The organism is Leucobacter komagatae, from assembly GCF_000834055.1.
GTDB classification, from domain to species: domain Bacteria; phylum Actinomycetota; class Actinomycetes; order Actinomycetales; family Microbacteriaceae; genus Leucobacter; species Leucobacter komagatae_A.
In genome coordinates this window covers 115,343-172,579 of record NZ_JXSQ01000004.1, presented here as the reverse complement: position 1 = coordinate 172,579, position 57,237 = coordinate 115,343, and the positions used below count along the sequence as shown (strand labels likewise).

Below are 57,237 nucleotides of genomic sequence, written 5' to 3'. Positions count from 1 at the left end.
ACTGGTTCGCGGGCACAGCGGCAGCACGAACCTCTGTGGCGCTGCCCTCCACGGGCGCGTACGGGATTCCTGAGGGGCTCATTGCCTCGGTTCCTGTGCGCGCAGCCAGCGGAGCATGGCAGGTCGTCGAGGGGCTCGAGATCGACGCGTTCTCGCGCGAGAAGATCGACGCATCGGTGCGCGAACTCGAGTCTGAGCGCGAACAGGTGACGGCGCTCGGGCTCGTCCCGGCCGGTTAGGCGTGCACCGGGGGATGCGCGAGACCCTAGGATAGAGAACATGTCCAAGGTTCTTTCTTCTCTCCCCGTTGGCGAGCGCGTCGGCATTGCCTTCTCTGGCGGTCTCGATACCTCCTGTGCTGTCGCGTGGATGCGCGAAAAGGGTGCGGTTCCCTGCACCTATACCGCTGATATCGGCCAGTACGACGAGCCCGATATTGATGGTGTCGCGGATCGCGCAAAGGAGTACGGCGCGGAGATCGCCCGTCACGTCGACGCGAAGCGACCCCTCGTAGAGGAGGGCTTCGTCGCGCTCCAGACCGGTGCCTTCAACGTACGCTCGGGCGGAAAGACCTACTTCAACACGACGCCGCTCGGCCGCGCCGTGACCGGCACGCTGCTCGTTCGCGCCATGAAGGAAGACGGCGTCGACATCTGGGGCGACGGCTCAACCTACAAGGGCAACGACATTGAGCGGTTCTACCGCTACGGCCTCATGGCGAACCCCGCGCTGCGGATCTACAAGCCGTGGCTCGACGCCGACTTCGTGAGCGAGCTCGGCGGCCGCCACGAGATGAGCGAGTGGCTTGTCGAGCACGGCTACCCGTACCGCGACTCGGCAGAGAAGGCGTACTCGACGGACGCGAACATTTGGGGCGCGACCCACGAGGCGAAGACCCTCGAGTTCCTCAACGCCGGTCTCGACGTTGTGACACCCATCATGGGCGTCGCCGCGTGGCGCGACGACGTAGAGGTCGCAACCGAGGAGGTGTCGGTTCGCTTCGAGGCTGGCCGCCCCGTCGCGATCAACGGCGTCGAGTACGACGACCCCGTAGCGCTCGTGTTCGAGGCGAACAAGATCGGTGGCCGTCACGGCCTCGGCGTCTCCGACCAGATCGAGAACCGCATCATCGAGGCGAAGTCACGCGGCATCTACGAGGCACCGGGCATGGCCCTGTTGCACATCACGTACGAGCGCCTCGTGAACGCGATCCACAACGAGGACACCCTCGCGAGCTACCACACCGACGGCCGCAAGCTCGGCCGCCTCATGTACGAGGGCCGCTGGCTCGACCCGCAGTCGCTCATGCTGCGCGAGTCGCTGCAGCGCTGGGTCGGCTCCGCGGTCACGGGCGAGGTTACCCTCCGCCTGCGTCGCGGCGACGACTACACGATCCTCAACACTGAGGGACCGAACCTCTCCTACCACCCGGAGAAGCTCTCGATGGAGCGCACCGTTGGCGCAGCCTTCGGCCCTGAGGATCGCATCGGCCAGCTCACCATGCGCAACCTCGACATCGCAGACTCGCGCTCGCGGCTCGAGCAGTACGCGGCGATGGGCATGGTTGGCGGCGCTGTCGCTGACCTCGTCGGCGAGCTCGAGAAGGGTGGCGCCGCCGAGATCGCGGAGGCCGTCACCGGCATCAGCGAAGAGGGCGACGAGCTCGGCCTCGCAGCCGCGTTCGACTCCGGCACCGACTAACCACTAGTGACAGAAGGCTCCGACCCGCGCGGGTCGGAGCCTTCTGCGTATCCGGGAGGGGTGGACGCGCCGCACGGGCGGCGCGCGGCGCCCACATGCGGCGGGTACACAAACGGGCTCCCACCTCGCTGAGGTGGGAGCCCGTTCGTGTACTACGCGGTGCTTAGGATGCGCGGCGCGCGCGTGCTGCGCGGCGCTTGAGTGCGCGGCGCTCGTCCTCGCTCAGGCCGCCCCAGACACCAGAATCCTGGCCGGTGTCCATTGCGTACTGGAGGCACATCTCCGTAACCGGGCAGCGGGCGCAGACGGCCTTCGCTCGCTCGATCTGATCCACAGCTGGCCCGGTGTTTCCAACCGGAAAGAACAGCTCCGGATCTACGGTTAGGCACGCTGCCTGTTCACGCCAATCCATACTTACCTCCTCTGCGTCGCACGTGCGATGCTCATTCTGTACACGCGCTAATCAGCAAAGGCCGGGTAGCCTGAGAGAGATCGCGCGGTGTCTATTTGCCAACGTGACATGAGAATGCTCACACCGGCGTGCGCGAAACTCTGATGAATATATGCTTCCATGGAAGTGAACGAAAGACAATAGGCTTTTTACAGTTGTTTCAGGAAATGGATAGGTGCTGTGACAAAAATGCGGTCTCGTTCTGCTTGGTTTACGCTCACCGCAGTACTCGCAGCCGAATTGGTGCTCGGCGCGATTCTCGTCGTCACGATGATCCCAACGTTTCCCGCGGCAGGACCAGAGCGTGAGGCCCTGCTGCCACTGTGGGTGAGCCTGCTCGTCAGCATGATGTTGTGCTGCGTGTGGCTGGCGGCGACGCTCGTCGGGGCCATGCGACGCAGCGGATCCTGGGTGCGCGGGTCGGCCGTCACGATTCACGTGCTCATGCTTGCCGCAGCGGTCGGAGTCTTCCAGGGCCTCATCGGGAGCCCGGCGATCGGCGTCGCGCTGCTCGCGCTCGCGATCATCGGATTCGTGTCGGCGATCCTCATTGGGCCGTCAGCAAGGCCTGCCGGCGTCGAGGCCGGGGAAGGTCAGGCTGGCGCCCCGGAGGCCGAGCGCGGACGCTGAGCCGACGCGCGAGTCCCGAAGTTTGAGTCTCGCGCCCCAGGGGCCCGCTGCCGCGCCTGTAACGCCACGGAAAGCACGAAGTGCCACCACGGTGCGCAATGGCCGTGGCGGCACTTCAGGGGAGAACCTCGGGTGAACCAGGGGTAACTCACGGGTGACGCGATGCAGACCCAGCGCTGGCTCGGTGGTCGCGAAGCGAGTTACGCCCCGAGGAGCTTCACGATGCGGGCCACGTGCCCCGTCGCCTTGATGTTGTAGAGCGCGTGCTCGATCGTTCCGTCCGCGTCGATGACGAAGGTCGAGCGGATGACACCCTCGACGATGCGGCCATAGCTGTTCTTCTCGCCGAAGGTGCCGTATGCCCTGTGCGTCGCCGTGTCGGGGTCGCTGAGCAGCGGGTATTTCAGGCCATCACGGTCGGCAAACCGACGAAGCTTGTCGACCTTGTCTCGCGAGATGCCGATCACGCGGTATCCGGCGGCCGCAAGTGGAGCCGTTGACTCCTGGAACTCGCAGGCTTCGGTCGTGCACGCTGGGGTCATCGCCTGCGGGTAGAAGAAGATCACGAGCTTCTCGCCGCGGAAGTCGCTCAGCTTACGCTCAGTGCCGTCTTGATCGAGGAGGGCAAAGTCGGGGGCGGGCGTACCTGGCTCAAGAATCACGCGTTCAGTCATGGTTCCAGCCTACCGGCGCTCGGCGACAGCGCGGGGTACTGCCCAGCCCGTCAGCCTACTGCTGACTCGGGGAATCCGGCTGGACTGGCGGTGCCGCCGGTGGCTGCGCTGCTAGCTGTGCCTGCGGCTGCGCTGGTGGCTGCACTGGCGGCTGCGCCTGACGTGGCTGGGGTGCTGCGTGCCATTGCTGAGGCGGTGCGTATCCCTGCTGTGGTGGTGCGTAGCCCTGCTGGTGTGTTCCCTGTTGCTGCTGCGGCTGCTGCGGCTGCTGTGGCTGCTGTGGCTGTTGCGCCTGATGCGCGTGAGGCTGCTGCTGCGGTGCGCCACCGTATACGTTACGGGGAGCAGCCTGGGGTGCCGGACGCTGCACCGCAAACCCGGCGAGGTATTCGTGCTCCCGCGATACCTGCCCCTGCTGAAGCGCCCAAAGCGCGGAGATTCCCGCCTGGCCGTGGCTGCGTTCGAGGCTGCGGACGCTGTACGCCTGCGCGAGCCCTGCCGCGGGCACCAGAGCGATGCCTATGATGAAGAGCCCGAGCATCGGCATGGCGTTTGAAGCGCCCGAGAGGTACGTGTACGGCGACACGATTGGCGCAATGACCATGAGCAGGAAGCCGCAGGTCGGCAGCACCAGACCGAGCCAGAGCAAGACGCTGAACTGGCTGCCAGCGGCGGGATAGTTGGCAACCATACGCCGAACGCTCAACGCGCTCGTGATGACTCCAGCGAGGAGGCACAGCCAGCCGATGAGGCAGATCATGAGCGATACCCCTGCGAGTCCTGCGAGCGCCGCGAGGCCGATGCCGTAGGCGCCGATCAGGAATAGGGCAACGCAGGGAATTACGATCCCGATCACCGGGTGGGTGAGCCCGACGACTGAGTGGAACCCGCGAGCGAGGTCAGGGAGCGGGCGGGGTTGGGCAGACGCCCTCCCCGGCGCGGGCGCCTGTCGTGGCTGCTGCGTTGGGTAGACAGGCTGGTGTTGCGGTGTGTGCTCCGACATGGTCCAAGTGTATGCGAACCACTCGCCGGAGAATGGCTACTGACGGGCTACTTCAGCAGCCGGCGCAGCGACTCCACGCGCCGCGCGCCCATCGCGTCGAGCCTGCCGTCTGCGATCGCGAGGTCGAGCTCGCAGTCGGGGGCGTCTTCGGTATGCGAGCAGCCGCGGGGGCACGCGTCGAGCAGTGGCACGAGGTCGGTAAAACCGCGCAGGATCCCGTCACTGGTGACGTGCCCGAGCCCGAACGAGCGCACGCCAGGAGTATCGATGACCCAACCCGTTTCGCCAGAGGCCGCACCCGGCGTCGGCGCGCGCAGCGCGACGGACGAGGACGAGGTGTGGCGTCCGCGCCCTGTGACCTCGTTGACGTGGCCCGTCGCGCGATCCGCCTCGGGTACGAGCGCGTTGATGAGCGTGGATTTGCCCACGCCAGAGTGCCCGACAAACACGGTCGTCTTGCCCGCGAGCGTGTCGCGGATCTGCGACAGCACGCCGGTGGGGGAGTCGTCCTCCCATGCGCCAGGGGCGGACCGGAACACGGGCACCTCGAGGGCAGCGAAGTTCTCGAGGAACGGTTCGGGATCGGCGAGGTCGATCTTGGTGAGACAGATGAGGGGCTGGATCCCGGCGTCGTAGGCCGCGACGAGGTAGCGATCCACCAGGCGTACGCGCGGTTCGGGGTTTGCCGCGGCAACCACGATGAGCATTTGCTCGGCGTTGGCAACCATGATCCGCTCGACCCGGTCGCTGTCGTCCGCGCTGCGTCGCAGCAGCGTGGCCCGCTCCTCGACCCTGACGATGCGCGAGAGGCTGCCCTCCTCGCCCGAGACGTCGCCGACGAGCTGCACGCGGTCGCCGATGACGATGGGGGTCTTGCGGAGCTCGCGAGCGCGGGCCGCAACGACAACGCGCTCGGGCTGTGCTTTCGGGCCGCCCTTGACCTTGGGAACTGCGGGGACGAGCGCCGTGTAGCGCCCGCGATCCACCGCAGTGACCATGCCTACAACCGCGTCAGCGTGCTCGGGCCGGCGCTTCGTGCGCGGCTTGTTTGCCTTCGGATTCGGGCGCGCCTTGACCTCGTGGTCTGCGTACTCGCCGTACGGGGCATCGTCATCGTCGTCGACGTTGAACCAGCTCACCGGGTTAGATCCCCTCGAGGAAGCCGCGGGCGGTCTTGCCGAGTCCGTTGAGCGTCCAGCCGGCGCCGGCGAGGCCCTCGGTGGTGAGGTCAACGCCAGTGCTGAGTGGATCGCTTCCCAGATCCGAGCCGAGCATCTCTGCCCAGAGCTGCGGGAACTCGGGCAACGTTTTCGACGTGCAGCCGATGTCGTCGATCAAAACGCCGGGGACGACAAGCCCGATGAGCGCTCCGGTCGTCGCGATACGGTGGTCGGCGTAGGCGTGCCACAGCCCGCCGTGCATGTCTGAGGGGTGGATCGCGATGCCGTCCGGGAGTTCCTCAGCGTGGCCACCGAGCGCGTTGATCTCCGCCACGAGCGCTGCGATGCGGTCGGTCTCGTGGTGACGGGTGTGCCCGATCCCCGTGATCTCGCTGCCCTCGCCGGGGCTGCCGTCGGGGCGTGGGAGCGCCGCGAGCGCCGCGAGGCCGACGAGCGTCGGGGAGAGCTCGCCCGCGTCTGGCATGTGGATCTTGACGCCACGGATTTCACCCGTGCCGGTCACCGTGAGCGCGCCCTGCTCGAGGGTCGCCGTCGCACCGAACTCTGGCAGCAGCTGCCGGAGCTGGTCTCCGACCTGTGTCGTCTCCGACGGCCAGTGCGGGATGGTCACCGAGCCGCCGACCGCGATCGCTGCGGCGAGGAACGGCGCGGCGTTGGAGAGGTCGGGCTCGATCGTGATCTCTCGGGCGCCAATCGGCCCGGGGTGCACGCGCCATTCGCCTGGGGCGGGGGAGTCGGCTGCTACGCCGCGGGCGCGGAGCGCCTCAAGTGTCATCTCAATGTGGGGGACGCTCGGAAGTCGCTCACCGGTGTGCACGACGTGCACACCCTCGTCGAAGCGCGGTGCTGAGAGCAGCAGCGCCGAGACGAACTGGCTCGAGAGTGACGCGTCGAGTTCTACCCTGCCGCCGCGAAGTGAGCCTGCGCCGTGCACGGTGAACGGGAGCAGTCCGCGGTTTTCGTCGGAGATGTCGGCGCCAAGCGTCCGCAGCGCGTCGAGAACGGGGCGCATGGGCCGCTTGCGCGCGTATGGGTCACCGTCGAATGCGACGGGTCCCAGTGCGAGCGCTGCGACCGGGGGTACGAAGCGCATGACAGTGCCCGCGAGGCCGCAGTCGATGCTCGTCGAGCCCGTGAGTTCAGTCGCCGGGGTGACGCGGAGGTCTGGCCCGTACGGGTTCTTGCCGCGGAGGGGCGAAATCTCGGTGCCGAGGAGCCTGAGTGCCTCGACCATAAGGTCGGTGTCGCGCGAGTGCAGCGGGACGCGCAGCGTGCCGGTGCCGTCAGCGAGAGCGGAGAGGATGAGCTCTCTGCCTGTGAGGGACTTCGAGCCGGGAAGCGGCACGTACGCGTCCACCTCGCGCGGTTCGGTCTGCTCGGCCTCGCCGGCCGTCGGGGCAGGCCAGGGCTCGACGGCCTCGTCAGGGGCATCGCCTGAGCGGGTGCCGTCGTCGTCATTACCGCGGTTCATTCTTGCTGCCAGCATCTCTCTCAGCTTACCCGGCTTCCCGTTGGCGTGGCTGGTCTTCGGGAGTAGTGTGGTCGCGCGTGCATCGCCACACCGTCAAACTGACTGAACTGAGCAGTTCTTGTGTGAATCTGACCGCATTTGCGTTTGACTTGCTCGTTTCATGCATCTATGGTGATCTGAGTTCGCAACTTACACTCGCGTAATTGCGTGTTTCTACTAGTTTCTATAGGAGGTCGGTGTGGACCTACAGCTGCTTGCAGCGCTGCTCGTCGGAGTGGCCGCAATCATTCTCGTCATCTTGCGGACACGTCTCGATGCATTCCCAGCGCTGCTCATCGGCGCGATCGTCACCGGTTTGATCGCAGGCGTTGCACCAGTCGAACTCGTCACAATGATGACGACCGGCTTCGGTAACACGCTCGCGAGCATCGGTATCGTCATCGGGCTCGGTGTCGCACTCGGCAAGCTCATGGAGGTGACGGGCGCGGCAGACGCGCTCGCCGTCGCGTTCGTGAAGCTCTTCGGGAAGGGCCGCGAAGCCCTCGCGATGACCGCGACAGGCGCCGTCGTCTCGATCCCCGTGTTCTGCGACAGCGGCTACGTGATGCTGCATCCGCTCGCGCGTTCACTCGCGCGGCGCACGAAGCAGTCCGTCGTCGTCCTCTCGCTCGCGCTTGCCGGCGGCCTTGTGCTCAGCCACACACTCGTCCCGCCGACCCCAGGACCACTTGCCGTAGCCGGCCTGCTCGGTGTCGACCTTGGGCTGATGTTCCTTGTTGGCATCCCGTTCATCCTGGTCCTCATCCCCGTCGTGCTCACCTTCGCGCGCATCATGGGCACGCGCCTCGAGCCATTCCGCGACGACACCATGTTCGCTGAAGAAGAGGCAGAAGCTGCCAGCCGCCCGGTAATCGGCGTCTTCCGCGCGGCGATCCCGATCCTCGTTCCGATGCTGCTCATCATCTCGAACACGCTCACGAAGGCCGTAGCCCCAGGGTCAACGGCTGAGGAAGTCACGAGCTTCATCGGTGCCCCGGCGATCGCGCTGCTCATCGGCCTCATCATCGGCGTCTACACGCTGCCCCAGCGCAACACCCCGCGGAAGGATGTCGCCGGCTGGCTCTCGCAGGCCGCGGCCTCGGGCGGGCTCATCATCTTCATCACCGGCGCCGGTGGCGCGTTCGCGAACGTGCTCACCACCTCCGGTGTTGGCAAGAACCTCGCCGACGGCGTCGGAATGCTCCCGCTTCCGCTCTTCCTCATCCCGTTCCTCATCGCAAGCGTCCTGCGCGTCGCACAGGGATCGGGAACGGTCGCCATGATCACCGCGGCAACGCTCGCAGTGCCGCTCGTCGAAGCCGGAGCGCTGAACCCGCTGCTCGCCGCCATGGCCGCAGCCTGTGGCGCGTTCCTCTTCTCGCACTTCAACGACTCGTTCTTCTGGGTCGTCACGAAGTTCGCTGGCCTGTCCGGCGTGAATGCGCTCCGCGCCTGGAGCGGCATGACCACGACGATCTGGGTTGCCACCATCCCGCTGCTGTTCATCCTCTGGGCTATCGTCGGATAGTTTCAGGAAAGGTACGTCGTGACTCACGAAACCCCAGTCCTCGTCATCGCAGATGACCTCACAGGAGCAAATGCCGCAGGAGGTCGCTTCGCGAGCGCCGGCCTGCGCTCCGCGACGGTCAGCTGGAACGCATTTGCTGGCCCGCTTCCGGGTTTTGATGCGGTCATTGTGGCGACCGACAGCCGGCACATTCCGGCGGCGGATGCGGCATCGCGCGTGCGCACGATCATTGATCGAGTGCCGGGCGCAGGGCTTGTCGTGAAGCGGATCGACACCACGCTGCGCGGAAACATCAGTTCTGAAACGGCCGCGCTGCTCGCTGGCGTTCGCGCGGAACGGCCAGCCGAGCGCGTGCGCGCGCTCGTGGTCACGGCGTACCCGAGCTCAGGCAGAACCACCCTCGACGGCGTCCAGCTGCTCGGCGGGGTTCCGCTTGAGCAGACGGAACTGCGCTACGACGTACACAACCCAATGTCGACGTCGAACGTGAGCGAGATCTTCGCGCAGCAGGAGCCGTTGACCTCCCGCCACATCGGTATCGACACGGTGCTCGGTGACGGCCTTGAAGCAGCGCTCGCGGCAGGCGACGAAGACCTGGTGATCTGCGACGCGCTCGAGGATGCGCACATCGAACGAATCGCGGTAGCTGCCGCGAACGTTTCGCGCGCGGATGGGGTTCGCTGGGTGACGGTTGATCCCGGCCCAGCTGGGGCCTATCTCGCGCGGGAGCTTGGCTTGCCTGACCGGAGCGAGCGCACCGAGAGTTCGCTGCCGCCGCTGCTCGCAGCGATCGGAAGCGTCACCGACCTCTCTATTGCGCAGGCAGACCGACTCGCTGGCCACGTCCTCGTGCACGTGCTCGAGGTCGATGCGCTGCGCCTCGCGGGGGAGCGTGAGGGGGCAACCGATATCGCCGATCCCGTTGGCGAGGTCGCTGCGCAACTCGCCGAGCTGCTCGCGAGCGTGTCGTTCCCCGAACAGGTGCTGCTGCGCGTGCAGCCGCCGAGTCACGGCGGGCAGCTCTCTGCCGCAGGCCGTGAGGCGCTCCCCGCACTGTTTGCCGCCGTGGTTGCGCGGGCGCTTGAGACGCAGGAGATCTCAGGTGTGTACAGCAGCGGTGGCGACATCACCTCAGCGATTCTCGACGCGGCAGCAGTCCGCGCATTCGAGGTGAGCGGCGAGGTGCTGCCGCTCGCCGTATACGGAACCGCCGTCGGCGGTGCCCTTGACGGGGTCCCCATCGTCACGAAGGGCGGCCTCATCGGGTCCGAGGACACAGCTGAGGCGTGCATGCAGCAGCTGCGCGCCCTCGCTGAGCTCCGCTACCGGCGCCCCTAACCCCGCTTGGCGCAGCTGCGCCAAGCCACCCGGCGCGCAGCTCACGCGCCGCGCACCCACCACATCACCCCACAATCTGGAGACACTATGACGCGACACACTCTTGCTCTTACCCTCGGCGATCCGGCTGGCATCGGCCCGGAGATCACCGTCCAGACCGTACTCGACGCCGCGGGCCCCGCTGGTCCGGCGCGCGCGATCGTGGTCGGCGATCCCGTCTCCGTGCACGCAGCGCTCACGGTCCTCGGGCTCTCGGCAGAGGTGCGCGTAGTCGAATCGTTCGACGACCTGCCGGAGGAGCAGGCAGGCGTCATCGATGTGTTCGACACCGGCGTGCTCGGTGACACCGCGGCAGAGTGGGGCGTCATCTCGGAGCGTGCTGGCGCAGCAGCTGTGCGCTCCATCGAGGTCGCCGCGCAGGCGGCGCTCGAGGGGAAGGTCGCCGGCGTCGTCACCGCACCGATCCACAAGGAAGCCATTTGGGCTGCGGGCAGCGAGCACCTCGGACACACTGAGATGCTCGCGGAGCTCACCGGGGCTCCCCGCTCGAACACGATGTTCGTCGCACGCGGAAAGAAGATCTTCTTCGCGACCCGTCACGTTTCGCTCCGTGGCGCGCTCGAGCGCATCAACACTGAGCTGGAGATCCAGGCCATCGACGAGGCCATGCGCGCACTCAAGGTCTACGGCACGGATGAGCCGCGCCTCGCCGTCGCCGCCATCAACCCGCACGGTGGCGAAAATGGGAAGTTCGGCTCTGAAGAGATCGACTTCATCCGCCCAGCAGTCGAGGAGATGCGCGAGCGCGGCCACAACGTTGTCGGGCCGATCCCCGCGGACTCGGTCTTCCACCAGCTCTTCACCGACCGCTACGACGGTGTGCTGTCGCAGTTCCACGACCAGGGCCACATTCCCGCGAAGACGATCGACTTCAACGGCACGATTTCTGTGACCGTCGGGCTGCCCATTCTCCGCACCTCTGTGGACCACGGGACGGCATTCGATATCGCAGGCAAGGCCATTGCCGACCCGGGAACGATGAAGTCTGCGTACCTCGCCGGAGCCGAGTTTGCACCGTTCGCCGACCGCATCCGGGCAGACTTCGAGGGCTAGCGTTCTCCTCGGGAGGTGGTCCCAGCCGGCCTCAGGCTAGGCTGGGACCACCGCCAGAATGACCGAAGGAGGCGCATGACGAGCGATGGTCCTGTGCTGCGCAGAGAGTACCAGCACACGAAACGCCGACCGCGAGCGCCTCATTGAACTCGTTGAGCTCGGGCACGGCATAGGCAACGCCCACGAGCTCGCGAGCGAGCTCGACGTCTCGGTTTCGACCGTGCGCCGTGATCTCGCTCAGCTTGACGCAGAGGGGCGGCTCGCGCGCACGTACGGTGGCGCGATCGGACCCGCGCGGCTCGACCGTTCATGGCACGTGAAGTCTGCGGAGAACCAGGGCCGCAAGCGCGACATCGCTCACCGCGCGGCGGACATGGTGCCGACGGGGGCAACCGTGCTCCTCGACTCTGGCACCACCGTCGCCGAGGTCGCCGCGATTCTCGGGCACCGCGGTGACGCTCAGGTCGCAACGAACGGGCTGAGCTCAATTGTTGCGCTCGCCGACACCAGCGCAGACGTGACAGTGCTCGGCGGCCGCCTCCGGCGCCCGAGCGAATCGATTGTTGGCGCCTCGACGCTGCAGGCGCTGCAGCGACTCACCGCCGACATTGCGTTCCTCGGGGCTGAGGCGCTTGACCCGGAACGCGGGCTGAACTGCCCGGAGATGGATCAGGCGCTCGTCAAAGAACTCATGGCGAAGAACGGCCGCGAAGCGTGGGTGCTCGCCGATTCGAGCAAACTGGAGCGGGACGCGCCCTTCGCATGCTGGGCTCCGATGGGGCGTGGGATCGGTCTCATTACCGACTCGCTCGCGAGCAGCGAACAGCTGCTGCCCTTCAGAGAGCTCGGTTGGCAGGTTGAGATTGCACCCGAGCGCTAGGATCGAGTGGTGAAGAGCAAGGAGCAGGGCGAGACGCCCTCGAACCTCAAATCCCGTTTCGCGGATGAGGCGTTACCGCTGCTTGACCAGCTGTTCGGCGCCGCGATGAAGATGACCCGCAACCAGCAGGACGCGCAGGATCTCGTGCAGGAGACGTTCCTCAAGGCGTATCAAGCCTTCGCCTCGTTTGAGGAGGGCACGAACCTCAAAGCCTGGCTGTACCGCATCATGACGAACAGCTACATCAACACGTATCGGAAGCGGCAGCGTCAGCCGTTCCTCGGCGCGGTCGAGGAGCTCGAAGATTGGCAGCTCGGCGGCGCAGAGTCAACGACCGCCATGGCGTCGCGCTCTGCGGAGGCCGAGGCGATCGACCGGACGCCCGACTCGGTCGTCACTCGCGCGCTCAACGAGCTCGCGGAGGACTTCCGCATGGCGGTGTACCTCGCAGACGTCGAGGGGTTCAGCTATCAGGAGATTGCGGACATCCAGGAGGTGCCCATCGGCACCGTGATGAGCCGCCTGCACCGTGGGCGAGCGAAACTTCGCCAGGCGCTCGGGGAATACGCGCGCGAGCAGGGCGTTGGACTTGAGAGAACAGACACAACACAGAGTGAGCCCGCGAAGGGAGCCGCGCGATGAGCGACTGCGGATGCGACAAAGCGAAAGCAAACATTTACGAACTGCTGCGTGGCGAGTTGTGCGCGGAGGAGTCCGCGCCGATCCGGGAGCACCTTGAGCACTGCGCCGACTGCCAGGGCGAGGAGAGCGTGTGCGCTCGGCTGACCGACGCTGTGCGCCGAGCCTGCGAAGAAGAACGCGAGGGTGCCGCGCCGGCAGACCTGCGCGACGCGATCCTCAGAGGCCTTCCGGTCTAACGCTCCGCCTGGTCGTCGCGCCAGCCCGCGCAGACGTCAACCCAGCCGACGGCGCCGCTCAGGCGCTCGAGCTCGGCGAGGTTCATCTCGACGGCTGAGTTTGCGCTGCCGGCCGCGGGAAACACCGAGTCGAATCGGCGAAGTGACTCGTCGAGGTAGACGAGTGCAGTCTCCGGGTTGGCAAACGGGCACACCCCGCCGACCGGGTGCCCCGTGAGGGGCTCAACCTCGTCGAACTTCAGCATGCTCGGCTTCGAGCCGAACGCGCGTTTGAACATCCCACCATTCACGCGAGCGTCGCCCGCAGCGACAACGAGGATTGCGTTCCCGCTGGGCGCTGGCGAGCCGGGCTGACCGGCGAACGCGAGCGTCTTTGCGATCCGCCGCGGTTCCGTTCCGGCCTGTGCTGCCGCAAGCTCAACGGTTGCGCTGGACTCGGCGAACTCGAGAATGGTGCCAGCCCAACCCTGCGCCGACAGTGCCTGGCGTACGCTGCTGATACTCATGCGATGCTCCTTTGCGGTGTGGGTTAGCCGCGCCAGGTTGTCCCGGGGAGCCGCAGCCGCGAGGCGACGAGCTGCTGCGTGTACGGGTGCTTTGGTGCGGTGAGGAGGTCTGCAGTAAGGCCGTCTTCGACAATACGCCCACCCTGCATGACGATGGTGCGTTCGGCGAGCTTTGGCACGATTCCGAGGTCGTGCGTGATGGTGACGAGCGTCAACCCAAACTCGCGCCTGAGTTCCGCGAGGAGATCGAGCACGCGCGCGCGCACGAGCACGTCGAGCGCGCTCACCGGTTCGTCCCCGACGAGCAGCTCGGGCCCGTGCACGATCGCTCGCGCGACCGCGATGCGTTGCCGCTGGCCGCCGGAGAAGGCGTCGGGGTAGCGCGTAGCTGCGTCATGCGGCAACCCGACGCGTTCGAGTACCGCCCGCACCATTTCCCCGTGGTCGCCTGGGATCGCACTTCCCTCAAGGGGTTCGGCTACCGACTGGCCGATGGTGCGGCGGGGGTTGAACGATGAGTACGGGTCTTGGAATACGAGACCGGTTCGCCGCCGGAGCCAGCCGAGGTCGCGCGAACGCGGGACGACCTCGACGCCGTCAAAGCGGACGGTGCCTGCGGTTGGTGTGCTCAGCCCGAGCATCTGCCGCACGAGGGTCGTTTTGCCAGAACCCGATTCGCCGACGATCGCGACGCTCTCCCCGCGAGCTATCGTGAGCGATACGTCAGTGAGCGCGCAGACGGTCTGCGCGCGCTCGAAGAGCTTGCGCGGCGGGGTGCGGAACTCCTTGGATACGCCCGCGAGTTCGACGAGCGGGTGATCCCCGCGCGGTGCCGCGCCGATCGTGCCAGCGACCGGCATCGACCCGGTCCAGGGCGTCTGGCCTGTCCACGTTGCCTGCTGTGTGCGTTCGCTCACGAGCTCTCACCTCCCGCTGCAGCGATGAGTGCTTGGGTGACGCGGTGCTGTGGGCGCTCAAGCACCTCGTGCACCGCTCCCGCCTCGACGATGCTGCCGTCCGCAAACACGACGACCCGGTCAGCGACTTGGTTGACCACGGCGATGTCGTGGGTGATGCACACGAGCGAGCACTCTGCGCTGTCGGTGATCTCGGTGAACAGTTCGAGGATGCCTCGCTGAACGGTCACGTCGAGCGCAGTCGTTGGCTCGTCAGCGAGCAGTAGACCGGGCGAAGCAGCAATGGCGGCAGCGATGGCCGCGCGCTGCCGCTGCCCACCCGAGACCTCGTGCGGATACGCTCGCACGATTCGCTCTGGATCCTTCAGGCCAACCTCGTGAGCGAGCCGCAGCGCGGCGTCGCGGCGCTCCGTGCGGCCGAGCCGGTAGTGAATGGCGAGTGACTCCGTCATCTGGGTTCCAAGCCTGCGGAACGGGCTGAGCGCAGTCTTCGGTTCTTGGAACACCATGCCGATGCGGTCGCCGCGGATCGCGGTGAGTTCGCGGTCAGACAGGCCGAGGAGTTCGCGTCCATTGGCACGCACTGAGCCGCTGACGACCGCCTCCCTTGGCAGCAGGCCTGCGATGGCGAGGGCGGTGATCGTTTTGCCCGAGCCGGATCCGCCGATGATGCCGAGGCGCTCACCAGCTGCGAGGCTGAACGTGACGTCGTGCAGAATCTGGGTGCCACCGATCGAGACGTTGAGGTTTTCGACCTCGAGCGCCGTCGCCCCTGTCTCTGGTGCGTCTGCCCGGTTGTTCATCGCGGCACCTCCGTTGTCTCGTCCACGGGGTCCCTGGTGTCGAGGGCATCGCGCAACTGATCCCCGAAGAGGAAGAATGCGAGCACCGTGATCGTGATGGCAAGGCCCGGCCACACGACGGTCTCGGGGTAGATGGACACGAATCGCTGCGTCGAGGCGAGCATGCCGCCCCACGATGGGATGTCTTTCGGTGCGCCGAATCCGAGGTAGCTCAGGCTGGCTTCCGCGAGCACAGCGGTTCCCATGATCCAGGTGACCTGCACGATGTAGACGGGCAGCACGCTCGGAATGAGGTGGCGGAACAGGATCCGCGTGCGGGAGAGCCCTGAGACCTGTGCTGCGACGACGAAGTCTGCCCCGGATACCTGCCTGAACTCCGCGCGAAGCACTCGCCCCATTGATACACCGAAGGCAATCCCGAGTGCGGCGATGACAATCGGGATGCCGGAGCCAAACACGGCGGTCAGCATGATGGCGAGCAGCGTGGTGGGAAACGCGACGAGCACGTCAATGCCTACAGCGACCACCTCGCGGACCGGCCGGCGTCCGAGACCCCCGAGGAGGGCGAGCACAAACCCGATGATGCTCGCGAGTGCTCCGGTGCCGAGCGCAACACCGAAGGAGACCCTGCTTCCCGCGATGAGGCGTGAGGCGATGTCGCGGCCGCTGCCGTCGGTTCCGAGCCAGTGCGCTGACGACGGTGAGAGCCACACGTTGCCCGTTGCGTGGTTGGGGTCTTGCGGTAGCCAGAAGAGGGACGCGATTGCGACGAGCGCGACGAGGCCGAGCACCGCGAGTGCGATGCTCCCGACGGGCTTTCTGAGCACCCTGTTGAGCGTTCTCATTCTTCGCCCTCCGATCGGAGCCGCGGGTCAATGAGGCGGTGAACGACGTCGACGAGCGCCCCCATGACAAGGATGACGCTCGTGAGCACGAGCAGCGTTGATTGCACCTTCGGCAGGTCGCGTTCGCCAACGTCGGAGACCAGCATGGTGCCGAGCCCCGGGAGGCTGAACAGCTGTTCGACGACGACCGCGCCGACGAGGAGGGCTGCGGCCTGCAGGCCGAGCATGGAGATGATCGAGAGCCCGACGCCAGGCAGTCCCTGTGTGAGGAGGGCACGCAGCCTCGAGTTCCCCTGCGACATCGCGGTGCGGACGTGATCGGCCTCGAGCGCACGCAGCGTCGCGCTGCGGACGAGGCGGAAGAGGATCGCGCCCTCGATGAGGCCGATCGTGAGAGCGGGCAGCACGAGCGACCGCACCGCCTGCAGCGGGTCTGCCCAGCCATCGCGCGGGAACCCCTGCGACGGTAGCCAGCCGAGCCACGACGAGAGGAGGAGGGTGCCGAGAAGACCCGCCCAAACAACGGGGATGGCGGAGGCGAGCACGCTTGACGCGGAGACGAGCTGTCCGAGTGGCGTGTTGTTTCGGTACGCAGCGAACACGCCGAGGGGGATAGCGACGAGGAGCACGACGAGCAGCGACATGATCGTCAGCGGGATCGTCACCTCAGCCTTTTCCGCGAGCTCAGCGGAGATTTCGCTCCCAGTGACGACCGAGGTGCCGAGATCGAAGCGAAGCACGCCACCGATCCATTCGACGTACTGGGTGAGGAGCGGCCGATTGAGCCCGAGCGCCTCCCGCAGCGACGCGATCTGGGCGGGTGAGGCCTGCGTGCCACCGATGACCTGTGCGACGTCGCCGGGAAGGATCCTGAGCGTCGCAAAGATGAGCACGCTCGCGACCAGCCAGGCGAGTGCCAACAGACCTGTCCGGCCGAGAATGAAACGCGTCACGGTATGAGACTACTCACTCTGTGACCTCCTGGTCAGTTCATCCGGGTACGTGTTCGGGCCCGTTCCCGCTGTAATGCGGGAGCTCCGGGCCCGAACTGTGCAAGCGACCTGCTGGCGGTTACTCTACGCTCACACCTGCGAGGTTGACACGCGAGTTCGTGTTCACCGACGGGAAGCCGTGAACCTGGGTGCCGACAACGTTGGTCGGGGTGTAGTTGAAAAGCCACTTCGCTGGCGCGTCCGCGGCGACGAGGCGTGCAGCCTGTTCGAGCAGATCAGCCTCTGCTGCCGGGTCGATGCTTGCGAGCGCCTCGGCGTAGAGCCGCTGCACCTCGGGATTGTCGTACCCGAAGTAGTAGCCGGGGTTTGCGTAGTTGCCGAAGTCGCGCGCCTCAGCATGGTCGACGTAGCTGAGGTCGAAATCATGGTTCGAGTACACGTCGTTGAGCCAGGTTGGGAACTCGACGGCCTTCACCTTGGCGGAGACCCCGACCTCTGCGAGCTGGCTCACGACGAGGTCGAGCGAAGCGGTGTCGTAGAAGTTCGGTGCCGTGATGGAGAGGCTGAGGTTTGGCTGTCCGGCCTCAGCGAGCAGCGCGCGCGCCGCCTCGGGATCGTATGCGTTGATATCGGTGAGGTCGGCGTAGCCGGGCTCGAGCTCGGTGATGGGGCTGCCGAGCGGCTTCGCGTCGCCGTTCTGCGTGCCGACGAGGGTCTTGCCGTCGATCGCCATGCTCAGTGCCTGGCGGACGCGTGGGTCGTTGAAGGGAGCGCGGGCGCTGTTGTAGCCGAGGGTGAACACGTCGGCGCTCTCGGCGCGGACCAGGTCGAAGTTGGCGTTGCCCTCGAACTCGGCGCGCAGCGGCGGGAGCAGCGCGGTGTGCACGTCGATGTCGCCGTCCTTGAGGGCGTTGACCGCGGCGCGGCCCTCAGGGAAGAACCGGAAGATTGCGCTGTCGACCTTGGCCGGCTCGCCCCAGTAGTCTGCGTTCTTCTCGAGCGTGATGCTGTCGCCCTGCTTCCAGCGCGCAAACTCGAAGGGGCCCGTGCCGTTCGCCGAGTTCTGCAGCCCGTCCGTTGCGCCGCCCTCAAGAATGACTCCTGCCGAGCCCGCGAGCTCCCAGAGCAGCAGCGAGTTGGGCTGCTCGAGCGTGAGCTTCACCTGGCTGTCGCCGTTCTTCTCGACCGCGACGGCGTAGCCGACCGTCTCGGGGGTGAGGGCTGGCTCGAGTGAGGCGACGACGTCGTCGGTCGTGAGCGCTGCACCAGAGTGGAACGTGACGCCGTCGCGCAGCGTGAAGGTGTACTCGAGACCGTCGGCGCTGACCTCGGGCATCTCGGTTGCAAGAACGGGAACAATGTCCGCGATGCTGCCTGGTGCGATGCCAACGAGCCCCTGGTAGACGTTGTCGATGAGCACCTGACCGGTGGCAACGCCGGCGTCGTTGCGCACGTCGAGGCTTGTCGGCTCGAGGACGAGGCCGACGGCGATTTCGTTCTTCCCGCCGGAGTCGCCTGCTGGCTTGGTCAGTGCGAAGTACGCTGCGATCGCTGCCACAAGCCCGACGACGATCACGATGCCGATGATCAGCGGGGTCTTCGAGCGCTTGCGTTTCTCGTAGCTCGGCGCCTTGGGGTTCGACTCACTCACTTTGACTCCTCGGATTGACTCTGCTCGTGCAGATGTAGCTAGTTTCTGGAGTCTGCGTCGACGCTGTGCGATCGCAGACGGACTCAGCGCGACCTCGGTCGCGTTGAACGCCCGCGCCTCGCTGCGCTGGTGTCGAAGAACGAGACTACGCTGAGCCAACGCCGGGCGTCCGCGAGATGACGACCTTGTTGCAGTGTTGTTACGTATGCCCTACCCGGTCAGGCGCGGCGCGAAAACGCCTAGCGAATATAGCCACCGTCTTTGAGGCCGGCCTCGATCTCGAATCTGTTCTTGAGGGGGTTCCTACCAGCGGCCATATATAGCAGGGGCATGGCCAGGCCGTACCTGCGCCATTGCTGACGGTGCACCCGTTCGTGCCTCAGCACGGCGGGACTCACGTTGGAGTGCGTGAGGTAGCAGGCACCGACGCAGCTGCCGCCGCGGCCGAATGTCCACCTCGGCATGCCGCGGAAGACCCACAGCCCGTCGACGCGCTCTACCGCGCCCGTTGACCAAATCGAACCCCATACAAACCCAACGGCAGTGGCGTAGGCGTAGCCGAACCATGCCAGCGGCAGGTTCCGCTGGCGGCGGCCGCGAGTCTCGGCTGCTGGGACCCGACCGGTGAGCGCGTCCTGTGACGTTGCCCGGCTCATGCCGCGCCTCCCGAGAGGAGTGCTGCGAGGATGCGCAGCACGGTCGGCGCGTCCTCGGCCGCCATCGAGGCATCGGCTGGTGCGAACTCGCAGATCGCTGCGCCCGTGAGTGCGGTTGTCGCAACGGCTGCCCGGAGCACCCCCGTAAGCTCCGCAACGGAGAACCCGAAGGGGACCGCGGCGTGCACGGACGAAAAGTCGGCGGGATCGAGCACGTCGAGATCGATGTGGATGTACAGGCTTGTCGCCTGCACCTCAGCGAGCCACGCTGCAACGCGCTCCGCGGTGTCACTGCCATCTCCGGCAGGCGCTGGCTCCGAGCGGATCCCGAGTGCTGCGATCGCCTCCGCCTCTTCCTGGTCGACCTCGCGTGCCCCAACGAGTAGCACGCGAGCCGGGTCGACCGGGGTTGCGGCGTTGAGATCGTCGGAACCAGCACCGAGTGCGTGCCTGAGTGTCATCCCCGATGCTGCGCCAGAGGGCGACGTTCCCGGATGCTGCAGGTCTGGCTGCGCGTCGCACCAGAGCACGGCGACCCCCGGGTCGAGTGCGACGGCTCGCTCGATGCCAGCGAGTGTCGATGCGCAATCGCCGCCGAGCGTGATCGCCAGTTCGTCGCGGCCTGCAAGGATCTCGCGTGCGGCGTCGCGGGCAGCAAGGAGCGAGCTGAGACGCGCGACTGGCGTGCCGAGCGCGTCTCCGGCGTGCGCGGGCACCTGAACGTCAATGCGCGCGCTTGGGGGAAGATCCTCACGCAGTACCGCAGCGCCATCCGTGAGGAACATTGCGCGCGACGAAGCGGATCCCTGCCACTCGGGCATGAGCAAAAAAATCGGTTTGCTCGGCTCAGGCATTGCACCCACCTCTGTGTCGTGATCCACTCAGAATACGCTGGGCAAGCTGATGAGTGCCCGACAGCTCACTGCCCAACGGAGACGAAGTCGATGAGCTCTTCGACGCGGCCGACCAGCTGCGGCTCCAGGTCACGGAAGTTGCGCACGCGCCCCCGGATGCGCTTCCAGGCATCAGCGATATCCGCAAGATCCTCTGCGGGCCAACCGAGCGACAGGCAGATGCCTGTCTTCCAATCGGTGCCGCGGGGGATTCGCGGCCACTGCGTCAGCCCGAGCCGTTCCGGCTTCACCGCTTCCCAAATGTCGATGTAGGGGTGGCCAACAATGCGCACGTGCGCGCCGTGCGTGCCCCGCGCGATCGCCTCGGCGATCCGGGTCTCCTTTGAACCAGCGACGAGGTGATCAAGGAGCACCCCAGCACGACGTTCTGGCCCCGGCTGAAACTCGGCGAGCACCCGCTCCAGGTGGTCTGCACCGTCAAGTAGCTCGACGACGATCCCCCTCCACCCGCAGATCGTCCCCCCACACCTGCTCGACGAGCTCGGCGTCGTGCCTGCCCTCGACAAAGATCCTGCTCGGCATCGCGACACGTGCACGCTCCTGCGGCGCGGCAAAGGAACCCGAGGCCGTGCGCCGCCGCACGGGGGCACGCTGCGGTGCAACGAATGTCACTGGCTCCCCATCGACGAGGAACGCGTCGCTGCGCGGGAAGGAGCGCACCGCGCCGTCGAAGTCCTCGAGCCGGAGGACGCCATCGCGCGCATCGATCACCGCCCCACAGAACTCCGTCAGGCTGTGCTCGACGACGAGCCCCTTCACCAACGGAACTTCCTTGCGCTGCACAGGGCCGCGCCGCGGCTTCATCCGGGCGATCGGGTCGTCGTCATAGCGATTGTCGAACACGCACATGAGCCTAGCGAACACGCTCCCTATGCGGCGCTCACGCCCGACTGCTAGCGTGTTGAGTATGAACGCTGAAGTTTCTGAACCGCTCATCCTTGTCGATCGAGTTGGCGCGATCACGCGGGTCACGCTGAACCGGCCCCGGGCGATCAACGCGCTGAACACGGAGATGTTCGACGGCATTGATGCGGCACTTGAGTCGGCTACCGGCTCGAACGCGATCGTGCTCGACGGTGCGGGAGAGCGCGGGTTCTGCGGCGGAGGTGACATTAAGCAGATTGCCTTCGGAGGTGATCCGCGGGCGTTGTTCGGCGCGGAGTACGCCGTCGACTACCGGGTGAGCGCCTCACCGATCCCGGTTGTCGCCATTATGGATGGCATCGCGATGGGCGGCGGTATCGGGCTTGGCGGTCACGCGGCCTTCCGCGTCGTGACGGAACGCAGCCGCCTCGCAATGCCCGAGGCGCGCATCGGCATCATGCCCGATGTCGGCGGCCACTTCCTGCTCGCACGGGCCCCTGGCCGGCTCGGCGAATACCTCGCGATCACCGCGAGCGAGATGGGCCCCGCTGACGCGATCGCGCTCGGGTTCGCCGACACCCTCATACTGAGCGAGCGGATCGAGCAACTCCGCGACGCGCTCGCGGCTGGCGCGGATCCGGAGACTGCGCTCGCCGACTTCGCCGAGCCGGTTCCCGAGGCCCCGCTGCTCGCCGTGCGTGACTGGTTTGATCCGATTGCTGACGAGGCGCTCGGGTCCGTCGACGCTGTCGCTGACCCAGTCGGGGCGATTGTCGCGCTGCTGGCAGCGCTGGAGAGTAGCGCCGACGAGCGCGCGCTCGCTACGGCGGAAACGGTGCGGGGCATGTGCCCGCTGTCGCTCGCCGTCACCGTCGCGCAGCTCGCCCGCACGCGTGCAGCGCAGCTCGACGTCGCCGGCGTGCTCGAGGATGACTACCGGGTCGTGCCGCGGCTCGCGGTGCACGCGAACTTCGCTGAGGGCGTCCGGGCGCAGCTCGTGGACAAGGATCGTAACCCGCAGTGGATCCCTGCCCGCGTCGAAGACCTCGACCCGCGTGAGGTGGCCGAGATCCTCGCCCCGCACCCGGCAGGGGAGCAGGGACTCGGTCTCCCGACCGCGGGCTAGCGCCACGGCGGCGATACCCTTGACGTATGACGGCCGAGGCGCGAAAACGAAGCAGCGGTGTTGGCACGAGCCCGCGTCCTGCTCGCGGCGCCGCTCGCGAGTTCCCTGTCGAGCTTGATCGTTCCCTCGACACCCCGCTTCCCGTGCAGCTCGCTGCCGCGCTGCGCGAGGCCATCGACGCCGGGACGCTTCGCCCGGCAGAACCGGTGCCGGCTACCCGCGAGCTCGCCCGACGCATAGGCGTTGCCCGTGGCGTCGTTGTCGCCTCGTACGAACAGCTCATCGGCGAGGGGTACCTTGTCGCCGTCCACGGCCGTGGCACTGCGGTGCACCCAGAACTCGCGGGTGCCGGCCAGGCGGGCGCGGGGGCGGCCCGGACGGGTGGGGCCGGTGCGACGCAGCCGCAAGAGGCAAGACGTGCGCTCGCGGGAGATGGCGAGGCCGCGCGATCAGCCAAACCGCTCCGCCCGCCGCAAGCGGCAGCCGAGCAGCGTGGGGAGCCACTCGCCCCCGGCGAACCGATTCCGAGCGCGATCAACAGCCCGGCATGGCGAGCAGCGTGGCGGGAAGCCGCGGCGCGCGCGCACCTCGTTGCGCCGCCGCTCGGCGACCAGCGGCTGCGCGAGGAGATCGCTGACCATCTGCGCAGGATGCGCGCGACCGCGCGCGCCGCGACCGACGTTGTGGTTACCGCCGGCACGCGCGAGGGGCTCGGTCTCCTCCTCACCTCGCTCGGCACCACTCACGGGCGCGGCCTCGTCGTCGGTGTCGAGGACCCAGGGCTGCCGTCGCTGCGCGGCGTCGCAGCGCGGCACGGAGCGCGGATCGTCGCGCTCCCAACAGACAGCGAAGGCCTCGACACGTCGCGCCTGCCAGAGGGGGTGCTGGACCTGGTCATCGTCACCCCGAGCCACCAGTACCCGCTCGGTGGATCCCTGCCGCTTGTGCGCCGTCGTGAGCTGCTCGCATGGGCAAAGCGGGGCGGCGTGATCATCGTTGAGGACGACTTCGACTCGGAACTTCGGTTCACCGGCAGTCCGCTACCGACGCTTGCGGCACTCGACGACCAGGTCACGGGGTCCGTCGTGCTCCTCGGCACGTTCTCACGAACGGTCGCGCCCGCGCTGTCGGCCGGCTACCTGCTCGCGCCAGAGAGCATCCGTGCGATGCTCACTCCGGTGCGCCGTGAGCTCGGCGGGCCGGTCTCCTCCGTGGTGCAGTTTGCGCTCGCGCACTACCTGGGGACGGGCGAGCTGCGCAGGCACACCGCGCGCCTGCTGCGACGATATGCGCAGCGGCGCGACCTCGTCTCCGAGCGTCTCGCAGGGATTGCGGGCGTGCGGGTTCGCCCGATGGACGGAGGGCTGCACGCAGTGCTCGAGTTCGTCGGGGATGACGCGGCGCAGCTTCGCCGGCGTGAGCAGCTCGCCGTTCGCCTTGCCAACGAGGCGGGGCTTGGCGCGCAGCCGCTCGGCGGGTACTGGCAGCGGCGCGGAACGGGCATGGCCGGGCTCGTGATTGGGCTCGGCGGGTCGGTCGACGCGGAGTTCGATCGCGCACTCCGCGAACTCGCTGCGGTACTCAGGGCAGCGCATCCTGCAGCCTGACACGCCATAGACCGAGCCGCGCGCAGGGTGAAGCGATACGCTTACCTCGTGAGTGTTGAGAACATCACTGCAAGCATGCAGAACTATCTCAAGGTTATCTGGAGCCTCGAGGAGTGGTCGGATACCCCGATCACGAACTCGGCGATCGCGGAGGCCGCTGGGGTGCGCCTATCAACCGTTTCAGATGCGCTGCGGAAACTCGCAGACTCCGGTCTCATCGACCATCAGCGCTACGGCACCGTCACCCTCACCCCAGAGGGGAGGGAGCTTGCCGTGGTGATGACCCGCAGGCACCGGCTCATCGAGACCTTCCTCGTGCGCATGCTCGACTACTCGTGGGACGAGGTGCACGACGAGGCCGACCGGCTTGAGCACGCCGTGTCAGACGAGCTCGTCAACCGCATCGATCGCGTGCTTGACTACCCGAAACGTGACCCGCACGGCGACCCGATCCCGAGCGCAGAGGGCCTCGTGCACAAACCAGTTGCGCGGTTGCTCACCGAGATCGAAGCGCCGTGCCGCGTACGCGTCGAGCGCATCTCTGACTCCGACCCTGAAATGCTCCAGTACTTTGCGTCTCGCGGCATCATCGTCGACGCGGAGCTTGAGCTCCTCGAAGGCGAGCCGTACTCGGAAACAACCGCGGTGAGCGTCGCGGGAACCGGGCAGCCCGTGCTGCTAGGAAAAGCCGCGTCCGACTCCGTGTGGGCGGCGCAGCTCGGCTGATACGCTGGCAACTGCGATCCCAATGGTGGGGCAACGTGAATCGCCGAACCCGACGAAGTGGTCGGTGTGCCGCCGCTGGCGCTGCAATACGAGATAATGGGTATCGGGTACCGAGAGGAGGCGGCTTTGGGTTGGTTTTCAAAGCGTAAGAGGCGGGCTCAGCCGCCGCGCCGACTTCCCAAGCGCGTGCTGGCCCCGGTCGAGGAGATCGTCGAGCAGGGGTTGCTTGTTGCAGACGTCGCCGTACGAATGACGGTGAAGAACGCGATCATCATGAACGCGCTCAAAGAACACGTCGACTACGACGAGCAACAGATCGTGGAGATGGTCAGGGACTCGCTGAACGAACTCGCTGCTGAGCGTGAGCGCGATGCGCGCCACATCTCGCGGGTGCGCGGAGAGATTCGTGACACGGGGAGAAGCTCGTGGAGCGAGACCGAGTATGGCAGCGGCGACAGCCGCACCCTGAAGCACAGGCAAGAGGTCTACGAGCAGGTGGCTGCGGAGCTGCGCGCCCGCACCGAGGAACAGGCGTACCTCGACTCGACCGTTGAACGGGCGCGGACGCTCGCGTGGTCCGAAATTGGCGACTCGCTCAAGGAGCGGGCAAGCCACCCCTACTACAGTGGCGGGCACGATGACGAGTACCGCAACAACCGCGATGAGCGGATCCAGCAACTCATCGAAAAGGACCTCACCTCGCTTCTGAAGCAGCAGGCGCCGAAGGTGAGCCTGAAAGACCGGATCAGGCTGAAGTCTTCGAAGTAGCTGCCGGCCGAGCGACGATTAGTCGCGCGAGTTGAGCAGCTCGGGGTGCTTGTCGATGTAGCCCTCGATGAACCAGCACGACGCTCGCACCGTGTGTTCGCGCGCGATGTTCGACGTGAGTGCGCGCTTGGCGAGGAGCCCTGACAGGCCCGTGCCGCGGAGGGAGTCGGCCACGAGTGTGTGGTCGAAGTCGACGACGCCTGCGCTCGGGAACGAGTAGTGGGCCTCGCCAACGACCTCGTCGCCCGCGTCGCTTGCGCGATGGATCGCGAATCGCTGGGCCTCGGGCTCGTGGACAATGGTGATGCCTGCCGCAGCGGCATCCTCTTCGCTAAGGTATCTCGCCATGCTCGTAGCCTATCCCCGTTATCCTCGAATGGTGGGTGAAAGAATGCTGCGTAGAGGAACGATGCTGGCGGTCGCCGCCGTGGCGCTGCTGCCGCTCGCCGGGTGCACGGCGCCAGAACCTGAACCCGAGGAGCTGACGGTCACGGGGGCTGGGGCGCGTTATCTTGACGCCGTCTGCCCGGTGAACGGCGCATGGGACTCGGTCGATGTTGAGGTGGAGCGGCTTCGGATCGCGCTCGCGCGCTCAGAGGCCGGGGATGAGACCGCGCTCGGCGCTGCACTCACCACGCTTGAACGGCGATCGCTCGCCGCAGCAGAGAACCTCGACGATGCAAGCGTGTCCTGGCCGGCAGATGCAGAGGACGCGATCGCGGCTGTCCGCGATTCGCTTGCGGCCGACGCCGAGCAAGCGCGAGACGTCGCAGAGCTGAGCGCAGCGGACGCTGTCGCCCACGAGTGGGAGGGTGCGGAGCGCATCGCAGCCACCTCGGCCAAGGCCCGCGCATCGCTTGGGCTTCCCGATGATCCCGAGGTCGCCTGCGAGGCGCGATAGTGTCGGCGTGGTCCCGCGACACGCTGCCGTGCGCATGCTGCCCCAGTTGGAGAGTCACCCTCACGTTCCTCTAGGCTAGTACCCTCATGCAGCGCGAACCGCGAACCACTGGCCCAGCGGGCGTGGAGTCTGGCGAAGCCGCAACCGAGTCCACGTTTGGGGCGCGCGAGCGTCTCGCGGTCTGGTTGCTGCTTGGTGCCTGCTTCATCGCCGTAGTGAACGAAACAGTGATGGGGGTTGCAACCGCCCCGCTGATGCGCGAGTTCAGCATTACCGCCGCGCAGGCGCAGTGGCTCACCACCGCCTATATGCTCACGATGAGCATCATCATCCCGATGACCGGACTCGTGATTCAACGATTCTCCACGCGGACGCTGTTCATCGCGGCCATGGCCGTGTTCACGCTCGGAACCCTCATCGCTGCCCTCGCGCCGGGGTTCACACTGTTGCTCGCCGGCCGCGTGGTGCAGGCGGCGGGGACCGCCGTGCTCAGCCCGCTGGTGATGACGACTATCGCGACGCTCGCGCCGGCAGGCCAGCGCGGCCGGCTCATGGGCAGGGTGACGGTCGTCTTCGCATCCGCCCCGGCGTTTGGCCCGGTGCTTGCCGGGTTCGTGCTCCAGTGGCTGAGCTGGCGATGGCTGTTCATCATCATGCTGCCGATCGCCCTGGTGACCTTCGTTGTCGGCGCGTGGCTGATGCCGAACGTTGGGGTGCGGCGGTTTGCGCGGATCGACGCGCTGTCGATCGTGCTCTCCGGCTTCGCGTTCGGCGGCATCGTCTACGGGCTGAGCGCCGTCGGTTCGCTCGCCGTTGGCGCGCCGACGCTCCCGCCGTGGATCCCACTCACCGTCGGGCTGATCGGGCTCGCGTGCTTTGGGTGGCGGCAGGTGGCACTGCAGCGTGAAGACCGCGCGTTGCTCGACCTTCGCGTCTTCGCGCGGCCCACGTTCGCGCGCTCAACCGTCGTGTTTGTCGCGAGCAGTATTTCGCTTTTCGGTGTGCTGTTCTTGCTGCCGTTGTACGCGCAGAACGTGCTGGGGCTGAGTCCGCTCATCACAGGGCTCATCGTGCTGCCCGGCAGTATCGTTTCAGCGGCGCTCGCGCCGCTCGTTGGCCGCCTCGTTGACGCCCGCGGTGGCAGGGGCGTGCTCGTGGCGGGGACGGCGGTCACCGCGCTTTCGCTCTGGTCGATGCTGCTCTTCGGTGAGCACACGCCCCTCGCGCAGCTCTTCGCGACGAACCTCGTGATGAATATCGGCCTCTCCGGGGTCTTTACCCCGATCTACGCGATGGCGCTCGGCTCGTTGCCCGCGAGCCTCGCCTCGCACGGTTCGGCAACGCTCAACACCGTGCAACAGCTCGCTGCTGCGGCCGGAACCGCGATGCTCGTGACGCTCATGACCCTGTTCTCGGTGAGTCACGCCGGTCTCGCGATGGCGGAATCGGCCGAATCGATGGTTGCCGGGCTGCGCGTCGCGTTCTTCACCGGCGCCCTCATTGCGACCGTCGGCGTCGGGTTTGCGCTCGCCGTTCGCGACGAACCAGGGGTGTTCCCCACGCGTCGCCGCGCTGGTAAAGCGGGGGAGTGAATCGGGCATAGAATATCCCTTCTATGCCTCCTGCAGACCGTGCCCCAGAGTTCGATGAGTCGAACGACCCCAACGCCCGAGTATTCGGGCCCCGCGAGCAGCTTGCCGTATGGCTGCTGCTCGGCTCAGCGTTCGTGGTGATTCTCAACGAGACCATCATGGGCGTCGCTCTTCCAGAACTCATGGATACTCTCCACATCTCCGCGTCCGAGGGGCAGTGGCTCACGACGGCGTTCCTGCTCACCATGAGCGTCGTGATCCCGATCACCGGCATGCTCATCCAGCGGGTGCGCACGCGGAGCCTCTTCATCGTCGCGATGTCGCTCTTCAGCATCGGTACCCTCATTGCGGCCGTTGCGCCGGGGCTGCCCGTACTGCTCGTTGGGCGCGTTGTGCAGGCGTGCGGCACGGCAATCATGATGCCGCTGCTCATGACAACCGTCGTGACCCTCGTTCCGCCGAGCCAGCGCGGCCGGCTTATGGGGCGCATCTCCATCGTGATGTCTGTCGCTCCGGCACTCGGCCCGACCGTCTCGGGGCTTATTCTCGAGGTACTCAGCTGGCGCTGGTTGTTCCTGCTCGTGCTCCCGATTGCGCTCTTCGCCCTGGTGCTCGGCGGCATCAGGATGCCGAACGTTGGTGTGCGCAAGCGCACCTCGGTGGATCTGTTGTCCGTGCTGCTTTCCGTGGTCGGTTTCGGTGGTCTCGTGTACGGGCTCAGCGAGGTCGGCAGCGCGGCAAGTGGTGACGTGCTCGTCTCCCCGTTCGTGCCCGCTGGCCTCGGTGCGCTCGCGCTTGCGCTGTTCGTGTGGCGGCAGACCGTGCTGCAGCGCGACGATCGCGCGCTCCTCGACCTGCGTACGTTCCGCAGTCGCCCGTACGCGCTCTCGGTCGTGCTGATCGCCTGCGCCGCGATGGCGCTGTTCGGCTCGCTCATCCTCGTCCCGATCTACGCGCAAAACGTGCTCGGCGTCACGCCGCTGCAAACGGGGCTGCTGTTGCTGCCTGGTGGGCTGCTCATGGGCCTGCTCGGACCCGTCGTCGGGCGGTTCATCGATGCGCGCGGGGTTCGCCCCATGCTGATCCCCGGCACGATCATTACGGCGCTCGCGCTGCTCTCGATGGGCCTGTTTACCGAGACAACGAGCGTGTGGCAGGTGCTCGCGACCCATATCGTGCTCAGCATCGGTCTCGCTGGCGTCTTCACCCCGCTGTTCTCCGTGTCGCTTGGCTCGCTTCCGGTGTCGCTCGCGTCGCACGGTAGCGCGATGATCTCGACCGTGCAGCAGGTTGCCGGCGCCGCAGGCACCGCACTGTTTGTCACGGTGATGACGCTTGTCTCGGTGAGCTGGGCTGGCGGGGACCCCGCAGCCATCGACGCTGAGGCGCTCGCGCACGGCACCCGCGTCGCGTTCATCATCGGGGGGCGCGATCGCCTCCCTTGGTGCCGTCGTTGCGCTGTTCGTGCGCGAAGAGCCAGCGCAGAGCACGACGGTGTGATCGGCGCGGCGCGCGGCAAGTCCCTGCCGCGCGCCGCCAGCCGCGCACGCTACGCGCGTGCGCCCGTCGCGTCGGCTTCCGCTGCGTCGATTTCCGTCGCGGCGACGAGTCCCGCGACGAGGGCTGCGAGACCGAACTCGAATGTTTCGTCCACCGCGCTGCGCGCGCGTGCGCTCGCGTATGCGCGGGCGGCGTGTTCGGCGGCGGTGAGGTGTGGTGCGAGCCGCGCGTTGTCGACGGGGCGGAGGTTGTCCTCCGGGGCGAGCGAGTCGAGGGCCGATCCGATGACGAAGGATTCGATGGCGACAATCGCCGGCACGATCCGGTGCTCGGGGTATCCGTCTCGCCGCATAGCCGCGGCAATGCGCTCGTAGTCGATGATCGATTCGATCTCGTCGTCAACGGGCAGTGTCGCGAGCGCGGCAATGATGCCAGGGTGGGCCCCAAACGTCTGCCGGTACGCCCTCGCCCACGGCACGATCGCCTCGTGCCAGCTCAGCGAGTCGAAACCGTGGTCACCGACGCGCGTCGTGAGCTGTCCGCGCATGCCAGCGATGAGCTCGTTCTTGCCGGCGAAGTAGTGGTGCAGAGCGGAGGGTCGGACGCCGAGTTCGCGCGCAAGCGCTGCGAGCGTGAAGTCGCCGCCACGGACGTCGGCGAGTGTGAACGCCGTTTCGAGGATCCGCTCGCGAGACAGGACGGCGGTGCGGGGCCGCCCCGCTGGGCGCTTGCTGTCTGGCTCCGTCGTCATTGCGCTGCACTTCCTCTTCTCGTGGGGTTGCGGAGTTTATTGAATCTGCGTAAATTAAGTGTGCTCCACGTCTCACACGAGACTACGGGGTCTCAAGACTGGGGGAGGACACGTGGCGGGGACAACTGCTGACCTGATCATTGCTGGCGCACGAGTGCACACCATGGTCGATGGCGATAGCCGGCTCGAACCGCGGTCGATCGCCGTGGCAGGCGGGCGCGTGCTCGCGGTCGGCGAGGCTGCGGAGATCGCTGACGCGTTCCGTGGGCCGCGCACCCAGGTCGACTCCGTCGCGGGCTCGACCGTGACCCCCGGGCTGATCGACGCCCACCTGCACCCGATCCAGGGCGTCGAGCTCTGCCAGGGGGCAGACCTCGCCTCCGTGCGCGACCTCCGCGAGCTGCGCAACGCGCTCGCGGCCGAAGCTGCGCGCGTGCGCAGCGAGGGCGGATCCGGTTGGGTGCGCGCCTGGAACCTCGACTACGCGGCGTTCGACGGCGAGCCGCTCACCGCACGCCTCGTCGACGATGCCGTCGGCGGCCTCCCGGCGATAGTGTTCTTCTTCGACTTCCACACCGCGATTGCGAGCTCGGAGGCGCTCCGCCTCGCGGGCATCACCGGTGCCCGCTCATTTGAAGACACGTCGGAGATTATGGTCGACGCCGCTGGCACCCCGACCGGTGAACTCCGTGAGGACAGCGCCTACCAGCCGATCCTCGAGATCGCCCCAAAGCCAAGCAGGGAGCAGACCCTCGAGGCGGCGCGCGCGACCTTCGCGAAGATGCGCCGCTCGGGCCTCACCGGCGGCACGATCATGGACGGCAACTCGGAGACGCTCGACCTGCTTGAGGCGCTCGACATGACGGGCATGGGCCTTCCCGTGCGGATCGTGAGCGCGATGGACGTCAAGCCGAGCTACTCGGCAGAGCAGCGCGCCGGCATCGCAGCCCAGCGCGACCGCGGGGGTAAGCGCTGGCGTGGCGGCGTCATCAAGCTCTACGCCGACGGCGTGATCGACACGGGCGCCGGCTGGCTGTATGAGGCCGACGCCGACGGCGACGGCCTGACGGGTTTCTGGCCCGACCCCGCCGCCTTCGCGGCTGCCGTGCGCGAGTTCGCGGACGCCGGCTTCCAGATCGCAACGCACGCGATCGGGGATCGCGCGGTCGGCGAGACGATCACCGCCTACGAGGCGGTCGGATCGATTGCCCGCAGCGGTGTCCCGCACCGCATCGAGCACCTCGAGACGCTCGACCCGCGAGATGTCGCGCGCCTCGCTGCTACCGGCATCACCTCTTCGATGCAGCTGCCGCACATGCAGTGGCGCATCGCTGACGGCAGCGACGAGTGGGCAAGGCGGCTCGGCCCCGTGCGGGCCGCCCGCGCCTGGGCTGCGGGCACCGTGCTCCGCGCTGGGGCACCGCTCGCCCTCGGCTCCGACTGGCCGATCGCCGACCTCGATGCTCGTGTCGGGCTTGCCTGGGCGATGCTGCGCCGGGCACCCGGCGACCTCAACGGATTTGTTTACGAACCAGAAGAGCGGCTCACAGCCGCGCAGGCGCTGCACGGCTACACCCGCGGGGCAGCGCTCGCACAGGGCGACGACGACCTCGGCATCATCCGAGCCGGAGCCCGCGCAGACCTCGCAGTGTGGTCTGCGGATCCCCTCGAGGCGAGCGGCGATGATCTCGCAACGCTCCCCGTGCGCGCAACCTACCTCGACGGGCTGCGCACCCTGCATACCGAATAGTTCATTCCCCTCCTCAGCGGCTCAGCCGCCGCCCCCTGAAAGGCCACCGTGGTCCAAAACACCGCACTGGCACTGCTGCCAGTCATCACCGTCCTCGTCGTGTCGGTGCTCACCAAACGAGCCCTCCTCGGGCTCTTTTCGGGCACCATCGTCGGCGCTATCCTCGTCGGCGGTTGGGGGTTCTTCGACTCCCTCGTCGGTCTCGTCGGCTCCTCCCTCTCGAACGAGACCGTGCACTGGCTCGTACTCGTGGTGGTGCTCTTCGGTATCCTCATCGCCTACTTCAACGCCTCAGGCGCGGTGAATGACTTCGCGCGCTGGACCGAGCGCTTCGTGAACACCAGGCGGAAGTCACTGCTGCTCACCTGGCTGCTGACGATTGCACTCTTCATCGACGATTACCTCAATGCGCTGACGGTCGGCACATCCATGAAACGCGTCACCGACCGATACAACGTGCCGCGCACCCTCGTCGGCTCCGTCGTGAAGCTCACGTCTGCCCCGATTGCCATCATCATCCCGTTCTCCACGTGGGCCATCTTCTTCGCCGCTCTCCTTGAACAGGACGGCGTCACCGTCAACGGCTCGGGCTTCGGCGCATACATTGCCGGGCTTCCGTACATCTTCTTCGGCTGGATTGCGCTCGCGATCGGCCTCCTGCTCGCGCTCGGAGTGCTCCCGCTCGTCGGCCCCCTGAAGCGCGAGCAGGAGCGCGCAGACCGCACCGGCGATCCGCTGCCAGCAGGGCTCACCGCGGAGGAGCGAGCGTTCGAGCTCGCGGAGGACGGCAACGAGAGCAGTAGGCCGCTGCCCTTCAACTTCCTCATCCCGATCGTGACGCTCATTACCGTGACGATTCTCACCGAGGTCGACATCGTGAAGGGCGCTGCCGCTGCGGTCGTCGTCGCGATCATCCTGTATCTCGTCCAGCGCCGCCTCACCCTCAAGGATGTCGCGGAGCAGGCGTTCGAGGGCATCACGAGCATGGGTTACGTCATCGTGCTGTTCGTCCTCGCATTCATGGTGCAGCAGATCAACATGGACCTGCAGCTCGCCGAGTGGGTGATTGGGGCGACCGAGCCCGTGATGAACGGGGCGCTGCTGCCAGCAATCGTGTTCCTTGTCTGCGGCCTCTACGCGTACGCGACGGGCGCGTTCTGGGACCTCGCCGCCGTGATCACGCCCGTCGTTTTGCCCCTCGCGATCGCTGTCGGAGTGGATCCCGTACTCGCCGGCGCTGCCGTATTCTCCGGAGCTGCACTCGGGTCAACGACCTGCCTCTACGGCGACGGCATGATCCTCGCGTCGAAGTCGGTTGGGGTGAAGCCGCTGAACCTCATGCTGTCGATCCTGCCCTACGCTGGCCTCGCCGCTGCGCTGTCGTTCATCGCGTACCTCATCGCTGGCTACGTCTCCTTCAACGGATAGCGCTCTGGGCTGAGCGTCCCCGCGCGGGCAGGGTGCCCCAGCCGTCGCCAGGCGGCCGGGGCACCCTGCCCGGTCGCGTGGCGCTTGCTCGCTTGGTAGGTTGCTAGAAGACACCAGTCGTTCAACCACCGGAGGTTTCCATGCAGGTCAGCACCGCAGTCGCCCACCACATTCGGCCTGGAGTGCGCAGGCTCGGCGCGGCGGGCGCGCTCGCGCTTGCTGCGGGGCTGCTGTTCAGCGGCTGTGCGTCGACACCGGGCGCACCGGCGGGGTCGACGGATCAGGCACCGAGCGAACCGGCGGCGGCGGTCACGCTGCCACAGACGACCGCCGGCATCGAGATCCAATGGATGGTTGACCTGCTCAACGCCGACTCGGAGATCACGGCGCAGGACTTGGCTGGCAGGTTCACGAAAAGCTTCACTGAGGAAGCCCCATTGGACACGGTCGCCGAGCAGATGAACGCTGGCGTGCGCCCGGGAAAGCCCTTCGTCGTTACGGGCTACGAAGACGTGAGCGATGTGCTTGGCGCGGCTCGCATCACCGGTGCTTCCGGCGACTCGCTGTCGCTCGAGATGCGGGTGGAGGAAGACGGGACGATCTCAGAGATGCTCGTTCGCCCCGCTCCGGCGCAATAGCGCAATCCTCGCCGCGCTAGAGCGTTGGCGGCGGGACCCTCCGATACAGCACCTCGGGGCGTCCACGCATGCCGTAGCGGTGCGCGAGGTCAATCGCCCCCGTTTCCTCGAGATAATCGAGGTATCGTCGTGCCGTTGCCAGCGAGATCGACAGTTCGGTGGCGAGCGCGCGCGCAGTGACCGGCGACACCGGGTCAAGCGCCGCGACCACCCGGTCGAGCGTGACCTGCGAGATGCCCTTCGGGAGTGAGCCCGGCCACGTCGGCACGATCGGCGCCAGCGGGGCTCCCCGCGTGTGCTGCACAGTGATCCTGCCGGTCGACAACAGCTGATCGATCTCCCCCTGGGCGAGGGGAACCTCGCGCGACCCTGTGCTGCTGCCCGTCGTCGTCGCCCGCTCCGCAGCGTAGGTTGCGAGCCGACTGAGCAGCGCGCTCTCGGTGAACGGTTTCACCAGGTACCCGACGACGTGACCCGCAAGCGCCTGTCGCACGGTCACCCGATCCTGCGAAGAACTGATGACGAGCACGTCGGGGGAGTGCTCACCCAGCGTGCGCAGCCGGTTGAGTACCTCGACGCCACTGATATCGGGCAGCCGCATGTCGAGCAGCACAAGATCCACACCCCCACGGATCCCGTGCCCGACGGCCGCAAGGCCGGTGCCGACCGCGGCGACGAGGGTAAAGCCATCGGCCTGCGCCACGAAGCGGCTGTGGAGCAAGCGTGCGCCAGGGTCGTCATCAACGACGAGAATGCGAATATCCTGCGCGCGCGTTGGGCGAGAACTACCTGCCGTCACGGTCGCCGCCGTGACGCTCACTGCGGCACCGTCATCTCGAACCGGAACCGCGCGCCGCCCTGCGCCGCTCGACCGAGCTCAACACTGCCACCGCGGCCAGAAACGGTGCGCCTAACAAGGTCGAGCCCAATACCCCTGCCGTGCCCAGACACGTCGTGTTTCGTCGTCACGCCGCGCGCAAACACCCGCTCGGCATCGGCAGCGGCTATGCCTGAACCATCATCGCTCACCTCGCCGAGGAACCACCCGTCCCGCTCCACGAGCGAGCAGTGAACCGTCGTCGCCCCAGCCTCGCCAGCATTGCGCGACAGGTTGGTGAGTACGAGGGTAGTCTCCTCATCAACCTCAGTGGTCACCGCGATGTCAACGTGCAGCTCAGCGCCCAGCGCGCGCAGCTCGGCATGCAACGCGTCCACCGTGGCACGCAGCAGCGGCTGCTCGCTCAAGCCCTCGTGCGGGTCGCCGCTCGTCAGCGGGGCAACGCCCGCGATGTACGAAAGCGCGTCGTCGACGTCACCGTGCGAGACAAGCCCGTGGATCACGTGAAGCCTCGTGAGGAACTCGTGCGACTGCTCCTGCAGCGCAGCTGCTGTGCGCCGCAGCTCCGCAGCCTCGCGCGCAGCCTCATCCAATCTGCGAAAGCGCCGCTCGAGCACAGCCGCGATCGCGGAACTCGCGAGCGTCCCAACAACGAGGGCGCCAATGACCCACGGAAGCAACCGCCCGAACGCCTCGGAAGCGTCCGCCGCGATCCGGCTCTCAAGAATCCCAACCGAGAGCGTGCCGATGATCTCACCGGCAGGGTCCCGCACCGGCACCTTCGCCCGCAGCGTCGGACCAATAGTCCCCGTCTCTGTGCCAAGGAAGGTCTCGCCAGCCAGCACAGCTGAGTTGTCGGTCGACACCTCCCGGCCTCGCTCAGCGGGAGTCGGATGCGTCGCACGAATACCGCGCTCGTCAGTGATGACGACGTAGTCAACGCCCGCCGCTCGCTCAATCACGTCGGCCAGGGGCTGCAGCTCGGCAATCGCGGCCGACATATCCACCTCAACCAGCGCAAGCGCGCTCCGCACCTGCGCAAGCTCCGCAAGGCTCGACGCGACATCGGACACCCGCTCAGCGGTCGTATCCCTGATGCTCCGCTCCTGCACGCTCGCCGCAATACTCGCCGTGAGGCCAACAGCGACAACCACAATGAGGGTAGGGAGGAACAGCATCGCCAACCGCACACTGCGCGGTGTCATCCCAACACTCATCCCTGCCACCTCCTCGTCGCCGACCCAGTCTAAACGTTCCAAGAGGCACGCCACGATCCGCTCCGTGAGCATCAATGAGGTTAAAGCGAGGAATTGGCTGGTGCCGGCGCGAATGCTGCCATCTTGATGCGTACACACGGCGCAACCTCGCGCCCTCACGAAGGAGTGAAGCAGTGGAGAACGCTCACATGAACGCGTCCGAGCCCCCTGGCTCGCCACCGGACCAGCCGGTACACCGGCCGCGAAGACGCGCAGTCGCGCGAATCATCGGCGCACTGGTCGCAGTGACCGCCATCGGCGCTGCATCGTTCGGGTCGATCAGCTCGGCAACGGCAGGCCAAGACATCCACTCGTCGCTCACGATCGTCGCGCCGGCGGCGGCGGGCGGCGGCTGGGACACAGTCGCACGCGAAATGCAGCAGGCGCAGCGCGCCAACGGTCTCGTCGCGAACGTGCAGGTAGTGAACATGCCGGGTGCGGGCGGCACGATCGCCCTCGGCAACATGTCGCGGCTCGAGGGACGCGCGAACACGATGCTCGTCGGCGGAACCGGGCTGCTCGCAGCGACGATCCAATACAACTCGGCTGCAACGCTCGATGACGTGACACCGCTCGCTGTCCTGTTCGAGGAGTACGACGTCATCGTCGTGCCAGCGGATTCTCCCTTTGAAACTCTCGGAGACCTCGTCGCGGCCTGGCAGGACAACCCGGGAGCAATCCCGTGGACGGGCGGCGGCTCCTTCGATCAGCTCGTGGTCACCGACCTCGCGCTCGCCGCAGGGATCAACCCGGTCGACACGACCTACATTTCCTCAGACGGCGGGGGAGAAGCGGTGTCGGCGCTGCTCAACGGAACCGCGAAGGCAGCGACGGGCGGATACCCAGACAACATTGACCAAATCGAGTCGGGCCGGTTGCGCGCGCTCGCACTGGTTGCTGAGGAGCCGATCCAGGGGATCGACATTCCGACCGCGCGTGAACAGGGATTCGACATCACACTCGCGAACTGGAGAATGCTCGCGGCCCCGGCTGGCATCTCGGATGAGGAGACGGCGCAGCTCACGGAACTTGTCGAGGACACGCTCGCAACGCCCGAGTGGGCGGCAGCTGTCGAGCGCTACTACTGGACCGAGCAGGTGATGACCGGGCCAGACGTCGCGAAGTTCCTCGCTGACGAGCGCGCCCGCATCACTCGACTCTACGAAGAGATGGGTTAGCCATGCAGTCAAATAACCCCACCGCGATGTCCGCGGTTGTCGGCGAGGAGATCTCGCTCGCAGCAGGAGATTCGCGCCGAACGGAGCTCCTCAAGGGGCTCACGATGCCAGCGCTTCTCGTGGTGTTCGCTGCCTACCTCGCGGTCGGCATGATCACGATGCGGGTCCCAGAGGGCACCGCGTTTCCCGGGCCGAGGTTCTTCCCGGCCATTATTGCGGCCGGACTGTTGCTCTTTGCGGTGCTGCTGGCGCTGGCGGCGATCCGCGCGGCAAAGCCCGAGCCGGCGTTGCACCGGGTCGCCGGCGGCGACGAGGGTGACGGGTTCGACCTGCTTGCTGCCGCGGAGGACTCCGGCGACGGCACGGCGGTCACCCGCCGCGCCGTGGGGATCGACTGGCGCTCACTCGCCTGGGTCGTTCTCTCGTTCCTTGCGTTTGCCCTCCTGCTGCCCTATCTCGGTTGGGTCATTGCGGCAGCGCTGCTGTTCTGGTGCGTCTCACGGGGCTTCGGTGCGCAGAAGCCGATCGCGAGCCTGATCGTTGGGTTCACGGTGAGCTCCATTGTCTATATCGCGTTTGACATGCTGCTTGGGATGTCTCTTCCCTCGGGCGTACTGGGTTGGGGGTTCTGAGATGGAAACACTGCAACTTCTCGCTGAGGGTTTCGCGGGCGCGCTGACCTGGCAAAATCTGGTGTGGGTGTTTGTCGGGTGTCTGCTGGGTACGGCCGTCGGCGTCTTGCCGGGGCTTGGCTCGTCAATGGCCGTCGCGCTGCTGCTGCCTGTGACGTTCTCGCTCGAACCGACTGCGGCATTCATTATGTTCGCTGGCGTGTACTTTGGTGGACTGTTCGGCGACTCAACCATGGGCATTCTCATGAATACCCCCGGTCAGGCTTCTGCCATTGCCTCCACCTTCGAGGGGCACAAGATGGCGCTGCGGGGCAAGGCTGCGCAGGCGCTCGCTACGGCAGCAATTGGCGCCTTCATCGGAGGCTTCATCGCCTCGATCGTGGTCGTGTTCCTCGCACCTGTGCTCGCCGATTTCTCGACGAAGTTCGGCCCGGCTGAGTTCTTCGCGCTCGCGGTGTTCGCGTTCGCAGCGACGTCCTCGGTGGTGACCGACAGCGCGGTGAAGGGACTCGCAGCACTGTTCATCGGTCTCGGTATCGCGGTCGTCGGCGTTGATGGCGTGTCGGGTGCCCCGCGGTTCACCATGGACTCGCCCAACCTGTTTGACGGCATCTCGCTCGTCACGGTGACCGTCGCTGTGCTCGCGCTCGGCGAGGTCATCTACGTTGCCTGCCTGGAGCGGCACGTCTCAAACAAGGGCATCATTCGGCCGAAGGGTCGGCCATGGCTGTCGCGCGCCGAATTCAAGGAAGCGACGCCGGCCTGGCTGCGCGGCACCGCGATCGGGTTGCCCTTCGGCGTGATTCCCGCCGGCGGATCAGAGATTCCGACGTTCCTCGCGTACGGGCTCGAGAAGCGTCTCGATGGCCGCAAGGCGAAGCCGAAGTTTGGAACGGGGGCCATCCGTGGCCTTGCGGCGCCAGAGGCCGCAGGAAACTCCACAACGGGTATGGCAATGGGGGCACTCCTCGCGCTTGGGCTCCCCATTTCGGCGACCGCAGCGATCATGCTCGCCGCCTTCAGGCAGTATGGCCTGCAGCCGGGCCCGCTGCTCTTTGAACGAGCGCCAGAGCTGGTCTGGGCGCTCCTTGCGAGCTTCTTCATCGCGATGGTCGTGCTGCTCATCCTGAACCTGCCGTTCGCGATGCTGTGGGCGAAGCTCCTGCTCATCCCGCGCCCGTACCTCTACGCGGGCATCACCGTATTCTGCGCCTTCGGGATCTACGCGACCTCCGGGTCTGTGTTCGACCTGCTCATGCTGCTGGGCATCGGAATTGTCGGGTTCCTCATGCGCGCGTTGGACTTCCCGCTCGCTCCGCTCATTATCGGCATGGTCCTCGGGCCGCTCGCTGAGACGAGCCTGCGCGACGCCGCGATGAGTAGCAACGGAGACTTCTCTGTGCTCGTGCAGGGCCCGATCGTCTTGGTGCTCTACGGGCTGCTCGTGCTCGTCCTTGGCTTCGCCATCCGTGGTCGCCTTGTTGCGCGACGAGCGGCACGGGTTGCGGATCGGGTCGCCGCCGAGGCACCTCCCGTTGAGGTGCGCACGCCGTAGCAGTAGCCGGGTGCTGTCGAGCCCCGCGCCGCGAACGTCACGACCCAGTGTCAGTTCGCGCCGCGGGGCTTGTGGCGTTCGTGGGTGCCGATACAGTAAGGGTGTTGAGCTACGGTTGTTGCGCATAACTTTGTGAAGGCGAGGCTACGAATGCGTGTTCATCAGGATTACCCGGCTGTCCGACCGCGGCGCCGCGCGCGAGCTGCGGCGCCGTTTGTCGTCGTCGTTGCGGCGGCACTCGCACTCGCCGGCTGCACAGGGCAAGCTGCGGAGCCGGCGGGGGCGGCCACCGAATCGGAGTCGGCGGCGATCCCGCAGACGCCGGCCGGTGAGGCTATGCGCTGGGTGATCGACGTGTTCAACTCCACCGAAGACCCGGCGGCTGCCGAAATCGAGGAGATGTTCGCAGACGACTTCCTCGAACTCGTGCCGGTTCCCGACTTCCTCGCGCAGACAAATGCGGTAATCCGCCCGGCGGCACCCTTCGAGGTTGCCTCGTACGATGCGCCAGACGAGCGTACGGGGGTTGCGATCATCGAGGGCACGGTCGGCGGGCAACTGCAAGTCCAGCTCATCCTCGACGATGATGGGGAGATCGGTAGCCTGCTCACCTCGACAGCCCCGTGACGCGTTCTTGGGATTCGGAGAACCCGAGACTTCCGGGTGTGTGTATTGGGTACGTCGGTATTGAGAGGGCAGGCAATGGCAAGCGCGGGGGTTTGTAGCGGTTTGGTTTCGCGAGGAGGTGGCCGCGTGGCCGCGCTCTTGGGCCTGGTGCTCGCATCCGTTGTCGCGCTCGCGGGATGCACAAGTGGCGGGAGCGCTGTGAAGCCGGAGGCCGGTGTGGCGGACGCGGCGCACAGCGTCGAGATTCCCCGGTCACCCGTCGGCAGCCAAGTGCGCTGGGTGCACGAGATGATCAATGCCGACGCGGACCCGTCAGCGGGCGACATCGCTGCGAGGCTCCATGAGGAGTTCCTCGCCGAGGTGCCTGCTGAGGAGATCGTCCAACTGTTTGCGGCTTCCATTCGCCCCGCTAGGCCGTTTATCGCGACGAGCTACGAGGAGCGGGATGAGCGAACCGCGCGCGCGGTGTTCGCTGGCGCCGTCGGCGAGCCGTTTGCCCTCGACCTTGCCGTTGACGCCGACGGCATGATCACCGAGATGTTCCTCGGCCAGGCAGGTGACGAGTGGCAGGCATCGGCTTCGCTCGCGGAGGTCGAGCAGCGCATACGGGCCTTCGACTCCGACGTGCGGGCACTGGTGCTCCGGGAGTCCGGCGCGGGCGAAACCGAGGTGCTGAGCATCGGCGCCGACGAGATCGCCCCGCTGGGGTCGATGTTCAAGCTGTATGTGCTTGCCGCTGTCGCGGGCGAGGTTGCCGCTGGGGGCCTGAGCTGGGAAGACACGCTCAGCCTCAGCGAGGGCGACCGCAGCCTCCCGACGGGGACGCTGCAGGACGAGCCAGTGGGAACGGCCGTGACCGTGCTCGAGGCGGCCACACAGATGATCGCGATCAGCGACAACACCGCGACAGATTTGCTCATGCGGACTGTTGGGCGAGATCGTGTTGAGCAAGCGGTGAAGGAGCTTCGCCACGGTGCCCCAGGGGTGATGCGTCCGATGCTCACCACGAGGGAAGCGTTTCAGCTGTCGTACGGTGGGTTGAGCGGCGCAGCAGACGCGGCCGAGCTACGTGGGCTGGGCGAGGCGTGGCCAACGGCCGATGAGGGTGAACGACGGAGCATGCTCAACCGCATCGGCGAACTCCCGCTGACCGTCACGCCAACTCAAGCGTCCGTGGCGATGTCGGAGATGGCGGAACCGCCGTGGACTCGCGACATCGAATGGTATGCGAGCCCGGCCGACATTGCTTCGGCCCATCGCCAGCTGGCAGCGATGTCGCAAGAGCAGCCTGAGCTCGTGGCGATTCTTGGTACGAACTCCGGCCTCGGGCCGCAGTTCGACAGTACGGAGCGGGCTGGCGTCGCCTTCAAGGGAGGGGGCAACGTTGGCGTGCTTGCCGGGAGCTGGCGTGTGCTCGAAACAGACGGGACCGCGGTGACCGTCGTCCTCATGTTCGCCGGTGAGGACGCTGCACAGGCTGCAGAGATCGCCCAGGCGACGCCAGTCCTTGTCGGGCTCGCGAGCGACATCTTCCGGCTGGTCGAGTAGGGGGTTGGGCTCGCCCCTCAGTGACCGCACCTGGCTGGCTGCTTCACGGAGGGGCTAGCCGAGCTCGGACGCAATCGCGCGAAGCACGTCCTCGGGTGCGGTTGCTGCGTCGAACGAGGCGACCACAACGCGCGAGGCGTCGCGCTCTCCTCCGAACCACGGGCTGAAGCGCGCGATGAGTGCGGTGAGTTCACGTTCCAGTTCGCCAAAGGCCTGATCGTCGCCGAACTTCATCCATCTGCGCAGTGCGGCGTTGTGCACGGCGACGACGGCCGCAGCCGCTGCGATGGCACCCCAGTCGGGTGTTCCCGGCAGCGCAACGCGGGCAAGGTATCGCTGGAACATGCGTTCGTAACGGTGCGTGATGACGAGCTCCCGCTCCCGCAGCAGCGGCGTGCTTCTGAGCAGTTGGGCGCGCATTCGCGCCGTCACCGGGTCGCGGGTGAGTACCCGGGAGACCTCGAGGGTTCCGAGTGCGATGGTTGCCGACGCGCTGAGCGTCGAGCTGTCTAGCTGCTCCTGCAGCTGACTGAGCGCGAGATCGTGGTCTGCGAAAACCACATCTTCTTTGCTGCCAAACCGGCGGAAGAACGTGCTGCGGCTCATGCCAATAGCGTCAGCGAGGCTACTCGTCGTTGTCTGCTCGTATCCGTGCTCGGTGAGATAGCGCACCGCGGTCGCTTGCGGGGAGGCGGACCCGTCTGGGCCGTGTGGTGCTGCGCTGTCGGTCATGTGGGCAAAGTTAGCACAGGGGTGAGACGCGGTGCCGCATATGTTTTTCAACCATGGCGGTAATTTGAGCGCGCCATTGCTGCATTCTCGCCTTGCTTTGAGACTCAGTCTCAGGCATACTTCTGGGGACGCGCGCCGTGTACCTGCGCCGCGCACACCTGGACGACCAACGATGGAGTGTCGAGTATGGCTATCGCGAATTTTGCCCCCAAGACGGTGCCCGAGGCGGGCACCTATGTTCCGCCGGTCGGCGAGTACGCCTTCCTGCTGCGGGAGGCGTTCGGAGCCGACGTCGTTGCGCGGGCCACTGCGGGCGCGCTCAGCGCAGAGGACGCGGGCGACGCATTGGAGGCAGCCGGTGAATTCGCCGCGCAGGTGTTCGCACCGCTCGACCGCGTCGGCGATGAGGTCGGGGCGCAGCTCGTTGACGGCAACGTTGTCACTCCAACCGGTTTCAGCGCGGCCTACAAGTCCTTCGCCGAGTCGGGGTGGGTGTCGGCATCGGTTGCTGAGGACGCAGGCGGCGACGGGCTGCCCGGATCAGTGACGGCGGCGCTTTCCGAGTTCTGGAACGCGTCGAACGCCGCGTTCGCGCTGTGCCCTGCGCTCAGCCACGGCGCGATCCGCGCCCTGCAGGCCAATGGCACCGAGGAACTCCGTGCCACCTACCTGCCGAAGCTTGTCAGCGGCGAGTGGACCGGCACGATGAACCTCACCGAGCCGCAGGCTGGCAGCGACCTTGGGGCCGTTCGCACCATGGCTCGCGACAACGGCGACGGCAGCTGGGCCGTTACCGGCCAAAAGATCTTCATCACGTGGGGGGATCACGACGTCGCAGACAACATCATTCACCTCGTCCTTGCACGCACCGAGGGCGCGCCAGAGGGACACCGCGGGCTGTCGCTCTTCGTTGTCCCCAAGTTCAGCCTCGACGCGAACGGCAACCCAGGCGAGCGCAACTCGGTGGTGACGGTTGGGCTCGAGCACAAGCTCGGCATTCACGCGAGCCCGACCTGCGTGCTGCAGTTTGAAGGGTCGACCGGTTACCTTGTCGGCGAGCTCCATCACGGCCTCACCGGCATGTTCGTCATGATGAACGAGGCACGCGTTGGGATCGGGGTACAGGGCCTCGGCGTCGCCGATCGCGCCTACCAGCGTGCCTACTCCTACGCGCACACCCGCCTCCAGGGCGCCGTCATTGGGTTGCCGGAGGGCACACCGATCGCGGGTCACCCCGACGTTCGCCGCCTGCTGCTCTCGATGTCGAGTCGCATCTCTGCGATGCGCGCGTTCTCAGTTCTCGTTGGCGATGTTCACGACCGTGCTGGCGAAGACGGCAACGCAGCGCTCGCCGAATTCTTCGTGCCGATCCTGAAGTCCTGGCTGACCGAGCAGGCCGTCCACGTGTCCTCCGACGCCGTCCAGGTTCACGGCGGCATGGGCTTCATCGAAGAGACTGGGGCGGCCCAGCACTTCCGCGACTCGCGGATCCTGCCCATCTATGAGGGCACGACGGCGATCCAGTCGAATGACCTCGTTGGTCGCAAGGTGCTCCGCGACGGCGGCAAGACCGTCGCGCGGGTGTTCGAGATGATCCGTGAACAGCTCACCGCGCTCACGGCCACTGGCGATGCGGTCGCTGCGCGCCTCGCTGAGCGCACCGAGCGCGCGGTTGTCGCGGCAGAACGCGCCACGCAGGAGATCCTCGGCTTCGGCGCCAGCCCGCGCGATGCATTCGCGGTATCCGTCCCGTTCCAGGAGATGCTCGCGACGCTCGTTGGAGGCTGGATGCACGCGACGATCGTCAACGCTGTGCTCGCGCACCCCGAGCTGTCAGAAGAAGACACCCGCCGCCTCACTGAGGCCGACTTCTACAGCGCGCACCACCTCGCACAGGTGCATGCGCTCGCTGAGACCGTCGCCGCTGGCGAGATCGGGGCGTAAGCCAAAACAGAGGCGCGCCTCCAGAGCCTTTGTGGTTCGGGAGGCGCGCTTCTGTGCGTGTGGCGCGCGTTAATCGAGCGCGCTGATTGAGCGGCGTACGGCCTCCGCGAGCTGCCTGACCGCGGCGCTTGGCCCCCCGGGGCCGGCTGGGGCGGCGAGGATGAGCTCGCGGGTAAACCGCTCGTCAGTGATTGGCCTGAGGGTCACGCCCTCTGGCACGCTACTGCGCATGAGGCTCGGCACGAGAGCGACGCCCATGTTCGCCGCGATAAGGCCAAGGACCACGGCGTAGTCATCGGTGCGCACGGCGACGTTGAGCTTCACCCGCGAAGTTTCGAAGAGTGCGCGCACGAGGTCGTCGAGGGTGTCTCCGGGGGTTGATCCCATGACCCAGTTCTCCGCGCTGAGTCGTTGCAGGGTTGCGATGTCGAACTCCTCGACGTCGGCGAGCTCGTGGTGGGCTGGCAGGGCAAGCAGCATCGGGTCAGTGAACACGTGAGTCGTGTGTACTTCGGCGCGCAGCGGGAGCGCGTAGCTCCCGGCCGCGTAGACGAGCGCAGCATCGAGCGTGTGTTGGTTGACGCCCCCGACCAGGGGCATGACCTCCGCGAGCGTCGCGTCGAGCTCGATGCCGAGTTCAGACAGCCTCGTGGCGATGCCGGGCAGGATCCGCGCGGCGGCCGTTGGGAAGATCCCGAAGCGGAGGCGCACGTGGCCGAGCTCTGCGAGGTCACGCACGTCGGTGAGGGTGCGGTCTGCGAGGCCAAGGATCTCATCCCCGCGTTCGAGCATGAGCAGGCCAGCGTTCGTGAGCTTTGAGCCGCGGCTGCTGCGCGAGGTGAGCTCGGTTCCGACGAGCCTGTCGAGGTTCTTGAGGTGGTAGTCAACGGTCGGCTGGCTCCAGCCGAGGCGGGCTGCTGCCCGGGCGACAGAGCCCTCGGCGGCGACGGCGCTGAGGGCCTGCAGTTGGCGAAGGTCGATCACGATGGCTCCCGGAATAGCTGAGGTTAGTGGTCAAAATGACGCACCTGGTTCCATAGAGTATATGCTCCGCATGAGGTGAATGAGGGGTTCACTCTGAGTAAATACACAGCCATTATGAGAGATATGCCTACTGAGAACCACGTGACCCAGAATGACGCGCCATACGCGTCCGCGCTCGAACGATACGCAGATGCCGGCCCGCAGAGTCTCATGGTCCCCGGACACGGCTGCGCGCCTGAGGGTGGCGGTGCGCACCTCGCCAAGCTGTTCGGCGACAGGGTCGTGCAGCTCGACGTACCACTCATGCTCGACGGCATCGACCTCGGGCCGGGTTCGCCGCTCTCGCAGGCCCTCGATCTCGCGGCTGAGGCCTGGGGCGCGCGACGCACCTGGTTCCTCACCAATGGCGCCTCGCAGGGAAACCGGACCGCGGCCTTTGCCGCGCGAGGCCTTGGCGAGCGCGTGCTCATGCAGCGCAGCTCCCATTCAAGCTTCACCGACGGTGTGCTGCTCGCCGGGCTCATCCCCGCCTTCGTTGCCCCCAACGTTGACCACGACCACGGCATCGCCCACGGGCTCACTCCCGAGGCGCTCGAGGACGCGCTCGCGACCGAGGCCGACGCAGGGCGCGCAGTGCAGAGCGTATACGTTGTGTCGCCCAGCTACTTCGGGTCAACGGCCGACGTCGCAGGGCTCGCCCGCGTCGCCCACGAGCACGCGGCCGCGCTCATCGTCGACGGCGCATGGGGCGCGCACTTCGGGTTCCACGAGGACCTGCCAGAGTCGCCGGTGCGCCTTGGCGCCGATCTCGTGATCTCCAGCACGCACAAGCTCGCGGGATCCTTCACGCAGTCGGCAATGCTCCACCTTGGCGAAACCGAATTCGCGGAGCGGCTTGAGCCGCTCGTGAACCGCTCGTACACGATGACGTCGTCAACCTCGGCGAGCGCACTCCTCATGGGGTCGCTTGACGCTGCCCGCCACGCGCTCATGAACGGCAAGGCGCAGATCGGCCGTTCCATCGAGATTGCCGAGGAGATGCGCGAGCGACTTCGCGCCAGCGAGGACTTCTCGGTCATCAGCGACAACTTCGGCGACTATGCAGACATCGTCAGCATCGATCCGCTGCGCATCCCCATCGACGTTTCGCGCCTCGCGCGCAGCGGCCACTGGGTGCGTGACCGGCTCATCTCCGACTTCGGCGTGTACTTCGAAATGTCGACGGCCACCACGATCGTGGCGGTCATCGGTGCGCTGGCAACGCCAGACCTCGACCGAGTCATGGCCGGGCTTGAGGCCATCGCGGCGGAAGCGAAAGCCGCGAACGGCGGACCGAGCGACCTCGTTGCCTTCCCCGAGCTTCCCGAGGCCGGAACCCTGCGTATGTTGCCACGCGCCGCGTTCTTCGCCGAGAGCATCGTGGTGACGGCACACCAGGCCATCGGCCAGATCTCGGCAGACACGCTCGCGGCCTACCCGCCAGGGATCCCGAACCTTGTGCCCGGTGAGGAGATCACCGAAGAGACCGTGACGTTCTTGCAGGCTGTTGCCTCGTCGCCGACGGGGTACGTGCGAGGCGCGGTCGATCCGCTCGTTGCAACATTCAGGGTGGTGCGCGACCCGCTCACGGCGAGCGCGAACTAACGCTCGGGGGCCCGGCTCGGGCCCCCTCTCGTGTTCTGGGACGCATGCGTGAGCGCTGCGTCCCCGAGCGAAAAGAAACCGGTCTGCGGCAAGGGAAGCCCCGCAGACCGGTTTCTCGTTGTTGCTCTACAGGTTAGGCCTGCTTCTTGCTCTTCTCGAAGAGGTTGCCAACGAGCGTTGACGTCACGAGAATGAAGCCGAGCAGGACAACGCCGACGATGGAGATCGCTACGACGTCGACGGGCTGACCAGCTGCCGAAAACGGCGCGTGCGTGTCGACCTTTTCGACGCCTTCCGCCGCGAACGCTGGCGCGCTAACCAAAACGGTGGTGAGCGCAACAGAAGCGGCGGTGGCGATGCGGGTGCGGATCTTCACTGTGTCTCCTCAGAAATCTGTGAGCGCGCGGCTACGTGCAGCGCACCCTCCTATTCTGCCCTATTTCCGGCCGTCCCGTGGCTATGCTGGGCATATGAGTGGAGAACGTACAAGTACCCCCATCGACCGCATCGCAGAGGACTGGGTCGATACGCTCACCCGGCTCACCCCAATCACGGGCACGTACATCGGGCGCGAGGAAGCGCACGCACGGCTCAACGACTTCTCGCCGGCCGGCGCAGAGGAGCTCGCGGAGGCACAGCGCGCGACCCTCGCCGAGCTGCGCGGAGCGACCGCAGAAGATGAGGTCGACCGCGTCACGAAGATCGACCTCACCGCCGAACTCGAGCTCAAACTCGCACGGCACGAGGCCGGCGAGGGGCTGCGCGACCTCAACGTGATCGAATCGCCGACCCAGCAGGTGCGCGACATCTTTGACATGATGCCGAGCGACACCGAGGGCGACTGGGCGAACATCGCGGCTCGCATGGCGGCCGTGCCCGAGGCCTTGCGGTCGTACCGCGAGTCGCTCGACGCTGGTGTGCAGCGCGGGCTCGTTCCGGCGATCCGCCAGGTGCGCGAGGTCGCGGCCCAGCTGCGCCGCACGGCGGGCATGTCGCCGCTGATTCAGCCCCGCACGGGAGCTGCCCCGGCAGCAGAACCCGCGAAGGGCTTCTTCGCCGAGCTCGCCGAGCGCGCGGGGGAGTCCGTGCCCGCTTCGCTCCGTGCGGATCTCGCGAAGGCAGCCGACGCGGCATCGTCGGCGTACGCCTCGCTCGCGAACTTCCTCGACACGGCGCTCTCGGCGCACGCGACCGAGGCCGACGCATTCGGCCGTGAGCGCTACGAGCTCGCCTCGGAGGTGTTCCTCGGCGCGAAGGTCGACCTCGACGAGACCTACGAGTGGGGCATCGAAGAGCTTGCCCGCATGGTTGATGAGCAGGAGCGGATCGCCGGTGAGATCCTCGGAGAGAAGCCGCGCAAGGGGATCGTCGCCGATGCGATTGCGCACCTCGAGCAGGATCCGGCGCGAAAGCTCCACGGCACCGACGCCCTGCAGCGCTGGATGCAGGAGACGAGCGACCGGGCCGTTGCGGAGCTGGGGACGACGCAGTTTGATATCCCCTCCGAGATCCGCACCCTTGAGTGCATGATTGCGCCGACCCAGGAGGGTGGCATCTACTACACGGGCCCGTCAAGCGACTTCACGCGCCCGGGGCGCATGTGGTGGTCGGTGCCCGAGGGCGTCACTGAGTTCGACACCTGGCGCGAACTCACGACCGTGTACCACGAGGGTGTTCCCGGCCACCACCTGCAGATCGGCCAGGCGGTCGTCAACAGCGGCACCCTCAACGAGTGGCGCAGGCAGCTCGCGGGATCCTCTGGCAACGCCGAGGGCTGGGCGCTCTACGCCGAGCGGCTCATGGAGCAGCTCGGCTATCTCGATGACCCGGCGGATCGCCTCGGCATGCTCGACGGCCAGCGCATGCGTGCGGCCCGCGTCGTGCTCGACATCGGCGTGCACCTCGGCAAGCAGCGCCCCGACGGCGGCGGTGTCTGGGACGGCGACTACGCCTTCGATTTCATGGCCGAGAACGTGAACATGAACGACAGCTTCGTGCGCTTCGAGGTGCTCCGCTACCTCGGGTGGGCGGGCCAGGCGCCGTCGTATAAGATCGGGCAGCGCATCTGGGAGAACCTGCGCGACGAGGCGAAGGCCCGCGCTGAGCAGGGCGGCGGATCCTTCGACATTCGCGACTTCCACCGCGATGCGCTCAAGCTCGGCGTGACCCGGCTCGACACCCTGCAGTCGGTCATGCGCGGCGAACTCAAGGGCTAGCGCGCCGACTAAGCTGGGCGTGACGAGGGAGGCCACAGTGTCCAACGAAGTACCCACGCCGTCGCTCATCGAGCGCACCGGCATCGAGATCGTGCCCGAGGGGGCCCGCACCGCGAAGCCGCGCGACCTGTTTTGGCCGTGGTTCGCGGCAAACGTGTCAGTGTTCGGCATGTCCTACGGATCCTTCGTGCTCGGCTTCGGCATCTCGTTCTGGCAGGCGACGATCGTGTCTGCCGTCGGCATCGTGGTCTCCTTCTTCCTCTGCGGCTTGATCGCGATTGCCGGAAAGCGCGGATCCGCACCCACGATGGTGCTCTCTCGTGCGGCGTTCGGCGTGCACGGGCAGAAGGTGCCCGGCATCATTTCGTGGCTGACGTCGATCGGCTGGGAGACATTCCTCGCGATCATGGCGGTGCTCGCGACCGCGACGGTGATCACCCAGCTGGGCGGTGACGGCGGGACCGCGGTGAAGCTCATCGCGACGCTCGTCGTCGCCGCGCTCATCGTTGTCGCCTCGGTGCTCGGCTACCACACGATCATGAAGATGCAGTCGATTCTCACGTGGATCACGGGTGCCGTCACGATCCTCTACATCGTTCTCGCCGCACCGCACATCGACTTCGCCGCGGTCATGGCGATCCCCGCGGGGAGCACGGGGCAGGTCATCGGCGCGCTCGTGATGGTCATGACGGGCTTCGGTCTGGGGTGGATCAACATCGCTGCCGACTGGTCGAGGTACCAGCGCCGCGACGCCTCCGACGGCTCCATCATCCTCTGGAACACGATCGGCGGCGCGCTCGCCCCGGTGATCCTCGTGATCTTCGGCCTGCTCCTCGCGGGCAGCGACCCCGAACTGATGGCCGCCGTCGGCGACGACCCAATTGGGGCACTTGCGACGCTGCTGCCGGTGTGGGTGCTCATCCCGTTCCTGCTCACGGCAGTGCTCGCGCTCGTCTCGGGTGCCGTGCTTGGAATCTACTCATCGGGGCTCACCCTGCTGAGCCTCGGGATCCGCATCCCCCGCCCTGCCGCGGCAGGCATTGACGGGCTCATCCTCACCCTCGGCACGATCTGGGTGGTGTTCTTTGCTGAGGGCTTCCTCGGGCCGTTCCAGAGCTTCCTCATCACGCTCGGAGTCCCGCTCGCCGCGTGGGCGGGGATCCTCATCGCCGACATTCTGCGCCGCAAGCGCGACTACGACGAGGTCGCCCTCTTCGACGCGAAGGGGCGCTACGGCGCGTGGGATTGGACGTCGGTCGGAACCTTCGTCGTCGCCTCGGTGATTGGCTGGGGCTTCGTGGCAAACGGCTTCGCCGAAGACGCGCCCTGGAACAACTGGCAGGGATACTTCCTCGGCCTCATCGGCGGCAAGGACGGTGACTGGGCGAACGCGAACCTCGGTGTCTTCTTCGCGCTCGTGCTGTCGTTCGCGGTCGCGTGGTTCGCGCGGGCCGGGAAGATCCGCCGCCAGGAGCGCGCTGCCGGGTAGATCCGGGCGCGCCCACCGTGCAGAAGTGCCCCTGCTAAAACAGGGGCACTTTGTGAAACCGGGTCCCTACGATGGAGGCCCTGAGCGAGCAACGGCTCCCCGGCGGGCCTGAGCCTGCCGGGGAGCCGTTGGCTACCCTCTGCGTACGCTGGTTAGGCGCTGCGACGCCCGCCTTGGCCGCCGCCCGAACGGCGCTGACTACCCTGGCTAGCGGAGCCGCCGGGGCGTCCGCCGCCCTGACCGCCACGACCGCCGCCCGAACCGCCTGAGCGCTGGCCGCTCTGCGAACCGGCGCCGCCCTGACCGCCACGACCGCCGCCGCTGCCACCGCGCGAGCGCTTGCGCTTCGCGTTCGCGCCGGTCGACGAACCGGCACCTGCCGGGTTGTGCCCGGCAGCGCGCTGCTGCGCGGCCTGCGCCTCAGCCCGGCGTGCCTCGATCGCCTTCGGATCCTCGCGTGGCGCTACTTCGCCGATGAGGCCGAGCACCTCAGGGCTCACGGTCTTCGCCATCGGGTTCACTTGCAGCGGGGTTACGTTGATCTTTGCTGCGCGCATGAGCGAACGCATCTCCGAGCGCTGCTCGGGGAGCACGATCGTGACAACGTCACCCTCGTTGCCTGCGCGAGCGGTACGTCCCGAGCGGTGCAGGTAGGCCTTGTGCTCGACGGGCGGGTCGATGTGCACGACGAGATCTACTCCGTCGACGTGCACGCCGCGGGCTGCGACGTCGGTCGCGACGAGCACGCGTGCCTCGCCCGAGACGAACTCGGCAAGGTTGCGGTCTCGCGCATTCTGGGACAGGTTGCCCTGCAGCTCGACCGCAGGGATGCCTGCTGCCGTGAGCTGCTTTGCCAGCTTCTTCGCCTGGTGCTTCATGCGCGTGAACATGATGCGCCGTGCGGTGCCGCTTGCGAGCGCCTCAATGAGCGCGTCCTTCTGGTCCTTGCCAGCCACCTCGAAGATGTGGTGGGTGAGCTGCGGCACGGGCGATTCGGCTGAATCGACGGAGTGCATCACCGGGTTGTGCAGGTACTTCTTCACGATGTTGTCGACGCCGTTATCGAGCGTCGCGCTGAAGAGTAGCCGCTGACCCTGCTTCGGGGTCTTATTCATGATGCGGGTGACGACGGGGAGGAACCCCATGTCGGCCATATGATCAGCCTCGTCGAGCACGGTGATTTCCACCCCGTCGAGGGTGAGGACGCCCTGCTTGAGGAGGTCGTCAAGTCGCCCTGGGGCAGCGACGACGATATCGACGCCGGCCTCGAGCGCGGTCTCCTGGCGGCGCTGTGGCACCCCACCGAAGATGGTGGTGACCTTGAGCCCGACGGGGTCGGCGAGCATCTTCAGCGTCTCGGCGATCTGGGTGACGAGCTCACGTGTTGGGGCGAGAATGATCGCGCGGGGGCGTGATGGCTTGCGCTTCTTCGCTGCCTCGCCCGCGGCGATACCTGCTTCACCTCCCGCGAGGTTCGCGGCGATGGGGATGCCAAAGGCAATGGTCTTGCCCGAGCCTGTGCGGCCGCGTCCGAGAACGTCGCGCCCCTTCAGGGTGTCGGGGAGGGTGTCGCGCTGGATCGGGAAGGGCTCTGTCTTCCCGTTCTTGTCGAGCGCATGGGCAATGGGAGCGGGCACGCCGAGATCGGCGAAAGTCTGAGTGGTCACGCGGTGTTTGGTACTTCCTGCGTTGGTATATGTTGTGGGGGATTTTCCCCGGTGCCACCAGTCTACTTGGCGAGTGCTGTGGGCGCGCGGATGTAGCTCCCGCCCGGTGTCGGCGGGGCGCGGTAGCGTCATGGGTGGATCGACAGCGTGTGGATCCCCGGAGCTGAAAGAGACGTGATGTTCGTACGAGAAACCGAGGCGGGGCCGCTGCTCGTCACGAGCGCGAGCGACCTCACGGCCGCGAGCATGTGTGAGTTTGCTTTTCTGCGCAGAGTCGACGCGAAGCTTGGCCGCGCGGTGAGTGTGCCTGCCGACGACGATGCGATGCTTGCTCGTGCCGGCAGCCTCGGTGACGAACACGAGGAGCGGGTGCTCGGCGAGCTCCGTGAGGAGTTTGGTGTTGGGGTGCTCGGATCTCCGGGTGGAGTTGTCGAGATTCCGAGGCCAGCTGCGATGGATCCCGCAGCGCTTGCGGCTGTCGCCGCTGACACGCTGACCGCACTGCGTGGGCAGGCGAGGGTCGTGTTCCAGGCGACGTTCTTCGACGAGGCGCAGCGACCCGCGCAGGTGGGGGAGCCCGCGATCGCGTTCCTTGGCTTCGCTGACTTCCTTGAGCTTCGGGGCGACGGCAGCTATGAGGTGCAGGACACGAAGCTCGCGCGCCGCGCGAAGGTCACTGCGCTCATGCAGCTTGCCGCGTACGCCGAGCAGCTCGAGCGCATCGGGGTGCCCGTCGCGGCAGAAGCGACGCTGATTCTCGGCTCGGGGGAGCGCACCAGTCACCGGATCGCCGATATCGCCCCGGTGTTCCGCAGGCGTCGCGCTCGGCTGCACGAGCTGCTGCTCGCTCGGTTCGGTGTCGACGGCGTCGATGGGCGCAGGGAGAGCGCCGCGCCCATTGCGTGGGGTGCCGTGGGCGTTGCCGCCTGCGGCCGCTGTGAGGTGTGCGAACCGGAGATTCAGCGCACGCGCGACCCACTGCTCATTGCTGGCCTTTACCCGAGGCAGCGCGCTGCGCTCGTCGCCGCGGGGCTCGGAACGATCGACGCGGTGGCAGCGGCGCTGCCAGAGATTGAGGCCGGGACGCGCGCGGTCGCTGGCCTCACCGGAGCAGTGCTCGAGCGAGTCGCGCTGCAGGCTGCCGTGCAGATCGACAGCGAGCGGGCGGCTGCGGCGGGGAGCGCTGCGGGGGCCGCGCTGACGGCCCCGAGCGTGCGCGTCGTCGCACCCGCGACACTCGCGGCGCTGCCGCAACCCAACCCAGGCGACCTGTTCTTCGATTTCGAGGGCGACCCCTTCTACCGGGAGACCGACGAGGCGGGGGTCGCAAAGTGGAACCTCGATTACCTCTTCGGCATGGTCGACGAGCGCGAGCAGTTCACCGCCATCTGGGCCCACTCGCTCGCTGAAGAGCGCGCGGCGCTCGAACGGTTCATCGCGCTCGTCGTTGAACGCCGCCGCGCCTACCCCGGCATGCGCATCTATCACTACGCGAGCTACGAGCGCACGCACCTGCTGTCGATCGCGGCGCGGCACGGCGTCTGCGAGGCCGAGGTCGATCAGCTGCTTCGCGAGCACGTGCTCGTCGACCTGTACCCGATCGTGAAGCAGGCGCTCCGCGTCGGCTCGCGCTCGTACTCGATTAAGAAGCTCGAGCCGCTGTACATGGGCGCCGAGGTGCGCGCCGAGGACGGCGTCGTGAGCGGCGCCCAGTCCGTCGTCGAGTACGCGGAGGCGAGCGAGCAGCTGGGGTCGGCGGATCCGGTCACGCGGGCAGCAGGGCAGCGCCGCCTCGACGACATCGCCGATTACAACCGCTACGACTGCGTGTCGACGCTCAGGCTGCGCGACTGGCTGCTCGGCATCGCCAGCGAGCACGGCATCGAACCCGTCGCTCCCGACCTGCTGACACCGAGTGATGAGCGGCCCGTCGAGCTCAGCCGCGTCGGCGAACAGTTGCTCGAACAGGCCGAGGCGGCTGAGGATGCCGCTTCCCGCACCGCCCTCCGGCTCGCCGCGAGCGCGATCGACTACCATCAGCGCGAACAGAAGTCGTTTTGGTGGGCGCACTTTGCGCGCCTCGTCGACCCCGTCGAAGAGTGGGCAGACACGCGAGACGTCGTCGTGGTCGAACGCAGCGAAAGCTCCGTGCTCGACGACTGGCACCGCCCGCCCCGCGCGCGCATCGATCGTAGGCGGGTGCGCCTGCGCGGCACCGTAGCACCTGGGAGTACGCTCAAGCCAGGCACCCAGATGTTTGCGCTGTACGAGCATCCGGCGCCGTTCCCCCAGTGGGGCGGCGCACCAGGTGCGCGAGCCGCCAGGCAGGTGGACGTCGTCGAGCGGCACGCTGACGGGGTCACCATCGAAGAGAAGCTGCCAAACGACGCCGCGCCGTTCGACACCCTGCCCGTCGCCGTGACACCTGGCCCGCCTCCGCCAGCGGGCAGGCAGAAGGGCGCGATTGAGGAGTGGGGCGCGGCACTCGTCACCGCCGCGCAGCTCGGAGCAGAGGTCCGCGACCCCGTCTACGAGCTCCTCACCCGCGCCGAACCGCGACTCGCCGGGCGTGACGGCCTCGTCAGCCCGGACTCCAACGAGGCCCTCGATGCTGGCGGCGACGAGGACGCGAGGATGATCGGCGCGGTGCTCGCGAGCCTGCGCCGACTCGATCACGCAGCGCTCGCCGTGCAGGGGCCTCCCGGCACGGGCAAGACCTATCTTGCCGCCCGCGTCATCAGGCAGCTCGTCGAGCGCGATGGCTGGCGGATCGGCGTCGTCGCGCAGTCACACAAGGTCGTCGAGAACGTGCTCGAGGGAGTCGTCTCGGCTGGGCTCGACCCGCGCCTCGTCGCGAAGGTGCCGCAGGGTGGATCGGTTTCCCCCGACGCCGAGCAGCCTGGCTACACCGTGCTCGGACGAGACGGTCACGCCCGCTTCATCGAGGGACTCGCCGGCCGGGGCGCCGTCATCGGCGGCACCGCATGGGACTTCTCAAACGAGGGCCGCTTTGCGCGGAAGAGCCTCGATCTCCTCGTCATCGACGAGGCCGGGCAGTTCTCGCTCGCGCCGACCATTGCTGCCTCGGTCGCTGCGACGCGACTGCTGCTGCTCGGTGACCAGCAACAGCTGCCCCAGGTGTCGCAGGGCTCCCACCCCCGAGCCCGTCGACCAGGCGGCGCTCTCGTGGTTGCTCGACTCCCGCGAGACCATGCCAGAGGAGCTCGGCTACTTCCTCGCCGAGACCCGCAGAATGCGCCCCGAGCTCGCAGACGTCGTCTCCGAACTCTCCTACGAGGGGCGGCTCCGCGCCCACCCGAGCACTTCCGAGCGTGAGGTCATCGGCGCTGATCGGCCCGGCCTGCACTGGCGCCAGGTGGAGCACTACGGAAACTCGACGAGTTCCCCCGAGGAAGCGGCAGCGGTTGTCGACGCAGTGCGGGAGATCCTCGGTTCTGGCGGTTCTGGCGGATCCGCGGACGGCGCACCAGCTGGCGCGCTCCTGAGCGAGCTCGGGCGTGACGGTTCGCCCGCGGTGCGCGCGCTCACCGAGCGCGACATCATCGTCGTTGCCGCCTATAACGCGCAGGTTGAGTGCGTCGCCGAGGCGCTCACCGATGCGGGGTTTGGGGCGGTTCGTGTTGGCACGGTCGACCGCTTCCAGGGTCAGGAGGCTGCGATCTCCCTTGTGACGCTCGCCGCCTCAAGTCCGGAGGACGTGCCGCGCGGCCTCGAGTTCTTGCTCATGCGCAATCGGCTGAACGTCGCTATTAGCCGGGCGCAGTGGTCGAGCTATCTCTTCTCAGCGCCCGGGCTCGGAGACGGGCTCCCGACCTCTGCGGAAGGGCTTGCAGCGCTCTCGGGCTATCTTCGGCTCACCGAGCGCGGGTAACCTGGAGGCATGGTACAGGTTCCAGGCCCGTTCAAGACACCGCCGTCGATGAAGCTCGACCCGAAGCCGCTCGCGGAGGTGGCCGATACCGCACTGCAGGCTGACGACGCGGCTGCGAGCCGAGTCGCGCCCGCAGCCGCGTCGCTCGCGACGCCGCTGCGGAGCGCGTCGCGGCGCTCTGAGATCCCGGTATTCGAGGTGATGCAGATCACCGATGAGGTTGCCCGCCGCAGGCACGCAGGCCACGACGTGGTGTCGCTGTGCGCTGGCGAGCCGAGCGCGCGGCCCGCGCCAGGCACACTGCAGCCTGCAGGCTACACGGGCCCGCTCGGCACGACCCCGCTGCGCGAGGCGATCGCCGGGCACTACCGGAAGTGGTACGGCGTCGAAGTCGACCCCGCTCGCGTTGCTGTGACGACAGGCTCATCAGGGGCGTTCCAACTCGTGTTCCTCACCGCCTTCGATCCGGGGGACCGCGTCGCCCTCGTGAGCCCCGGTTACCCGGCCTACAAGAACATTTTGTCGGCGCTCGGCGTCGAGGTTGTCGAGATTGCGACGGGCCCAGACACCAGGTATCAGCCGACGCCTGAGCTGCTTGAGGCAGCGGTGCGCGAGCGGGGCGACCTCGCCGGCGTCATTGTCGCGTCGCCAGCGAATCCGACGGGCACCATGCTCGGCCGGTCCGAGCTGCACGCGCTCGTCAACTGGTGTGCAGGGCACGGCGCGCGCTTCATCAGCGACGAAATCTACCACGGCATCTCCTACGCGCCTGACGGCCCGGACCGCCGTGGTGTGAGCGCGGTTGAGCTGAATGGCGACGCGATCGTCATCAACTCATTCTCGAAGTACTGGGGTATGACGGGCTGGCGGCTTGGCTGGGCGCTGCTGCCGGAAGACCTCATCGCGCCGTTTGAGGCACTCGCGTCGAACTTCGCGCTTTCGCCGCCGGCGCCGGCGCAGGAACTCGCGATGCGCGCGTTCTCAGACGAAACATACGCGGAGCGCGACCGCGTTGTCGAGGGCTTCGCAAAGGCACGCGCGCTCATTCTCGACGCGGCGCCCTCCCTGAACTGGGGCACGGCGGCACCCTCCGACGGTGCGTTCTACTACTACTCGGAGCTTGGCCAGCAACTCGAGCGCTACGCGGACTCGTCCAGCTACGCGCGTGCGCTGCTCGAAGGCGCGAATGTCGCGGTCGTGCCCGGCGGCGACTTCGACCCCGTCGCTGGCCACCGCGCCGTGCGCCTGTCGT

Annotated in this window: 52 protein-coding genes and 3 pseudogenes (2 of these 55 only partly in view); 32 read left to right on the top strand and 23 right to left on the bottom strand. The window is 67.0% G+C overall.

What is annotated here, in order from left to right:
* Together SD72_RS04980 and argG are read left to right on the top strand one after the other, a co-directional pair.
* Positions 1–239 carry the end of a malate dehydrogenase gene (locus SD72_RS04980; protein WP_420038413.1) on the top strand. Its footprint begins 805 nt before the window's first position, so 239 of the gene's 1,044 nt are visible here — the last part of the coding sequence; the start codon falls outside the window, past its left edge; its stop codon occupies positions 237–239.
* Between the two features lie 40 nt (positions 240–279).
* Positions 280–1,701, top strand: coding sequence for an argininosuccinate synthase (gene argG, locus SD72_RS04975; RefSeq protein WP_042543326.1), 1,422 nt, complete (start codon positions 280–282; stop codon positions 1,699–1,701).
* Between the two features lie 163 nt (positions 1,702–1,864).
* Here argG and SD72_RS04970 read toward each other — a convergent pair whose 3' ends face one another.
* Positions 1,865–2,113: a WhiB family transcriptional regulator gene (locus SD72_RS04970; protein WP_042543325.1), complete on the bottom strand. Its 249-nt coding sequence runs from the start codon at positions 2,111–2,113 to the stop codon at positions 1,865–1,867.
* A gap of 228 nt (positions 2,114–2,341) precedes the next feature.
* On the opposite strand from SD72_RS04970, the gene SD72_RS04965 reads away from it, so the two are divergent.
* On the top strand, positions 2,342–2,782 hold the full coding sequence (locus SD72_RS04965) for a hypothetical protein (RefSeq protein ID WP_042543324.1): 441 nt from the start codon (positions 2,342–2,344) through the stop codon (positions 2,780–2,782).
* A 200-nt stretch (positions 2,783–2,982) separates the two neighbouring features.
* Here the strand turns inward: SD72_RS04965 and bcp are convergent, their stop codons facing one another.
* Genes bcp through aroA form a run of 4 tightly spaced genes read right to left on the bottom strand, consistent with a single transcriptional unit; the run spans position 2,983 to position 7,126 of the window.
* Positions 2,983–3,456, bottom strand: a complete 474-nt coding sequence (bcp, locus tag SD72_RS04960) for a thioredoxin-dependent thiol peroxidase (RefSeq protein ID WP_042543323.1) — start codon at positions 3,454–3,456, stop codon at positions 2,983–2,985.
* Positions 3,457–3,511: 55 nt separating this feature from the next.
* Positions 3,512–4,459 carry a hypothetical protein gene (locus tag SD72_RS04955; protein WP_042543322.1) on the bottom strand — a complete coding sequence of 316 codons (948 nt, stop codon included), beginning with the start codon at positions 4,457–4,459 and terminating at the stop codon, positions 3,512–3,514.
* A 47-nt stretch (positions 4,460–4,506) separates the two neighbouring features.
* A complete protein-coding gene (gene rsgA / locus SD72_RS04950) occupies positions 4,507–5,598 on the bottom strand; it encodes a ribosome small subunit-dependent GTPase A (RefSeq protein ID WP_042543321.1) in 1,092 nt (363 codons plus the stop codon).
* A 4-nt stretch (positions 5,599–5,602) separates the two neighbouring features.
* On the bottom strand, positions 5,603–7,126 hold the full coding sequence (gene aroA / locus SD72_RS04945; RefSeq protein WP_084766785.1) for a 3-phosphoshikimate 1-carboxyvinyltransferase: 1,524 nt from the start codon (positions 7,124–7,126) through the stop codon (positions 5,603–5,605).
* Between the two features lie 223 nt (positions 7,127–7,349).
* Here aroA and SD72_RS04940 point away from each other — a divergent pair, with 223 nt between their 5' ends.
* The 6 genes from SD72_RS04940 (at position 7,350) to SD72_RS04915 (ending at position 12,887) form a co-directional block, all read left to right on the top strand.
* Complete coding sequence (locus tag SD72_RS04940; protein ID WP_042543320.1) at positions 7,350–8,678, top strand: GntP family permease; 1,329 nt, start codon at positions 7,350–7,352, stop codon at positions 8,676–8,678.
* Between the two features lie 18 nt (positions 8,679–8,696).
* Entirely contained in the window at positions 8,697–10,016 is a 1,320-nt protein-coding gene (locus tag SD72_RS04935; RefSeq protein WP_052492479.1) for a four-carbon acid sugar kinase family protein, read from the top strand.
* An 87-nt stretch (positions 10,017–10,103) separates the two neighbouring features.
* A complete protein-coding gene (gene pdxA / locus SD72_RS04930; RefSeq protein ID WP_042543319.1) occupies positions 10,104–11,129 on the top strand; it encodes a 4-hydroxythreonine-4-phosphate dehydrogenase PdxA in 1,026 nt (341 codons plus the stop codon).
* 85 nt (positions 11,130–11,214) lie between these two features.
* Entirely contained in the window at positions 11,215–12,009 is a 795-nt protein-coding gene (locus SD72_RS04925) for a DeoR/GlpR family DNA-binding transcription regulator (protein ID WP_042543318.1), read from the top strand.
* A 9-nt stretch (positions 12,010–12,018) separates the two neighbouring features.
* A complete protein-coding gene (locus SD72_RS04920; RefSeq protein WP_052492485.1) occupies positions 12,019–12,651 on the top strand; it encodes a sigma-70 family RNA polymerase sigma factor in 633 nt (210 codons plus the stop codon).
* Positions 12,648–12,887, top strand: a complete 240-nt coding sequence (locus SD72_RS04915) for an anti-sigma factor family protein (RefSeq protein WP_042543316.1) — start codon at positions 12,648–12,650, stop codon at positions 12,885–12,887. The genes SD72_RS04920 and SD72_RS04915 overlap by 4 nt, the downstream gene beginning before the upstream one ends.
* Here the strand turns inward: SD72_RS04915 and SD72_RS04910 are convergent.
* The 9 genes and pseudogenes from SD72_RS04910 to SD72_RS04870 form a co-directional block, all read right to left on the bottom strand.
* Complete coding sequence (locus tag SD72_RS04910) at positions 12,884–13,393, bottom strand: YbaK/EbsC family protein (RefSeq protein ID WP_042543315.1); 510 nt, start codon at positions 13,391–13,393, stop codon at positions 12,884–12,886. The genes SD72_RS04915 and SD72_RS04910 overlap by 4 nt on opposite strands.
* Positions 13,394–13,416: 23 nt before the next feature.
* A complete protein-coding gene (locus tag SD72_RS04905; protein ID WP_232299649.1) occupies positions 13,417–14,310 on the bottom strand; it encodes an ABC transporter ATP-binding protein in 894 nt (297 codons plus the stop codon).
* Positions 14,307–15,113, bottom strand: coding sequence for an ATP-binding cassette domain-containing protein (locus SD72_RS04900; RefSeq protein ID WP_042543314.1), 807 nt, complete (start codon positions 15,111–15,113; stop codon positions 14,307–14,309). The genes SD72_RS04905 and SD72_RS04900 overlap by 4 nt, the downstream gene beginning before the upstream one ends.
* On the bottom strand, positions 15,110–15,958 hold the full coding sequence (locus SD72_RS04895) for an ABC transporter permease (RefSeq protein WP_042543313.1): 849 nt from the start codon (positions 15,956–15,958) through the stop codon (positions 15,110–15,112). Before SD72_RS04895 ends, SD72_RS04900 begins: the two co-directional genes overlap by 4 nt.
* On the bottom strand, positions 15,955–16,911 hold the full coding sequence (locus tag SD72_RS04890) for an ABC transporter permease (RefSeq protein WP_042543312.1): 957 nt from the start codon (positions 16,909–16,911) through the stop codon (positions 15,955–15,957). Before SD72_RS04890 ends, SD72_RS04895 begins: the two co-directional genes overlap by 4 nt.
* A 118-nt stretch (positions 16,912–17,029) precedes the next feature.
* On the bottom strand, positions 17,030–18,562 hold the full coding sequence (locus tag SD72_RS04885; RefSeq protein ID WP_052492478.1) for an ABC transporter substrate-binding protein: 1,533 nt from the start codon (positions 18,560–18,562) through the stop codon (positions 17,030–17,032).
* A 239-nt stretch (positions 18,563–18,801) separates the two neighbouring features.
* Positions 18,802–19,218 carry a hypothetical protein gene (locus tag SD72_RS04880; RefSeq protein ID WP_042543311.1) on the bottom strand — a complete coding sequence of 139 codons (417 nt, stop codon included), beginning with the start codon at positions 19,216–19,218 and terminating at the stop codon, positions 18,802–18,804.
* The gene (locus tag SD72_RS04875; RefSeq protein ID WP_042543310.1) at positions 19,215–20,072 is read right to left on the bottom strand and encodes an arginase family protein; all 858 of its coding nucleotides are present in this window, start codon (positions 20,070–20,072) and stop codon (positions 19,215–19,217) included. Before SD72_RS04875 ends, SD72_RS04880 begins: the two co-directional genes overlap by 4 nt.
* Before the next feature lie 65 nt (positions 20,073–20,137).
* Positions 20,138–20,936: pseudogene (locus SD72_RS04870) on the bottom strand (DUF3097 family protein).
* A gap of 103 nt (positions 20,937–21,039) precedes the next feature.
* Between SD72_RS04870 and SD72_RS04865 the strand changes: the two are divergent.
* The 4 genes from SD72_RS04865 to SD72_RS04850 all read left to right on the top strand — a co-directional run bounded on the left by SD72_RS04865 (position 21,040) and on the right by SD72_RS04850 (position 25,223).
* On the top strand, positions 21,040–22,122 hold the full coding sequence (locus SD72_RS04865; RefSeq protein WP_042543309.1) for an enoyl-CoA hydratase/isomerase family protein: 1,083 nt from the start codon (positions 21,040–21,042) through the stop codon (positions 22,120–22,122).
* Positions 22,123–22,148: 26 nt separating this feature from the next.
* Positions 22,149–23,729, top strand: coding sequence for a MocR-like pyridoxine biosynthesis transcription factor PdxR (gene pdxR, locus SD72_RS04860; protein ID WP_052492477.1), 1,581 nt, complete (start codon positions 22,149–22,151; stop codon positions 23,727–23,729).
* A 48-nt stretch (positions 23,730–23,777) separates the two neighbouring features.
* Positions 23,778–24,455, top strand: a complete 678-nt coding sequence (locus SD72_RS04855) for a metal-dependent transcriptional regulator (RefSeq protein WP_042543395.1) — start codon at positions 23,778–23,780, stop codon at positions 24,453–24,455.
* A gap of 126 nt (positions 24,456–24,581) precedes the next feature.
* The gene (locus SD72_RS04850; protein ID WP_232299648.1) at positions 24,582–25,223 is read left to right on the top strand and encodes an asparagine synthase; all 642 of its coding nucleotides are present in this window, start codon (positions 24,582–24,584) and stop codon (positions 25,221–25,223) included.
* A gap of 18 nt (positions 25,224–25,241) precedes the next feature.
* Here the strand turns inward: SD72_RS04850 and SD72_RS04845 are convergent, their stop codons facing one another.
* Positions 25,242–25,571: a GNAT family N-acetyltransferase gene (locus SD72_RS04845; protein WP_042543307.1), complete on the bottom strand. Its 330-nt coding sequence runs from the start codon at positions 25,569–25,571 to the stop codon at positions 25,242–25,244.
* Between the two features lie 43 nt (positions 25,572–25,614).
* On the opposite strand from SD72_RS04845, the gene SD72_RS04840 reads away from it, so the two are divergent.
* From SD72_RS04840 to SD72_RS04830, 3 genes and pseudogenes are all read left to right on the top strand, one after another.
* The gene (locus SD72_RS04840) at positions 25,615–26,124 is read left to right on the top strand and encodes a hypothetical protein (protein ID WP_157000460.1); all 510 of its coding nucleotides are present in this window, start codon (positions 25,615–25,617) and stop codon (positions 26,122–26,124) included.
* 86 nt (positions 26,125–26,210) lie between these two features.
* The gene (locus tag SD72_RS04835) at positions 26,211–27,716 is read left to right on the top strand and encodes an MDR family MFS transporter (protein WP_042543305.1); all 1,506 of its coding nucleotides are present in this window, start codon (positions 26,211–26,213) and stop codon (positions 27,714–27,716) included.
* 23 nt (positions 27,717–27,739) lie between these two features.
* Positions 27,740–28,990: pseudogene (locus SD72_RS04830) on the top strand (DHA2 family efflux MFS transporter permease subunit); the annotation flags it as partial.
* Between the two features lie 275 nt (positions 28,991–29,265).
* Here the strand turns inward: SD72_RS04830 and SD72_RS18665 are convergent.
* Entirely contained in the window at positions 29,266–29,694 is a 429-nt protein-coding gene (locus SD72_RS18665) for a TetR/AcrR family transcriptional regulator C-terminal domain-containing protein (RefSeq protein ID WP_420038415.1), read from the bottom strand.
* On the opposite strand from SD72_RS18665, the gene SD72_RS18160 reads away from it, so the two are divergent.
* Positions 29,594–29,797, top strand: coding sequence for a hypothetical protein (locus SD72_RS18160; RefSeq protein WP_052492475.1), 204 nt, complete (start codon positions 29,594–29,596; stop codon positions 29,795–29,797). The two genes, SD72_RS18665 and SD72_RS18160, sit on opposite strands and share 101 nt — an antisense overlap.
* Positions 29,798–29,826: 29 nt before the next feature.
* Here the strand turns inward: SD72_RS18160 and SD72_RS18660 are convergent.
* Positions 29,827–29,967: pseudogene (locus SD72_RS18660) on the bottom strand (hypothetical protein); the annotation flags it as partial.
* Positions 29,968–30,079: 112 nt separating this feature from the next.
* On the opposite strand from SD72_RS18660, the gene SD72_RS04820 reads away from it, so the two are divergent.
* The 3 genes from SD72_RS04820 (at position 30,080) to SD72_RS04810 (ending at position 33,783) form a co-directional block, all read left to right on the top strand.
* Positions 30,080–31,717 (top strand): amidohydrolase, encoded by a 1,638-nt coding sequence (locus SD72_RS04820; protein WP_042543303.1) that lies wholly within the window; start codon positions 30,080–30,082, stop codon positions 31,715–31,717.
* Positions 31,718–31,765: 48 nt separating this feature from the next.
* Positions 31,766–33,145 carry a Na+/H+ antiporter NhaC family protein gene (locus SD72_RS04815; protein WP_042543302.1) on the top strand — a complete coding sequence of 460 codons (1,380 nt, stop codon included), beginning with the start codon at positions 31,766–31,768 and terminating at the stop codon, positions 33,143–33,145.
* Positions 33,146–33,285: 140 nt separating this feature from the next.
* On the top strand, positions 33,286–33,783 hold the full coding sequence (locus tag SD72_RS04810; RefSeq protein ID WP_042543301.1) for a Cpe/LpqF family protein: 498 nt from the start codon (positions 33,286–33,288) through the stop codon (positions 33,781–33,783).
* 16 nt (positions 33,784–33,799) lie between these two features.
* Here the strand turns inward: SD72_RS04810 and SD72_RS04805 are convergent, their stop codons facing one another.
* Together SD72_RS04805 and SD72_RS04800 are read right to left on the bottom strand one after the other, a co-directional pair.
* Complete coding sequence (locus SD72_RS04805) at positions 33,800–34,603, bottom strand: response regulator (RefSeq protein WP_232299647.1); 804 nt, start codon at positions 34,601–34,603, stop codon at positions 33,800–33,802.
* Positions 34,600–35,880, bottom strand: coding sequence for an ATP-binding protein (locus SD72_RS04800; protein ID WP_232299646.1), 1,281 nt, complete (start codon positions 35,878–35,880; stop codon positions 34,600–34,602). The genes SD72_RS04805 and SD72_RS04800 overlap by 4 nt, the downstream gene beginning before the upstream one ends.
* A 146-nt stretch (positions 35,881–36,026) precedes the next feature.
* Here SD72_RS04800 and SD72_RS04795 point away from each other — a divergent pair, with 146 nt between their 5' ends.
* From SD72_RS04795 to SD72_RS04775, 5 genes are all read left to right on the top strand, one after another.
* Positions 36,027–37,055 carry a tripartite tricarboxylate transporter substrate binding protein gene (locus tag SD72_RS04795; protein ID WP_084766797.1) on the top strand — a complete coding sequence of 343 codons (1,029 nt, stop codon included), beginning with the start codon at positions 36,027–36,029 and terminating at the stop codon, positions 37,053–37,055.
* A 2-nt stretch (positions 37,056–37,057) separates the two neighbouring features.
* On the top strand, positions 37,058–37,687 hold the full coding sequence (locus SD72_RS04790) for a tripartite tricarboxylate transporter TctB family protein (protein ID WP_042543300.1): 630 nt from the start codon (positions 37,058–37,060) through the stop codon (positions 37,685–37,687).
* A 1-nt stretch (position 37,688) separates the two neighbouring features.
* Positions 37,689–39,242 (top strand): tripartite tricarboxylate transporter permease, encoded by a 1,554-nt coding sequence (locus SD72_RS04785; RefSeq protein WP_042543299.1) that lies wholly within the window; start codon positions 37,689–37,691, stop codon positions 39,240–39,242.
* 150 nt (positions 39,243–39,392) lie between these two features.
* Complete coding sequence (locus SD72_RS04780; RefSeq protein WP_042543298.1) at positions 39,393–39,869, top strand: Cpe/LpqF family protein; 477 nt, start codon at positions 39,393–39,395, stop codon at positions 39,867–39,869.
* A gap of 126 nt (positions 39,870–39,995) precedes the next feature.
* Complete coding sequence (locus tag SD72_RS04775; protein ID WP_042543297.1) at positions 39,996–41,417, top strand: Cpe/LpqF family protein; 1,422 nt, start codon at positions 39,996–39,998, stop codon at positions 41,415–41,417.
* A 54-nt stretch (positions 41,418–41,471) separates the two neighbouring features.
* On the opposite strand, the gene SD72_RS04770 is transcribed toward SD72_RS04775, so the two are convergent.
* A complete protein-coding gene (locus SD72_RS04770) occupies positions 41,472–42,149 on the bottom strand; it encodes a TetR/AcrR family transcriptional regulator (RefSeq protein ID WP_042543296.1) in 678 nt (225 codons plus the stop codon).
* A 186-nt stretch (positions 42,150–42,335) separates the two neighbouring features.
* On the opposite strand from SD72_RS04770, the gene SD72_RS04765 reads away from it, so the two are divergent.
* Positions 42,336–44,093, top strand: coding sequence for an acyl-CoA dehydrogenase (locus tag SD72_RS04765; protein WP_042543295.1), 1,758 nt, complete (start codon positions 42,336–42,338; stop codon positions 44,091–44,093).
* A 69-nt stretch (positions 44,094–44,162) separates the two neighbouring features.
* Here the strand turns inward: SD72_RS04765 and SD72_RS04760 are convergent, their stop codons facing one another.
* On the bottom strand, positions 44,163–45,077 hold the full coding sequence (locus SD72_RS04760) for a LysR family transcriptional regulator (RefSeq protein WP_042543294.1): 915 nt from the start codon (positions 45,075–45,077) through the stop codon (positions 44,163–44,165).
* A gap of 114 nt (positions 45,078–45,191) precedes the next feature.
* On the opposite strand from SD72_RS04760, the gene SD72_RS04755 reads away from it, so the two are divergent.
* Positions 45,192–46,721: an aminotransferase class I/II-fold pyridoxal phosphate-dependent enzyme gene (locus SD72_RS04755; protein ID WP_042543293.1), complete on the top strand. Its 1,530-nt coding sequence runs from the start codon at positions 45,192–45,194 to the stop codon at positions 46,719–46,721.
* Positions 46,722–46,854: 133 nt separating this feature from the next.
* Here the strand turns inward: SD72_RS04755 and SD72_RS04750 are convergent, their stop codons facing one another.
* Entirely contained in the window at positions 46,855–47,097 is a 243-nt protein-coding gene (locus SD72_RS04750; RefSeq protein WP_042543292.1) for a hypothetical protein, read from the bottom strand.
* A 94-nt stretch (positions 47,098–47,191) separates the two neighbouring features.
* Here SD72_RS04750 and SD72_RS04745 point away from each other — a divergent pair, with 94 nt between their 5' ends.
* Both SD72_RS04745 and SD72_RS04740 read left to right on the top strand, forming a co-directional pair.
* The gene (locus SD72_RS04745) at positions 47,192–48,937 is read left to right on the top strand and encodes a DUF885 domain-containing protein (protein ID WP_042543291.1); all 1,746 of its coding nucleotides are present in this window, start codon (positions 47,192–47,194) and stop codon (positions 48,935–48,937) included.
* A 37-nt stretch (positions 48,938–48,974) separates the two neighbouring features.
* Complete coding sequence (locus tag SD72_RS04740) at positions 48,975–50,426, top strand: purine-cytosine permease family protein (RefSeq protein WP_232299645.1); 1,452 nt, start codon at positions 48,975–48,977, stop codon at positions 50,424–50,426.
* 152 nt (positions 50,427–50,578) lie between these two features.
* Here the strand turns inward: SD72_RS04740 and SD72_RS04735 are convergent, their stop codons facing one another.
* Entirely contained in the window at positions 50,579–52,093 is a 1,515-nt protein-coding gene (locus SD72_RS04735) for a DEAD/DEAH box helicase (protein ID WP_042543289.1), read from the bottom strand.
* Between the two features lie 177 nt (positions 52,094–52,270).
* Between SD72_RS04735 and SD72_RS04730 the strand changes: the two genes are divergently transcribed.
* The 3 genes from SD72_RS04730 to SD72_RS04725 form a co-directional block, all read left to right on the top strand.
* Complete coding sequence (locus SD72_RS04730) at positions 52,271–55,429, top strand: TM0106 family RecB-like putative nuclease (protein WP_332307491.1); 3,159 nt, start codon at positions 52,271–52,273, stop codon at positions 55,427–55,429.
* Positions 55,347–55,985 (top strand): C-terminal helicase domain-containing protein, encoded by a 639-nt coding sequence (locus tag SD72_RS18570; RefSeq protein ID WP_332307492.1) that lies wholly within the window; start codon positions 55,347–55,349, stop codon positions 55,983–55,985. Before SD72_RS04730 ends, SD72_RS18570 begins: the two co-directional genes overlap by 83 nt.
* A gap of 201 nt (positions 55,986–56,186) precedes the next feature.
* A protein-coding gene (locus SD72_RS04725) for a pyridoxal phosphate-dependent aminotransferase (protein ID WP_420038414.1) crosses the window boundary here: on the top strand, positions 56,187–57,237 show its 5' portion. The gene runs 65 nt beyond the window's last position; 1,051 of the gene's 1,116 nt are visible here — the first part of the coding sequence; its start codon is at positions 56,187–56,189; the stop codon falls past the right edge of the window.

Bases quoted from the DNA above. Each gene is read 5' to 3' on its own strand.
- SD72_RS18160 (WP_052492475.1), top strand. From the start codon at position 29,594: ATGATCGATTCGATCTCGTCGTCAACGGGCAGTGTCGCGAGCGCGGCA.
- bcp (WP_042543323.1), bottom strand. From the start codon at position 3,456: ATGACTGAACGCGTGATTCTTGAGCCAGGTACGCCCGCCCCCGACTTT.
- SD72_RS04780 (WP_042543298.1), top strand. From the start codon at position 39,393: ATGCGTGTTCATCAGGATTACCCGGCTGTCCGACCGCGGCGCCGCGCG.
- SD72_RS04795 (WP_084766797.1), top strand. From the start codon at position 36,027: ATGAACGCGTCCGAGCCCCCTGGCTCGCCACCGGACCAGCCGGTACAC.
- SD72_RS04810 (WP_042543301.1), top strand. From the start codon at position 33,286: ATGCAGGTCAGCACCGCAGTCGCCCACCACATTCGGCCTGGAGTGCGC.
- SD72_RS04835 (WP_042543305.1), top strand. From the start codon at position 26,211: ATGCAGCGCGAACCGCGAACCACTGGCCCAGCGGGCGTGGAGTCTGGC.
- SD72_RS04765 (WP_042543295.1), top strand. From the start codon at position 42,336: ATGGCTATCGCGAATTTTGCCCCCAAGACGGTGCCCGAGGCGGGCACC.
- SD72_RS04865 (WP_042543309.1), top strand. From the start codon at position 21,040: ATGAACGCTGAAGTTTCTGAACCGCTCATCCTTGTCGATCGAGTTGGC.
- SD72_RS04970 (WP_042543325.1), bottom strand. From the start codon at position 2,113: ATGGATTGGCGTGAACAGGCAGCGTGCCTAACCGTAGATCCGGAGCTG.
- pdxA (WP_042543319.1), top strand. From the start codon at position 10,104: ATGACGCGACACACTCTTGCTCTTACCCTCGGCGATCCGGCTGGCATC.
- SD72_RS04745 (WP_042543291.1), top strand. From the start codon at position 47,192: ATGAGTGGAGAACGTACAAGTACCCCCATCGACCGCATCGCAGAGGAC.
- SD72_RS04910 (WP_042543315.1), bottom strand. From the start codon at position 13,393: ATGAGTATCAGCAGCGTACGCCAGGCACTGTCGGCGCAGGGTTGGGCT.
- SD72_RS04730 (WP_332307491.1), top strand. From the start codon at position 52,271: ATGTTCGTACGAGAAACCGAGGCGGGGCCGCTGCTCGTCACGAGCGCG.
- SD72_RS04895 (WP_042543313.1), bottom strand. From the start codon at position 15,958: ATGAGAACGCTCAACAGGGTGCTCAGAAAGCCCGTCGGGAGCATCGCA.
- argG (WP_042543326.1), top strand. From the start codon at position 280: ATGTCCAAGGTTCTTTCTTCTCTCCCCGTTGGCGAGCGCGTCGGCATT.
- SD72_RS04880 (WP_042543311.1), bottom strand. From the start codon at position 19,218: ATGAGCCGGGCAACGTCACAGGACGCGCTCACCGGTCGGGTCCCAGCA.
- aroA (WP_084766785.1), bottom strand. From the start codon at position 7,126: ATGCTGGCAGCAAGAATGAACCGCGGTAATGACGACGACGGCACCCGC.
- SD72_RS04840 (WP_157000460.1), top strand. From the start codon at position 25,615: ATGCTGCGTAGAGGAACGATGCTGGCGGTCGCCGCCGTGGCGCTGCTG.
- SD72_RS04925 (WP_042543318.1), top strand. From the start codon at position 11,215: ATGGTCCTGTGCTGCGCAGAGAGTACCAGCACACGAAACGCCGACCGC.
- pdxR (WP_052492477.1), top strand. From the start codon at position 22,149: ATGACGGCCGAGGCGCGAAAACGAAGCAGCGGTGTTGGCACGAGCCCG.
- SD72_RS04900 (WP_042543314.1), bottom strand. From the start codon at position 15,113: ATGAACAACCGGGCAGACGCACCAGAGACAGGGGCGACGGCGCTCGAG.
- SD72_RS04915 (WP_042543316.1), top strand. From the start codon at position 12,648: ATGAGCGACTGCGGATGCGACAAAGCGAAAGCAAACATTTACGAACTG.
- SD72_RS04755 (WP_042543293.1), top strand. From the start codon at position 45,192: ATGAGAGATATGCCTACTGAGAACCACGTGACCCAGAATGACGCGCCA.
- SD72_RS04845 (WP_042543307.1), bottom strand. From the start codon at position 25,571: ATGGCGAGATACCTTAGCGAAGAGGATGCCGCTGCGGCAGGCATCACC.
- SD72_RS04965 (WP_042543324.1), top strand. From the start codon at position 2,342: ATGCGGTCTCGTTCTGCTTGGTTTACGCTCACCGCAGTACTCGCAGCC.
- SD72_RS04875 (WP_042543310.1), bottom strand. From the start codon at position 20,072: ATGCCTGAGCCGAGCAAACCGATTTTTTTGCTCATGCCCGAGTGGCAG.
- SD72_RS04785 (WP_042543299.1), top strand. From the start codon at position 37,689: ATGGAAACACTGCAACTTCTCGCTGAGGGTTTCGCGGGCGCGCTGACC.
- SD72_RS04790 (WP_042543300.1), top strand. From the start codon at position 37,058: ATGCAGTCAAATAACCCCACCGCGATGTCCGCGGTTGTCGGCGAGGAG.
- SD72_RS04770 (WP_042543296.1), bottom strand. From the start codon at position 42,149: ATGACCGACAGCGCAGCACCACACGGCCCAGACGGGTCCGCCTCCCCG.
- SD72_RS18570 (WP_332307492.1), top strand. From the start codon at position 55,347: ATGCGCCCCGAGCTCGCAGACGTCGTCTCCGAACTCTCCTACGAGGGG.
- SD72_RS04955 (WP_042543322.1), bottom strand. From the start codon at position 4,459: ATGTCGGAGCACACACCGCAACACCAGCCTGTCTACCCAACGCAGCAG.